A 54,853-nucleotide genomic window follows, 5' to 3' on the forward strand; every position below is an offset into this window, starting at 1 on the left:
GTGCCGAAGTCGTTCGAGGCCCATCGGACAAAGGCGAAGATGCAGCCGGGAGGGAAAGACAGGATGCGCCGGCGGCGATCCAGAAGCTGCTCATGTGCGTGATGGCCGAAGCGAATCCAGTTCTCGATGCGCTTCTCGATATGGGTCAGCTCGACATGGGTCAGGGCATCGGATGGGGGACTGGATGGGGATGCCGTGCTTGCCGCACGGGGCGCAAACGCTTCGCTCATGGCAGATCTCCAGATTGGGGAGGGAATTCGCGCGCGAGGAGGGCGCGCAGCATCTCGGCGACGGTGACGCCGCGCCGGAAGGCGGCGACCTTGATCCGCCCGCGCAGTTCGGGCGTCACATCGATGGTGAGGCGCGCGGTGAACGCGGCGCCGGGGCGGTGCTCTGGCGCGACATCTGCCGCCTTGATCCAGTGCTCGGGATCGGCAGGCCTAGAGGCAAAGTCGCGGCGGATCGGGCGTTCGCTCATGGCGCGCGCCTCCCGAGGTCAAGACCATTGATCTCGGTGCAGAGCGCGGCGATCTCGCGCGTGGCTGGCCCGGCATCGTCTCGCTCGAAGACGAGACGCCCGGACTGCGCCGCCGCCGCAAAGGCGATGCGCTGGCCGATGGTGCTGGTGAGCACCGGCGGATCATGGTCAGCCAGCGTCCGCGCGGTCTCGCGCGCGAGAACCGTGCGCGCGCCGCAGCGGTTGAGGACGAACCGGACCAACAGCGCTGGGCGGTAGATCCGCGCCTCCCGGATCAGCGCCAGCATCTCGGCCGACGCCCAGCCGTCGAATGGCGACGGCTGCACAGGGATCAGCACCAGATCGGCAGCGAGCAGCGCCGATCGCATCAGCCCGGCGACGCGGGGTGGTCCATCGATGACGATGTGATCGGCGTCACGCGCAAGCTCGGGCGCCTCGCGGTGCAGCGTATCGCGGGCAAGCCCGACCACACCGAACAGCCGTGGCAGGCCCTCGTGGCTGCGCTGCTCCGACCAGTCGAGGCTGGAGCCCTGCGGATCGGCATCGATCAGCGTGATCCGCTGTCCCTGCCGGGCCCATTGCCCGGCGAGATGCAGCGCCAGGGTGGTCTTGCCGACCCCGCCCTTCTGGTTGAGGAGCGCGACGATCATGGCGCGCTCCGCACGTTCACCGGGGTCGCGCTCGTCGTAGTAGAATGGCGTAGTTCCGTTAGAAGGATTCCGAAGGAATCCGGGTTAGAGAAGTTACGGACGCCGGAAGCCTCTGATTCAGAAGACTGAATCGTCGATTTTGGTCCCCGATAGCACGAGGATCCGGTCCCTGATGGCACGAGGGTGCTGGTCCCCGATAGCACGAGATGATTCACAGCTTGTCCCCAGATCGGATGGCCGCGAGACGGCGGCGGGTTGGGAGGGCAAGGCGTGCAGCGTCGATCTCGACGAAAGAGAGGATGTCAGCACCGTCCGTCTGGCGGCGCATGCCGAGCCGGTAGCCGGGGAGCGCCTGGCGGCCGACGATCGCGCGCAGGTCATAGGCGAAGTGCTTGAGGGGCGAGAGGCTGCCGGATTTGGCGTGGAGGTGAGCGACGTCGAAGCTCCAGCCGTGGTCCTGGTGCCCGCCATGCTTGCGCACCAGACGGTAGAGCCAGCGCTCAAGTCCGCCCGTCAGCCCGAAATAGGCCCGGTCGATGGTGAGCACGAGCGCATCGTCGAGCACGGCCCTGTAGAACCAGTCCGGCAGGATGAGGTCGACGCCGTCGGGCCGGCCGTTGCGGTCGGTGCGCTCCTGCCATTCATTGATCCAGGAGAAGCGGTGCCGGCGTCCCTCTGCCGGCTGGCGGATGGTGGTCGACACTGTCGTCGACTGGAGACGGTCGAGTGCGGCCTTGAGGCGCTGATAGTCGCGCAGGGAGGTGCCGCGCCCGACAAAGGTGAGGATCTCATAGGGTGTCGCCGCCATCAGGCGCGAGGTGCGCAGCCCCGCGTCGCGGGCTTCAACGATCTGGCTCGCCGCCCAGATGAGAATGTCGGCGTCCCAGATGGTCGCCATGCCGTGGTCGGGCACGGCCTCGACCCGGATGGCGATGCTGCCGGTCCGGAAATCGATCGGCGCGACGCGCGGCGTCTTGGAGAGGGAGAAGAAGGGATAGGCCATGAGATCCTGCGCATCTCGTGGCGCGAAGTCCCCCGGCAGGGCGCGGAACAGATCGAGCTGTCCGCGCTCCGAGAGGCTGTGATGCCGCGCCGCCATGGAAGCGTTCAGCGCGCGGCGCGGCCAGCGAACGAACCTGCGGCAAGCGCGTGGCGCTTGGCCGGCAGGACGGAGCCGCGCGGATCGGAGGTCGAGGTGACCGCGCCGCGCTCAGTCCAGGCCTGGAGGTCGTCGATGGAATAGACGACGCGTCCGCCGAGCTTGCGATAGGCGGGACCGGTGCCATAGGTGCGGTGCTTTTCCAGCGTGCGGGCCGACAGACTGAGAAACTCGGCGGCTTCCTTGGTGCGCAGATAGCGCGGCGGGAGGGTGGCGAGATCGGGTCGCATGGAGCGGGCCTCCGTGGGCGTGGCGGGAGCCGCCGGAGTGCGGCGGCGGACGGTGACCACGGTGGCGGAGGAGGATTGTCGGGAGGGATGGGGAAGATTAGGGGGCTAAAGTCCCCACCCTAGCGGGGCGACGTGTGGCGGCGTCGCCGATGAAGGAGCTTGCGGTAATCGCCCTCGATCATGCGCCGCGCATCCTCCACGAGCGCGATGACGGTGTCGCGCAGGGAGGATGTCTTCCAGGGCGCTGCCGCGACCCGAGCCTTACCGAACAGGCTGGTGGCGATCTCACGATAGGTCGCGCCCGCACGGCGACCGTCCCCCGCTTGAAACATGTGGCGCAAGCGACGGCGCTGCTGGAGTGTGATCCTCCGGTCTGGCGGCACGGCCGCTCTCTGCATATGGGCCCAGAGCCGTACCAGAGCCTCGATACGATCCGGCAGATGCGCGTCCATCCGGACGAGGGCACAGAGGGATGGATCGAGGCGATGGCCTTCTGGCAGCATAACGGTGATCGCGTCGCGGCCCGCGCCGACTATCACACAGCTGGATGCATGCAGGTGATGGTCCGTGTCTTGAGATGTATTACCAGTGGTCAGGCGGCCACAGGCGGTGTCGCGCTGCGCGACAAGCATGATGAGGCCAGGGTCGGTTTCCAGGTCCCAGACGACAGAAACGGTTCGGGCATCACGTGCGGGATCGATCGGGAAATCGTAGACCCCAGCGGGCTTGCATGAGCGCCGCGAGGGTCTCCTTCTCGGGATCGTCGACCACACGGAACCTGGCGTAGTCCCGTCGATACGCCTCGTTGCGCCGAAGCCATTCCCAGGCGAGCTGTGAGGGTGAGAGAGCATCTACGAAGGCGTAGGCCTCTGATGACTGCCAGGCGGTTTCCAGGACCATCGGGATCCCTTTCGAGCGTGCCGCGATACGCCTGACGATCTCGTCTGAAGGGAGCTTCCGGAAGAAACGCCAGAGACATGGTCTGATGCCAGGCCGGCATCACCCGATCACTTGTCGGGTCGACGCAGGAGCTCCTGATATCCTTGCGCCGACATCCAGCGCGCCCGCGCCAGATGGGCTGCGTGGACACGCCTGGCATGTTCCGGCGCGGTGAGCGGGTCCAGGCCGAACAGCAGCGCGACAACTTCCTCCCAGTCGGCGCCCGCCGCTTCGGCATCGAGCAGCCGCAGATAGAGCACGGCATGCCTGCGATCATAGTCGGTGACGGTCGGCGAATCGGGCGGCGTATCGTGGAAGGCTCGGGTCATGGCGAGCGTCGCTCTTCATCGTGATGAGCGAGAGACTAGGCCGAACAAGTGGTGGGACGGCAGGCCGTGGAGCGGCATCATGTGATGAGGCCACGGCATCGCGGGAGCGTGCCCAGATGCGTACGCCCGCACGTGATCGGCGGCCGGTTAGACGGGTAGCACTCTGTTCTACTCTCAGAACAATCGAAGCCGCCGGCATCGAGTTCATTCCCGAGAATGGTGGCGGAGCTGGCGTTCGCTTCAGGACGCCATCGCGCAAAGCAGATTAGTCGTTACATATTATAGTTGATAAACTTGGCATGCTGGAATTGCGATCGGTCTGCGCATGGATATGCGCAAGCTGGTCGGACGAAATTTCGCCCGCCTGCGGCAGGCCAAGGACCTGACGCAGGAACAGGTTGCCGAGCGCTCGGGGCTAAGCCAGCAATATCTTAGTGGTCTCGAACGCGGCCGACGCAATCCAACGATCATCACGCTGTATGAGCTGGCACGTGCTCTCGATGTCAGCCATGTCGAACTCGTTCTTCCGCTAAGTGAGAAGTAGGACCGCCCGTCTGACCCTAGCCGGTGAGGCCGGGGTCAGACGGGCGAGGTCTTAGTCGCTGCGGCGCCCGTTGGGGCGGGACCAGATGAGGGAGAAGTTCTCGCCGTCCTCGTCGTCGAAGAGGTTGGCGTAGATGGCGGCGTTGAAGCTCGGGTCGTCGAGCTTGAGGCCCAGATAGTCGCGGCCCTCGGTGGAGCGCTTGGACCAGGCCGCCCCGATCTCGGCGCGGCCGACCAGGACCCGGTGGCTGGGGGCGTTCTCGCCGGTGGCGCGGGTGTCGGGGATGATGCGCACGCCCCGGGCCTGCACGCCGAGGGTGACGATGTCGCCGGTGAACTCGTTGGTGCCGGTCTTCTTGAAGGTGCCGATGGTGGCCATGTTCCGTCTCCGTCCTGTCTTCCGAGCCCGCACCATTGCGGCCTCGATGGCGATCGACAGGCCGAAGGCGAGCGACGCCACATCGCCTCGGGGTCCCCGTCGCGCTGGCGCGATGGGGTGAGGATTGCGACCGCAGCGCAGCGGAGGACGGCACAGGCGCGACTTTGTTGCTGCGCGAGGAATGACGGCGATCCGGGGCCCCCGCGCAGCGCGCGGGGTGAGCGTCGACAGGGGAAGAAAGTCGGGGCCAGCCGTTGTGGCATAGGCGCTCGAGGCGCAGCCGTCTTCGGCCAGATCAGGCCATTGAAGAGGCCGCATGGAGCGGGCACGGGCGGATGGACGACGGAGAGGTGTGGCCCTCGCGCCGGTTATAGAGACCGGACCGGCCAGCCTCGGCGGATGAGGCCCCGAGCCGGGCCAATCTGCCCATTACCCGTCCCGCCAATGTCGTGCATGCTCTGCCACGGGGGGCCTTTCGACTGCGCCACGGCCGCCGTTCACCGCGCTCGCCAACCCTGCCGTACAGCATGGCGAAACGGACGCTCTAGACTTCCGCTCCCTTCCGGCCCAGCCGGTTGAAGCGGACGCTAAGTCATTCGCCGTCTGGTGCAGCCGAGCGGACGTCGCGGTGTCAGGGAGCAGAGCTGTGCCCGTCAGAAGGGCCGAACGCCTTCCTTTCGGTGATGCGCACGAAGGCAACAATGCCAACGGCGGCGGCTCCGAGGATCGAAAACACCATCTGCCACGTCTGGGAGGGCATGGTGTGCTTCACGATGCCATGGGTGGCGTGGAAGCCTGCCGCCACGGCCGGGACGACGAACACGGAGGCGATGAGCAGACGCGCCCAGATCGGACGGACGGTGGCGAGCAGGAACCGGCCCAGACCGAAGGTCAGGGCTGCGGCAGCAAAGCCGACAAGGATAGCGCCGAGCCATCCGGCACCGGTGCCATAGGCCCAAGTGCCCGCCGTGATGCCCGCAAACAGCGACAACGCAAACACCGCCAGCGTGAAAAGCGGCCAGCAGAGGAATGCAATCGTCGCCATGCCGAGGAGAATGCCGATGAAGATCATGGTGGCGGCTCCATAAGGTCAATGGATGCGCCTCCACCGCCTCAGTCACACCGGCACGATGGGCAGAGTTGGCAGCAGTCTCGGTGTGGAGGCGACCGGCCACCATTCACAGCCGCCTGTTCGGCTGCTCATGATGGGAAGAGGTCGATTTCGCGGACGATGGCGGCTTCGTCGCCGTCATATTCGGCAGCCGGGGCGACGGAGAGCGTGCCGTCGCCGGCGCGGAAGATGACGACGGTGGCCATCAGGGTGGTGGCGAGGCTGAAGTCGAAGGCGTGAGCGATCTGGGCGGACATCGACCTGGCTCCTGCGCGAGCGGAGGTCCATCCCCCGCTGACAGGCGCCCGAAAGGGCCGGCCGTTGGCCGCAATCATCGCGTGAGGCGCAGCCGGAGCGGCGGCACGCGCAGCGTAGTCCGACCCTTCATGGGTTGATGGCGTCAGGCCATCGCTGGACCCAAGGATCAGCGTCGTGAAGCGGGGGTGGTCGTCCGGTCAGGAGACCGTGATGGCGGGTTGCCGCGCTGGTAGGTCGTCAGCGGTACACGTTCCACGGATTGATGACCGCCACACCGGCGGCGTCGAACGCGCTGGTATCGCGCGTGGCCACAGTGAAGCCCCGGGAGGCGGCGATCGCAGCGATATAGCCGTCGGGCGTCGGAAAGCCCTTCCCAGCCGCGCGCGCCTTCACGGCGAGGTCGGCATAGCGTTGCGCGGCAGCGACATCGAAAGGCGAGACGCGGTCGGCGAACAGCTCCATCACCCCGTCCATGGCATCCGTGAGCCGGTCCTTGCGCTTGCCCGCGGGTAGCGCACCGATGCCGAACAACAGCTCGGCGATGGTGACGCTGGAGAGATAGAGCGTCTCGGCCGCCTGTTCGTCGAGCCACGCCCGGACGGTGTCATCGGGCGCGGGCTTCATCGCCTCCGAGATGACATTGGTGTCGAGAAGGATCATTCGAAGCTCATGGGCTCGGCGGGCGTCCGGTCGCGCGCCGGGCTGAGGGCGTCGATGTCCTCATTGGTCAGGCCGAGGCGGCGGCTGCGCTCCGCGAGCGCCGTGCCAAGCCGAAGGCGCGTGTCAGGGCGAACGGCGGTCTCTAGGATGTCGCGCATCTCGGCTTCGGTGCTGCGGCCGTGCTGTGCCGCGCGCACCTTGAGGGCGCGGTGCGTCGCCTCTGAGAGGTTACGGATTGTCACGGCGGGCATGGTGGCGCCTCCAGTAAGGCTGATAGCGTTGATAGCAAAATAGAGGAATTGCCATCGCATTCAAGATGACCGGTTTGGCGGCGCTTATGCGCCACCAGTTCCGAACCGATAGACCGGGATGCCCATCTTGCGGGCCTTGTCGGCCAGATTGTCCTGAATGCCTGTGCCGGGGAAGATCACGACCCCGATCGGCACCACGTTCAGCATCTGGTCGTTGCGCTTGAAGGGAGCGGCCTTGGCGTGCTTCGTCCAGTCGGGTTTGAAGGCCACCTGCGGCACCTTGCGGCTGGCGGCCCAGAGGGACGCGATCTTTTCGGCGCCCTTGGGCGAGCCGCCATGCAGCAGCACCATGTCCGGGTGCTTGGCGTGGATCTGATCGAGCTTGGCCCAGATCTGCCTGTGATCGGCGGTGTCGCCACCCGAGAAGGCGATCTTTGGCCCGGCGGGCACGAGCACCTCGTTATCGGCGCGCCGCCGGGCGGCGAGGAAATCCCGGCTATCGATCAGCGATGCGGTGAGGTGGCGATGGTTGGTCCGTGATCCGGCCCGTGGCGTCCAGGGCGAGCCGGTGGCGATACGGTAGCGGTCGGCGGCGGCCTCGCGGAAGGTTTCCATGCTGTCGCGCCGGCCGACCAGGTTCATGCCGATGTCGGTCAGGCGCTCGAGCTCCAGTGACTTCACTTCCGAGCCGTCCTGTTCGCGCTGAAGCTGCTTCTGGGCCTGCTCATTATCGTCAAGCTTCTGTTCGATCCGGTTCACGCCGCGGTGGAACATGTTGACGGTCGACCAGAGGAGATCGGGGAGGTCGGCATCGAGGCTGGTGTCGGTGACCGTGGCGACGAGGGCGTCGAAGATGTCGGCGATGGCGCCTTCGATGAGGCGGTCTTCCGGTAGCGGGCGCGGATCGCGTTCGTCTTCGGAAGGACGATGGCCGTGGAGCTGCAATGCCTGGATCAGGTGGTCGGTCGGGGATGAGACGTGGTGCGGCTCGTGGTCGTCATGCGCGCTCATGGGATGCTCCATCGGTTTGGACCGCTTGCCGTGGCGGCCTTCATGGCGACGAAGCCGTCGGGCGGGACGGACCTGCACCCGGAGCGCGGGCAGGGTCCCTGAAAGTGGGAACCGGTTTCGGGACAAGACCATGCCGGAAAAGCGCACAGGGCCGAAGCGCAGCGGAGGATGGCGACAAGCCGGCGATTTTGCTTCGCGATGGAAAGCGGCCTGAAGGCCGCGCCGGAAAATCTTCGGCGGCAGCCATTGCCGATCCGGCCCGGCTGACGGCCGATCGCCCTCTCGAAGGCGCAAGGCGCGGTCCTTTCCGTGGGCTGACGCATCCTTGCGGGTATGGCAGCCACGTCTCGCGGTTCAGCCCGTTCCGGCTATCGGGGCAGGCTCATGAAGCGCAAGACGTCTTCCGGGGCGAGTTGCAACCGAACGCACGCCCGGAGCGCATCCATACCCAGCCGCTGGAGATCCTCGTTAAAGTCCCCGAGGGTGGGCGATAGGCAAATAGCCTCGATGCCCTCGGCGTTCGCCCGTTCCATCAGCATGTCCCGCGCGGCGTCACCGGCAGGATCGTTGTCGCGGACGATATAAAGCCGCCTCAAGGCAGGCGGGAACAGGATGGCGGCCAGATGCGCGGCCGAAAGCGCCGGTGCCATCGCCATGTTGGGCAGTACCTGCCGGAGCGACAGCATGGTCTCGATGCCTTCGCCTGCCGCCATCACGCTGTCGGGCACGCCGATGCGGACGGTAGACCCAAGCAGATCACCCATCGCCTTGCGCGGCGCGTCGACCGGAGCCTTGTCGGAACCGTCGGGCGCGAGCCAGGTGCGGTGTATGCCGGTGATCCGGCCGGTGAGATCGGTGACGGCGGCGATCATGGCGGGCCAGGTCTCTGACGGGCCGTCGCCAGGCTTGTAGTAGCAGCGTGGATGAAAACGCAGGTTTCCGGTTCCGTGCAAAAGCGTAATGCCGCGTCGGCGCAAATACGTCTCTGCAAGGGTCCCGGCGAGGGGTTGCGACATGGCGAACAGTCGGCGTGCCGCTTCCACGTGCCCTGCTGGAGCTGGTACGACGCGGCGACGTAGTGTTGAGGGCTCCGGTTCGGGATGCCGCAAGTTGAGAAAGGTCCGCGCTTCATTGGCAACGTCAGCGAAGTCGGTGAGACCGCGCGATCCGCGGATGACGTCGAGAAGATCTCCATGCTCGCCGGTGGCGGCATCGGTCCATTTGCCCGCCGGCCCCTTCGCGGATGCCTGGAGCCGGACAAAGAGCGAGCGGCCGGGCGTGTTCCTGATATCGCCGACGAGCCAGTAGCGGCCCTCCCGGCGCCCATTGGAGAGATAGTGACGGCAAACGGCTTCGGCCCGATCGGCGAGCCGGTGCGACAGATCGTGAGCAATCCCGGACATAGCGAGCTTTCAAAAACAAAGGCCCGCCGACAGAGCCGGCGGGCCGAGGTTCAGGATCGTGTTGAGGGTTACTCCGCCGCCACGGCAGGGGGGATGTCCGTGGTGTCTTCAGTATCCTCAAGACTCTCGTCTTCGCCCATGGCCGTTGTGCCGTCCTGCGCCGCCGTTTCTTCGCCTGCCGCCGGTTCGGCTCCGCGCAGCGGTTCCGGCAGCCAGCCGGTATCAGCCAGCAACGTTTCGGCCTCGCGGGCCATGTCGCCCTTCTTCAGGTGCGCGATGCGCTCTGCCGCACGCGGCCCCTTGGCCTCGCTCACCGCCTGCAGAATGCGGGCCTTGGTCACGCGCCCGAGGAAATTGTCTACGGTCGGCCTCCACCCGACGGCCGCCATGTCGAGTTCGACGGCGCGGGCGAGTTGATCGGCATGGTGGAGTGAGCGGGGGCGCCGGCTCCAGGCCTCATGAACAGCATTCACCGACAGGCTCACCACATGGGCGAATAGGCCAGAGCGGCTGTCGCTGTCCCAGTCGTGCAGAGCCTCCCAGAGATTGGCCGAGTCCTTGGGCAGGACCTTCGCCCAGCCTTCATGCCGGGCGTGGATCGCCGCGGCCGAGGCGCTGTCATTCAGCCCCGGCCCCTGCGCGCTGAAGGCGATGCACTTCAGGTCGAGTTCGAGGCAGCTATCCGAGCCGTAGCGGTAGAAGCTCTTCAGCGTCAGGGCATGCAGGGCCGCGAGGAAGGCGACCTCCGGCCGCTCGCCCAGCGCCTGGCGCAGGCCGAGTGTGCGATGCGAGGTCAGTTCGGTCATGAGCCGGTCCGAGAGCGCCGACAGCCCTTCGTCCTCCTCGGGCTCGGGCGCGTCTGCCATGACGGCCTCGCCGGTACGCATGGCCGCAACCGCGCAAACGTGCGCCCCGGCGTCTTCCGCCGCGGCTTCGGGCTCCACCGGCAGTTCGTCCTCAGGCCGGACATAACCACGTTCAATGCGAGCCACACCATCATGGGCGATGCTGACGAAGGCGCCCGCGCGCGCCACCTCCGCCGGATCGAAGGTGATCGGACGCGCCTCGAAGGCTTCGATCGCCGTCTCGATCTCGCCGAGCCGCGCGTCGACCTCCTCCGGTAGATCATCCGCCTCGGCGTATTCCGCGGACAGGCGATCATATTCCGCCTGCAGGGCGTCGCGGCTGGCTTCCTCCTCGGTGGTGAGCGGGATGGTCTCGCCGCGCAGCTGTCGCAGGCCGTAGGTGTGGCCATAGGCGAAGTCAGGGGCCATTTCGACCCATTTCCAGCCCTCCATGGTGACAGCGTCCGCTTCGGCCTTGAGCTTCTCGGCCACCAGCCGGTCGACCAGCGCGACATCCTGCAGCCAGCCGCCATCATCACCTTGGAAGAGATCCCGCAGGATGATGCCGCCAGCCTCGACATAGGCCTCGAGGCCTATGAACTGGGCCCGCTTGTCGCAGGCGCGGACAGCACCCTCGGTCAGCATGCGACGGATGGCATAGGGCTGCTTGTCATAGGAGGTCTTCAGCCGCTCGAAGACCTGCTCCTGACGCACATGGTCGCCGGAGACGGTGAAGGCCATGAGCTGGTCGAGCGTCATACCGTCCTCGGCATAGACCTCCAGCAGCACCGGCGAGATCGAGGCGAGCTTGAGGCGCTGCTTCACCACGCCGACGGAGACGAAGAAGGCAGCCGCGATCTCTTCTTCCGACTGGCCCTTCTCCCGCAGCGCCAGAAAGGCGCGGAACTGGTCGAGCGGGTGCAGCGGCGCGCGCTGGACATTCTCGGCGAGCGAATCCTCCTCGGCGATGCCGCCCTCCCGGATGACGCAGGGCACCGGCGCGGTCTTGGCAAGGCGCTTCTGCTTCACCAGCAGTTCCAGCGCCCGGTAGCGCCGCCCGCCCGCCGGGATCTCGAACATGCCGGTCTCGATACCGGCGTCGTCGACGACAGGCCGGACGCTGAGGCCCTGCAGCAGGCCACGGCGGGCGATGTCCTCGGCCAGTTCCTCGATCGAGACGCCGGCCTTGATGCGCCGGACGTTCGACTGGCTGAGCAGGAGCTTGTTGAAGGGGATGTCACGCGAGGGGGAGAGCGTGATCTTCTGAACATTGGTCGCCATGGAAGGCACCTCCGCGACGGGCGGCCAAGAGCCTCTCTCTCGGCCTCCAACCCGTCACGCAGCGCTGCGCCGCCCTCTCACTCTGGAGGGCGACGCCGCAGAACCGCAGATCCGCAAAAGCGCAAAGCAGGAAAGCCGGAGACAGGGATGTCCGCGTCTCCGGCTTTCCGGAAATCAGGCGGCCCGATCGAGCAGCTTCTTGGCCCGGCCCTCAAGATCGAGCCGGGCATCCTGGTGAGGTTTGTCGCGTGCGACGGCAGTGATGCCCTGCACGAAGTCGAAGATGCTCTCGGGCTTGCGCCCTTCCTCGGCCAGAACCGTATCGATGATTTTGGCGGTCTCCACCTTGGAGAAGCCCCGGTTGCGCAGGAAGTCGCTGCGGTCCTCGTCGGTGCGCGCGACGATCTTCTCCCGAGCTGCCTTGATGCCGTTGACGAAGGGCCTCGGCGAGGAATTGGCGAAGCGGGTCAGGGCCGGCGCTGCCTCATGGGCGAAGCGCGAGGCCGCGTACTTGGAGTGGCGGATGGTGATTTCCTGGAAATCCTCGACGCCCCAGAGATTGCGGTTCTGGCACACGGCACGCAGATAGAAACTCGCGATGCCGAGCGTCTTCGCACCAACCTCCGAGTTCCAGCAATAGAAGCCCCGGAAATAGAGGTCCGGCGAGCCGTCGGGCAGTCGCCCGGCCTCGATCGGGTTCAGATCGTCGACCAGGAAGAGGAAGACGTCGCGGTCGGAGGCGTAGAGCGTCGTCGTGTCCTTGGTGATGTCGACACGCGGATTATAGACGCCCGTCGACCAGTCGAGCATCCCCGGCACCTTCAAGTGCGTGTCGCCGGTGCCGTTGCCGGCGATGCGCTGCACGGCCTCGACCAGTTCGTGATCGTAGATCCGGCCATAGTCCGGGCCGGTCACGGCGCGCAACTCGACGCGGCCATTGGCGGTCTCATAGGTCTTGATCTGCTCGGCGCGGTGCGCGGTCAGGCCATATTGCAGATTAATGCCGGCCAGCGCGGCGGGAAGCTGGCGCAGATAGGCGGCCGGTGCCCCGACCTGGGTCGCGAGCTGGCCGAAGCACCAATGGTTCGGCTCGACGGGTGCATCCGCCCCGGGCAGCACCAACGCCAGCCGCTCGGCATTGGAGCGGCTCGCCTCCACATGGATGCGGGACGTCTCCACCAGGCGCGACCGGCTGTGATCGGCCCGCCCCCGCACCATCGCGGCCAGTTCGCCGAGCGACAGGAACCGCTCGTCATCCGGCCGGGAGAACCACTCCGACGACACGCGACCGACCCGCTCGCCGCGCGTGGCATCTACCTTGTAGCCGCCGCTGACATCACGACCGGCATCCAGAACCTGCATGTTCATGGGGATCACCTTCATGACGGGCGCCGGAAGCCTCTCTCCCAGCCCTCAACCCGTCACGGGAATCCCATCCGGCCTCTCACTCTCTGCACTGGACAAACCGACTGCCACCCGCCGCCGCGGCGAGAACACGGCCCCGAAGATCGAGCGACAGCGCTTTCACTATGCCTGCCGGCGTCCAACTTCGGCAGAAGGCTTGAATCAGCTCGGCCCCCATTTGAAAAGCCCGCCAGATTCAAGCGATCGGCCAATGCTCTAAACGCTTCGATGAAGGCGTTTTCGGTGGGCTTGCCGGGCCGAGAAAAACCAGCGTCTCTCACGTGGTATAGGCTGATAGATCGAGGTAACGGGAGATGACTCCGGGCTCCAGTTGACCCGGCTCGTTCGTGGATAGCTCACCTTGGCACAGCTCCATTCGCTCAAGCCCTCTGTCAAGGGCTTCCCCAAGATGTTAACTTTTGAGGCCTAGTGATTTTCTGTTCGGACGTGACGCCTATGGCTCGAAGCGATCTCCTTCTGTCGATTGTCCGCGCCGGCGCGACCGGCGATCGAGCCGCTTTGCGTTCTTCCGTAGAGGCTGCCGTTGCGGAAGAACGAAGCAAGAATCACCACACGCTTGCAGATCGCCTTCAGCGTGCATTGAATGCCGTTGCCGTCACGCCGCCGGCCGCTTCGGCTCCAATCGCTCAAGCGGGCAAGGATACGATCCTCGAAACGGAGCCGCGGCAACGGCTGGAAGACCTGATTCTTCCTCTGCCGGTAACCCAGCAGACCAGACAACTGATTGAAGAGCAGCATAGAGCGGACCTGCTCAGAGCCCATGGGATGCAACCCCGTCATCGGATCCTGCTGTCCGGTCCGCCTGGCAACGGCAAAACGTCGGTTGCCGAGGGAATAGCCGAGGCGCTCGCAGTCCAGTTCTTCACCGTCCGCTATGATGCCTTGGTTGGCTCCTTCCTCGGCGAGACCAACACGCGATTGGCGCGTCTCTTCGACTATGCCCGAACCGTGCCATGCGTGCTGTTCTTCGATGAATTCGATTCAATCGGAAAAGAGCGTGGCGACAGCCATGAGACCGGCGAGATCAAGCGCGTCGTCTCGTTCCTCCTGATGCAGATCGATAAACTGCCGAGCTACGTCGTGACCGTCGCTGCGACGAACCATGCCGAGTTGCTCGATCGCGCCGTGTGGCGGCGGTTTCAGCTACGTCTTGGACTGCCGCATCCGACGCGGGAAGCGCTTGCAGCCTTCCTGGATCGTCAGTTCGACACGTGGCCGGAGCCGGCCGGCATCGAGCCGAAAACCTTAGCAGGGAAGCTCGGCAGCATTAGCTTTGCTGAAGCACTCGAATTCTGCCAGACCGTGCGGCGCCAGCATATTCTCTCTCTGGCCAATAGGGCACTGAAAGATATCTTGCGCGAGCAAGTTGAGCTTTGGGCAACGAGAGTCGCGCCAGAAAGTACAGATGCCACACGACCCGGAAAAACCTCTTCTTCGGCTGAACGATCCAAGGGACGTGGCTCGACGAGCGCCGGGCCGCGGCGGGGAACAAGCAAGACGGATTGACCGCAATGCCCAGGTCCAGGCGCATGGCCCGGTTTTTCGCCAGCTCAGCAATGTATTGAATCGGCAGGACGCCGCGCTGCAATTGCGTGCGGATGCCAATTCCCTTGCTCCCGAACGCCTTCTGGTCTTCGAGGTCACCGGCTCGATCCAGAATTTCGCCAATGCCGTGGCGCGGATCGCAGGCCTGGAGTTCGCAGGCGAAGAAGCATTGGAAGCGGACGAGCTGGACAAGAATCCGGAATTCTATCTGCTTGTGCCGCAGCTTGGCGCCCTGCGCGAAATCGTGTCGCTTTGGGAAGGCTGGGGACGGAACGGGACCGTACCCCGCAACTATACGCCTTGGCGCGATCTGTTTCAGCAACTGCGGGCGGTCCGTCCCTGGGGACCTGCTGACCGCGTTTCGCCCCGCAATCGCGACTATTTTCGAGCCATTGTTGATGGCGCCCCCGACAACGAGCTATTCAGGATTGAAATCGAGCTGGTATTTCGGGGCAGCGAGGCGGCATCGCGATCGGCGGAGGAGGAGATCGCTGCCAGGATCGCGGTGACCGGCGGGCAGATCATTCACCGCTCTCGCCGAGCGGAGTTCGCTTACCATGCGATCCTGGCTGAAGTGTCCGCGGCCGAGATCCGCCGAATCGCCGAACTCGACCTGCATTCATTGGCCGGTGCCGATCCAATCGCGTCGATCGTCCCCCAGAGCGTAGGAACGCCGATCGAGGCGGCTGATCGACTCGGCTTGGACGCGGCTCGTCCCTTGCCGACAAATCCCGAGCCGATCGCTGCCGTCTTCGATGCTGTGCCGGTGCAGGCTCACCCATTGCTCCGTGATCGGCTTACGATAGACGATCCCGACGATCTCGAGACTCGAGCGGTGGGAGCTCGCGTTCACGGCACGGCAATGGCCTCGCTTGTGCTGCACGGTGATCTGAACGAACAACCATCACCCGTAAGCCGACGCGTCTACTTCCGACCTGTCATGTATGCGCCGGCATTTGGAGATGAGCTCTTCGACAGCGACAAGCTGGTGATCGACGTTATCGTCGAAGCGGTGATGCGCATGCGTGCCGAGGGTGGCAGCCAAGTGATTGTCGTCAACATCTCGCTGGGCGACAGAACCAAACCCTTTGCAGGAAAGATATCGACCTGGGGCCGCGCGCTGGATTATTTGGCGTTCGCCTATGGCATTCTTTTTCTGGTCAGTGCAGGAAATACTGGAGACGGCGTGACGCTCGCGGATTACGCAGATTCTGCGGCATTCCAAGCGGCGAACCCTGCAGATAAAGCCAGTGCGGTTCTTCGGGGCCTGGGTGCTCTGAAGGCCGATCGTCGCCTCCTTGCTCCTGCCGACAGCGTCAACGCATTGACGATCGGTGCCTGGCATCGCGATGCCGCGCAAGAGGCGTTTCGAGGTGCCTCGCCGTTTCCGCCCTATGCCGACCGAGAGATGCCGAATCTTTCGTCCCGATTGGGCCTCGGATTGCGGCGGAGTACAAAACCGGAAGCGCTGTTCGCCGGCGGCCGCCAACCTGCGCGCCTCGATCCCGTGGCCGCACCGCCCGTGCTGCTCTCGCATCCAAACCCCAGCAGATATTGGGGACTGAAGGTTGCCGCGCCTCCCGAGAACGGCGCGATGGGATTGCACTTCACCATCGGGACCAGCGCAGCGACCGCACTTGCAACACATACTGCCCATCGCATCTTTGACGCGCTTGAGAATGCTTATCCTCAGTTGATTGGGCCGATGTCGCTGGCTCAGCGAGCGGCACTGCTCAAGGCACTCCTCGTCCATTGTGCCTCCTGGCGGGATGCCGAAGCGTTCATCCGACCCACCATCGATCCAGCAGCTACGTTGCACCATGAGCATTGGCGACGAGAGGTTTGCCGTCATCTGGGATACGGCTTTGTCGATCCGGAAGATGCGATTGCTTGTGCTGCGGATCGAGCCACCATGTGGGCGACCGGCACGCTGCCGATAGAAGGATCGCTGGCTTTCGATATTCCGATCCCCCCAGCCCTCGGCGCCAGCGCAAGCATTCGGGAGGTGCGGGCAACGCTAGCATGGTTCACCCCAATCCGGCCTGGGCACCTTGCCTACCGTGCCGTCAAACTGAAGATCGACTCGCTTCAGCCCGACAGTCTGGAGATCGCAGGCGTTGGGACCTCCACGAGCCAACCGTCCAACAGCCAATCTGAGAGCGGAACGATAGTCCATCGTAGATGGCGTGATGCACGCATCGGCGTGATCGCCAATGGCACTTCGATCCCGCTTCAGGTTCAGCGAGAAAAAGATCAAGGAACTCCAATCGACGAGGCGATTCCGTTCGGTCTTGCGGTCACGATCGAAATGCCCGGAGCGGCGCAGATCTACGAGCAGGTTCGTGCGAACATTCAAGTCCAGCCGCGCACTTTCGTGCGGGTGCAGGGCTGAGTCCTCATATTTGCATTGCCTTCCATAATACGGCTGCAGACGATCACTGCAATCTGGACGCGGGGACCCATGAAGATCCCCCTGGGGCCGTATGAACGCTGGTCGCTTGCCTTCGTATCGGAGCAGATCACCTGCAGCCCTACGGCTACACATCGTTACCGTCGTGGAACGCCACACTTGGGCATGCCTCATTCCGATGGCGGAGATATCGCCGCCGGCCGATGCCCCGACCGGGCTTCTCGGACAGCCCGGTCGGGATCATCCAAGATCGCGTCAATCTCGTCGGCAACCCTGTCGGCTGCGAGCCTGAGCGCTTCGTCTATATGGATATAGCGCTGCGTCACGCCCCGAGCTGCATGGCCCAGTAGCGCGGCAATGGTCAGTTCGGAAAAGCCCAGGTCGGCCGCGACGCTGGCAAATGTGTGCCTCAATGTATGCGGGGTTACGTCGTCCAGCTTCGCGCTGGCACACAGCCGATCGAGCACCCGAACGACGCCGATAAAGTGGCCCTCGCCCCAATCCGCCGGGAAGAAGTACGGTGATGCTGTGTTGGGCTGCCCCAATAAAAGGTCCATAGCTGCGCGGCCTATGACCCGTGTCTGGGCTCCGCTTTTGGTATCTGGAAAACGGACCGAGCCTTCATCCGTGTTGAGCCAAAGCCGCTTCACCCCAAGGCCCTCCATTCGCCGAAAACCCGTGAGGAGCAGGAAGCGGATGGCAGCCAGCCCCGTCGGATGCTCTCCAGCCTCTGCAGCGAAACGTATGGCCCTCCCAAGACGAGCGATTTCGCTGCGGCTGAGGCGGCGTTCCCGCGCCTTTCCGGCAAGCCTACGAACGCCACGCGCGGGATTGGCGTCGATCTTTCCAAGGCGGACGGCGTGTTCAAAGATGGCATGCAGCGTCGACATGGTGCGCGCGGCCACCCCTTCCCCGCCGGTGGTCGCTCCGCCTCGACTGCCCGCGCGAGGTTTGGATGTTCTGCCGACGGCAATATCTGCCTGCGCCCCTTCGATATCCCCGAGCTTCAGCGTGGCAATCAGTCGTCGGCCGAGCAATGGCTTGATGTGAACCTCGATCCGGCTCTTATCCATGGCCAGGGTCGATGCCTTGATGGGGCGACGGCTGCGGCCGAGTATGCGGCCGGCCTCGGCCTCGGCCAGATACCAGTCGCATACCTCGGCAACCGTGATGCCCTTCAGCTTGCTGTCCGGGCTATCCAGCGGATCGAGACCCTTGGAGACGGCCACCAGCTTTTCATGGGCGATCCGGCGCGCCTCCTCGACCGTCATCAGCCCGTACCGTCCAATCACGGCGCGACGAGGCCGTCCTTCGGGCGAGCGATACTGGATCACAAAGCTCTTCAGCCCCGAGGGCATGACCTGAACGCCGAAGCCTCGAAGCTCCCGATCCCAGGCAAAACTCTCCCGAACCTTGACCCCAACCTTCGAAGGTTTCGGAACTTCCAGCGCGTCGATAAAACGCTTCGTCAGCTTTTCCATAGTGAGTTCAAAGCCCTATCGAAAATCTGCTTAGATTTTGCGAGGCTAGCCGGATTCTAATCAAATTCCAAGCTCTCAGAAGCGCAAAATAGCGTATGAAGCGTGGCCTTTAGCGCGCACCACTCAAAAAATAATCATTTATTTATAGAAGATTATCGCACTTTAGCAAACTAGGGGATATTGCAGCGAACGGCTCTCGGGCACCTTGCCAAGGTTGGGGTCGTGGGTTCGAATCCCATCGCCCGCTCCAATTTATCCTTTATTAGGCAAGGCCTGATGGCTGTGAATGCCTAGTTTGACGTGGATACATTCACGTCTGATTTTAGCAATATCTCCAGTCTGCAAGCTAGAGGAACCGACTGCTGGGTTCTCGGAGCGACGGAGAGGTATTATTTTCCTATTGTCTCTGCCCCGGCCTTCGCCACGCTTCGATAAAGCCGTCTGCACAGCGAAATCCGCAGAGCATTGGCTGTTAAGGTTCGAAGTGCGGGTTTGAGTTCGATCATCAACGCTCACGAACCTGCCCAGTAAAGGCACGAGCACGCGTAGAACCGGCGCCAGCGGGCGGTTTGATCGGACATCCAATCCGGCATGGCGTCAATCTCGACGACATCAACGCACGCATTCTAAGCGATTGATGCCGCGATCGTTGGGATCCCAGGTTCTGAGTTCGACAGAAGCCTCGACCAACCGGCAGTCGCGTATCTGACAATCACAGAAGCCTCCCCTGCCGCCGATGGCCGGGGATTCAGTCACCATGCTCGGCTTGCCCCGCTGCAGGATGTTCAGGCAGAGAGCGGGCACAGCAGAGCGGTCGTGACCCGCCTCCAAGCGATTGCTGCAATCGCCGCGACGGCTGCGCAAACGGCTTGCGGGCGCGGTGCTGCCCGGCGCCAACGGTCGGTCCTACGGAATGAGGCCCGTTTTACGATAAGCCCGGATTGTTCGATCATAGATGGAGATGTCCTGGCATCCGCGCGCGACCAGCTGAGCTCCCTCTATGGCAGCAAAGATCGCCATAGCCTGGTCTTTTAGGTCCTGCCCGTCCGCGGCGGGCGTTGCCCGCGACAACACTTTCGTGAGCCATCCGACGTTCATCTCGGCGAATTTCTCGACCTCGGTCCTGACCTCATTGGGCAGGTCATCGAGTTCCGCGCTCATGATCCCGCACAGGCACATACGATTGTCGTTGGCCAAGGCCGAGCGGAAGATCTCCGCGTATCTGTCCAGGCACCAGGTCGCGTCGGGGGATGTAGCCAGCAACTCGGTAAGAGTGGCTGATCCTTCGTCTGTGTATCGGCGCGCTAAAGCTGCGCAAAGGTCGCCTTTGGTCGGGAAATGATAGTGCACGCTGGCACTCTTGATCCCGACCTCCTTCGCGAGCTCACGAAAGCTGAGCGCATTATAGCCATGCGCCTGCACCGTCGCTTTTGCGGCGGTCATAACTGCCTCGCGCATATCCGTCTTGGTTTTTGCCATCATCGACCTGCCTATCACTCGATAGATAGCCGTTGACGCCAACAAAGGGAAGGGATAGACAGCACCCGCAGTCTATCTATCGATAGGCAGATGAGGACTCTCATGAAGATCTTCGATCGTCCCGGCTTTCCCAATCCCGCCCGCATCCGCATCGTGCTTGCCGAGAAGGAACTCGAAAAGCAGGTCGAATTCGTCTCCGTCGACCTCATCGCGGCCGAGCACAAGCAACCCGACTTTCTTCAGAAGAACCCCTCGGGCGTGCTGCCGGTTCTTCAGCTCGAGGACGGCACCTACATCAGCGAGGCCACGGCCATCACCGAATATCTGGACAATCTCGACGGTGATCCGCGTCTCACCGGTAAGACGCCGAAGGAAAAAGCCGTCATCCACATGATGCAGAAGCGGGCCGAATCCGAGCTGCTCGATGCGGTCGGCAACTACTTCCATTATGCGACACCTGGCCTCGGTGCTGAGTTGCAGGTGTTCAAGAGCCCGGAGTGGGCTGGTCGTCAGGACTGGGGCAACCGTCAGCGCGACAAGGCGTTAGCAGGCGTGAAATACTTCGACACGGTATTGCGGGACTGTCCGTTTGTCGCCGGCGACGCGTTCTCCATGGCCGACATCACCGTATTTGCCGGACTGATGTTTGCCGATGCTGCCGGCATTGCCATTCCTGAAGACTATTCGGCGCTGAAGGCGTGGCGAGCAAAGGTCTCCGAGCTACCGAGCGTCAAGAACCGCAGCGGCCAGATGTTCGTCGCCGAGGATCTGCATCGCCTCGGCTTCTGATCCGCCGCGACAGCGGTTCGAACGCAGCCGCTCTCACTCCATTCACATGCAGCCCACGCGGCTCATTTCTCGCGGAGTTCCCTCATGTCTACGATCTCAACATCCGACAGCGCTTCCCGGCGCAACCTGCTGAAAGGGGCTGCCATCGCCGGCGTCGGGCTGGCGGCTGCGGCGGCCGGCGCGGGCTCGGTCGATGCAAAGTCAGGCGTGTCGGCCCATGCCGGCAAGATGACCGGCGATCGCCTCGTCACCAAAGATGGCACCAGCCTCTACTTCAAGGACTGGGGCACCGGGCCAGCCGTGGTGTTCAGCCATGGCTATCCGCTCTCGTCCGACGCCTGGGAGGACCAGATGTTCTTCCTGCTGCGAAACGGCTATCGCGTCATCGCCCATGACCGTCGGGGTTTTGGGCGGTCGAGCCAGCCGTCCGGCGGCTACGACTATGACACCTTCGCCGACGACCTGGCGCAATTGGTCGAGGCGCTGGATCTGCGTGAGGCAGCCTTCGTGGGCCATTCGATGGGCGGTGGCGAGGTCGCCCGCTACATCGCGCGCTACGGCCAGGGCCGCGTCTCCAAGGTCGCCTTCGTCTCCTCCGTGACACCCTTCCTGCTCAAGACCGCGACCAACCCGACCGGCGCGCCGAAGGAGCTGTTCGATACCTTCCGCGCCGCCGTGCAAGCCAACCGGTCGCAGTGGAATCTCGACGTCACCATGCCTTATTACAGCTTTAACCGCCCGGGGGCGCAGGTCTCGGAAGGTCTGCGGGAGAGCTACTGGCGGCAGGGGCAGGCAACCGGTCTTCTTGCCGCCTATCATGCACTCGGCGCCTTTTCGGAAACCGATTTCCGCGATGACCTGAAGAAGATCACCGTGCCCGCGCTGGTGGTCCACGGCAGCGACGATCAGATCGTTCCGCTCGAGATCTCCGCGCGATTGACCGCCGGCCTGGTTCCGCATGCCAAGCTCATCGTCTACGATGGCGGCTCCCATGGATTGCTGCACGTCGACAAAGACCGTTTGAATGCCGACCTGCTGGCTTTCCTTCGCGACTGACGTTTGCCTGGCCGGCGCCGTATCGCCAATCACGCGGCGATGCGTATCATCTCGCGGTCGAGCGTGCCGAGCACCTTGCAGCCGGTTTCGGTGACGACGATGGTCTCGCTCACGCCCACTGTGAACCGGCCATAGACGCGCAAGGCCGGCGGCAGATGGAACGCCATGCCGGGCTCCAGCAGCGTCTTCACGCCGGCATTGAGGCTGAGGATGCCGCCTTCGCCCCAATCCGGCGCGAAGGAAATGCCGACGCTGTAGCCGAGCCGCTTGCGGAAATTGTCGGTGTAGCCGGCCGCGTCGATCACCTTCTGGCAGGCGATGTGCGGCACCTCGCACGGCACGCCCGGCCGGATGGCCTCGAGGGAGACGGCGAGCGCCTCCTGGCAGACCTTCGCCATCTCCAGCGCCTCGGCCGGCGGCGTGCCGATCCACGCCGTGCGCATCAGCGCCGCGTGGTAGCGGTCATGGCAGGCGGCCATTTCGAGGAAGGCGGCGTCGCCGTCCTGCAACCGCCGCCGCCGCCACGTGCCGTGCGGCACACCGCTGCGCGGGCCGGAGGAGACCAGCGGCTCCATGCCCATATATTCCGAGCCGGCGGCGATCGCCGCGCCCATCATGGCGGCGACGAGGTCGTTCTCGGTATTGCCGGGCCTCACGGCGGCGAGGCCGGCCTTGATCCCCGCATCGACATAGGCCGCCGAGCGCACCAGCTTCTCGACCTCCAGCGACGACTTCACCATGCGCAGCCTCTCCACCACGCCCGCGGCGTCATGGACGGTGCCGAGTGCGGTGAGCAGCGCCTCGTAGGTGGCGATCGGCAGAAACCAGCCGCGCTTATCGATGGCGACGCGCTTGCCCTTCAGGCCCTTCGTCTCGATGAGCCGGACCAGGAAAGCAACCGGATCGTCGGTGTCCTGGTAGATGGCGGCGTCGGTGATGAAGGTGTTGGCGACGAAGTTGAAATATTCGAGCTGGCGCACCACGAAGACCGGGTCGCCCTCGACCGGCAGCACCAGCGCCTGGAAGGTGTAGTAGCCCGGCGTCTGCTGGCCGGTGAGGTAGAAGATGTTCTCCGGCCCAGTGACGATCATCACATCGATGCCGGCCGACGCCAACCCGGCGCGGGCACGGGCGACGCGCGCGTCATATTCGGCCTTGGGGAAGGCGGATTCCTGTCCCTGCACCACGTTCATCGGAACGGTCATGTCACGAAAACTCCCTGATGAGATGCGCGCGTGACGCATCGAAACGAAGGCCGAGACCCGGCGCGGACGGAGCGGCGACGCGGCCCTCGGCATAGGCGAGCCCGGCGGCCGGATCGTCGACCAGCCCATCGGCGCCATAGAGCTCGGCAAAGCGTGGGCGCGCCGCGACGGTGGCGTGCAGCGCGGCGGCGGTGGCGAGGCCGCCCTCGTTCATCTGGCCGATCATGAACGGCACCTTGGCCGTGTGGAGCCGGCGGGCGGCCGCCAGCGTCGGCGCGATGCCGCCGAGCTTGACCAGCTTGAGATGCGCCATGAGGCCGTTGTTGGCCTGGACGATGCGCTCGACGTCGTCGAGCCCCTTCACGCTCTCGTCGAGCATGATCGGCACCGGCGTCGCGCGGGCGAGGCGGTCGAGCGCCTGCCAGTCGCCTGGCGCCATCGGCTGCTCGACATAGGCGAGGCCGTGGCGTGCGAGTGCCTCCAGATTGGCGAGGGCGGCCGCCTCGCCCCAGGCACCATTGGCATCGGCTGCGAGCTTGACCGTATCGCCGAAACGCGCGCGCAGCCGGCCGATGCGGCGCAGATCGTCGGCGAAGTCGCCAGCGCCGATGCGGACCTTGAGGTCGCGGAACCCGCGCGCGACATAGGCCTCCGCCTGTTCGACGAAGGTGTCGTCGGCGGAGACGAACAGCGTCTGGTTGGTGGCGTGCGCAATCTGCGCCTCCGCCGGTGCGCCGAGGAAGACGGCGAGTGGCAGGTCGACCTGTTTCGCCGCGAGATCGTGCAGCGCGCTGTCGATCAGCGTGCGCACCGGCGCGCTGGCCTGCGCGACGGGTGCGGGCGTCGCCGCGAGCAGGGCCGCCGCGCCGGCGCGGAAGTCGAGGCGACCGACCACCTCGACGGCCTCCGCCAGCACGGTCTCGGCCGGCAGGCCATTGAGATAGGCGATGTTGAGCCGCACCTCGCCGACCGCGACCAATCCGTCCCGCTCCAGTCGCAGATAGAGTGCGTCGAGCCCGGCGACCCGGCCGGACGCCGCCGTGTGCAGCACAAGGCCGCCGCCATAGGTGAGCGTGGCGCGATGAAGCGAGACGCGCATGGTCAGGCCGTCAGCATGGATCTGGCGATGTCGCGATAGATCAGGCTCGCGGTCACGAACTCGTCCACCGGCACGAACTCGTCCGGCTTGTGCGCCATCGACAGCGAGCCAGGCCCAACCACCACGCCCTGCGCTCCGGTGGAGCGGAAATGCACGAGATCACAGGCGCCTTGGAAGCCGAACGGGCCGGGTTTGCCGATGCCATGCGTGCGACAGGCGGCGAGGCTCGCCTGGACGATGGGCTGGTCAGGCGCCGTCTCGGTGGCGCCGCCGGTGGTCGGCTTCCATTCGACGATCTCGGCGCGCAGGCCGAAGCGTTCATGGGCACGCGCGAGCAGCGCGGCGATGTCGGCCTTCACCGCCTCCTCGTCCTCGCCCGGCACCAGCCGCCGGTCCAGCAGCAGCTCGCAGGCGCCGGGCAGCACATTGTCGGCGTGGCCGCCCTGAATGCGGGTGACGGTAAGGCTGGCGCCGCCGACGAGCGCATGCATGCGGTGGCGAACATCGGTCTCGTGGGTCTCGGCGATCAGCGCCAGCAACTCGCCGGCGCGATAGATCGCGTTCTCGCCCAGATGCGGCGAGCCGGAATGGGCGGGCACGCCGAGCACCCGCACCAGCGGGCGCAAGCTGCCCTTATGGGCGGAATAGACCGTGTTGGAGGTCGGCTCGCCGACGACGGCGACATCGATCTTCGGCCTGCGCGAGGCATAGAGCTTCGCCCCCTCGCTGGCGATCTCCTCATCGGCGACGAACACCGCCAGCAGCGTGCCGGACCATGAGCTCCGATCGGCGGCGAGCATGCGGACCGCCTCCAGCATGGCGGCGAGCGGCCCCTTGCAGTCGCAGGCGCCGCGTCCATAGAGTCGACCATCGGCCTCGCGCAGCATGAACGGATCGGAACTCCAGCCGTCGCCGGCCGGCACCACGTCCATATGGGTGTTGAAGGCGAAGACCGGGCCGGGACCGTTGACCAGCTTGGCTTCGACATTGACGCGGCCGGGCTTGTACTCGTCGAGCGCGATCTCGAAGCTGAACGGGGCGAGCCGATCACGAATGTACCAGGCGGCATCGATCTCGCGGCCGGGCGGATTCTCCGTGCGCAGCGCGACCAGTTCGGCGAGCTCGCTCTTCATGCGGGCGATATCCGGCGCGGCGGCAGAAAGGGGCATGGCGTGGCTCATGGGAGTGGCATGGACTGAAGGGAGGGCTCAGGTGGCGGTGGGGTCGAGCGAGATCGGCATGCGGCCGAGCCGCTCGCAGCCATCGGCGGTGACGAGGAAGGTCTCGCCGGGCGCGACGTTGCGCTCGCCCTCGGTAACGACCATGTGCAGGAAGATCACCATGCCCTCCTCGATCACCGCCGGGTTGTCGCGATAGACCATCGGCCAGTCCATCCAGTTCGGCGAGAAGGTGGTGCCGAGGCCGTAGCCGCAGGCATTCAGCCGGTTGGCCATGCCGTCGAAGCCCGCCGATCGCAGCGCGCCGGTATAGGCGGCGAAGATGTCCCCGAAGGTTGCGCCGGGCCGGATCGTCTCCTGGCACGCCTGAAGCGCGGCGAGGCCGATGTCGTGCAACTGCGCGAGGCCGGCGTCGGGCGCGCCTACGCGATAGGTGCGCATCAGCGCCGAATGATAGTGCCGGAACACGCCGGCGAACTCGATGGCGATGGTGTCGTCCGCCTCCAGCCGGCGGCGTCCCGACACATAGCGCCCGAGACCCTGTCCGGGCCCGGAGCCGATGATGAACTCGTTGCCGGAATAGTCGCCGTCGGCGGCGAGGATCGTGCCCTGGAGTGCGGCGAGAATGTCGCCCTCCCAGGCATGTGGCCGGATCAGCGGCACGGCGGCGGCGAGCGCGGTATCGGCGAGCTCTGCCGCCTTGCGCACATAGGCGATCTCGGCCGGACGTTTCGCGGCGCGCTGGCGCGTCACCAGATCGGAGGCGTCGACCAGCTCGCAGAAGCCGTCCATGGCGGCGGACAGCCGATGGCCATTGGCGGCGGTGAGGCCATAGGCGTCCCATTCGACGCCGAACTTCTCGCCGCGCAGGCCGTGCCCGGCGAGGATGTCGCGCAGCTCCTCCGCCGGGCGGGCATGGGGGCCGTCGACCCACATGCGCACGTCCTGAAGCATCGAGGTGTAGGCGGCGGCCCGCACATCGGGCGCGCGGGTGAGCAAAGTGAGTGTGCCGTCCGCGCCGAGATAGAGGCACTGGAAGAACACGTAGCCGAACGTGTCGTAGCCGGTGAGGTAGTACATGCTTTCCTGCCGGAACATCAGCAGCCCGGCGAGGCCGCGTTCCTTCAGGCCCCGGCAGGTGATGGCGCGGCGCTCGGCGAGTTCCTCGGGCGAAAAATGCAGTGGCATGGCGCTCTCCTCAGGCGAACAGCGGTTCGAACGGCAGGCGACTGAGCTGCTCGCAGCCTGTCTCGGTGACGATGACGGTGTGCCCCATGCCGACGGCGCGGCGCGAGTCGACCGCGCCGAGCATGGCGTGCGGGAACAGCACCATGCCGGGCTGCATCACCAGGGGATTGCCGGAATAGATCATCGGCGGCACGTCCATCCAGGTCGGGGCGAAGGTGGCGCCCAGCGAGTAGCCGCAGGCGCCATAGCGGTCGGCGCCGAAGCCGGAGGCGTCGAGCACGCGGCGGTGCTCGGCATCGATGTCGCTCAAGGGCGCACCGGCGCGGATCGCGCCGATCATCGCCTCCATGGTGGCGCGCACCACCTTGAACATGGTGGCGTGCTCCTCGGAGAGGTGGCCGAGGATGACGGTGCGCTCGATGCAGGCCATGTAGCGGCGATGGCTGGCGCCGAATTCGACCAATACTTGGTCGTTCTCTTCCAGTGGATGGGCGCCGAGCACGCCGCGCCCATAGACCGCGCGCGGGCCGCTATTGACGATGGGCTGTTCGCTCGGCAGGTCGCCGCCATGGGCGAGCGTGGTGGCCAGGATGGCGCCGGCCATGTCGCCGGAGAGCTTGCCGGGACGGGCGGCCGCCCGCGCGGCCTCCATGGCGAGATCGGCGAGGCGGCCGGCCTCGCGGACATGCACGAGCTCGGCGGGCGACTTCACCAGGCGCTGGTCGCGCACCAGGTCGGAGGCGTCGACAAGCGTGGCAAAGCCAGTGAACTCGGTCTCCACGGACCGCCAATTGGCGGCGGTGAGCCCATAGGTGGCGAATTCGACGCCGAGACGCGCGCCCGCCAGGCCCTTCTCGGCGGCGATGGCGCGCAGTTCGGCGGCGGGATTGGCGTCCTCGGCATTGTACCAAATCCGCACGTCCTCGATGGTCGAGGTGTCGCGCGCCTGGGCGAGGTCGGGCCGGCGGGTCAGCAGCGTGATCGGCCCGTCGACCGGCAGCACCGCGCACTGGAAGAACACATAGCCCGAGGTGTCGTAGCCGGTGAGGTAGAACAGGCTTTCCTGCGCGAACAGCAGCAGGCCGTCCAGCCCGCGCTCGCGCATCCGAGCGCGGGTGCGCTCAAGGCGGGCCTCATATTCCGCCAGCGGAAAGGTGGCGAGCGGCGGGGCAACGGCAGTGGACATGGCAAGGCACCGTGAACGTCGTGAGGGGAAGTGTCGGGGAGAGTCTTGGCGGGAGGTCTCGGCAACGGCGGGCGTCAGGTCAGCCGGACCGCGCGCAGGAAGGACTGCGTGCGGGCGTGGACGGGGTCGTCGATCACCTGCTCGGGAGGTCCCTGCTCGACGATGGCGCCCTTCTCGAAGAAGCAGACGCGATCCGCGAGCGCGCGGGCCACCCCCATCTGATGGGTGACGATCAGCATGGTGAGGTCGCGCTCCACCGACAAAGCGCGCATCACGTCCAGCACTTCGCCGACGAGCTCGGGATCGAGGGCCGACGTCACTTCGTCGAACAGCATTACCTTGGGCTCCATCGCCATGGCGCGGGCGATGGCGACGCGCTGCTGCTGGCCGCCGGAAAGCCGCGCGGGATAGCTCGACAGCTTGTCGCCGAGCCCGACCTTGCGCAGCAGCATCTCGGCCAGCGCCTCGGCCTCGGCCTTCGGCTTGCCGAGCACATGGCGGGGAGCGTTCGCGACGTTCTGCAACGCCGTCATGTGCGGGAACAGGTTGAAGTGCTGGAACACCATGCCGACCTTGGCCCGCATATGGTGCAGATGCGCCTGTGTGACCGGCTCGACATCGGCGCCGTCGCGCACATACCAGAGCGCCTCGCCGTCGATCATCACCATGCCGGCATCGATGCGCTCCAGCGTCATCAGCATGCGCAGCAGCGTGGACTTGCCCGAACCCGACGGGCCGATCAGCACCACCTTCTCGCCGCGCGCCGCCTCGAAGTCGAACGCGTCGAGCACCACCGTGGCGCCGAAGCGCTTGGTGACGTTCTCGAATCGGACCATGGGCATCATGCGCGCGTCTCCTCCGGCCGCAGCCGCCGGTCGATGAAATTGATGAGCGGCGCGGCGGCCAGGCTCAGGACGAGATAGATCAGCGCCGCCGCCGTCACCGGCTCGGTGTACTGGAAGCGCTCGGAGCCGATCTCGTTGGCGACGAACATCAGCTCGGTCACCGTCACTGCCGCGAGGATCGGGGTGTCCTTCAGCATCGAGATCGCGATGTTGCCGAGCGAGGGCACGATCGGCGGCAGCGCCTGCGGCAGCACGATGTGGCGATAGGCGGCGAGCCGCGAATAGTTCAGGCTCACCGCGGCCTCCCACTGGCCGCGCGGCACCGATTCCAGCCCCGCCCGGTAGGCCTCGGCGGCATAGGCGCCGTAGTGCAGGCCGAGCGCGGTGACGCCGGTCAGGAAGGGCGACAGCGTGATGCCGAAGCCGGGAAGCACGAAGAACAGGAAATAGACCTGCACCAGCAGCGGGGTGGCGCGCAGGAACTCCATGGCGAAGCGCGAGAGGAACCGCAGCCAGCGCTGGCGGGCCCGCATCCCCGACACCATCACCAGCCCGACGATCAGCGAGATGGCGAAGCCGGCGAGCGTCGCCTCAATGGTGACCACGGTCGCCCGCAGCAGCTGGGGCAGGATTTCCCACAGCAGGTCGAAGGAGAACTCCATCGGTTCACCCCGCCGTGTGGTCGACGCCGCGCGACAGCGCGCGCTCGATGCGCTGCGCGCCGCCGCTGATGAACAGGGCGATGACGAAATAGACGACGAGCACCGTGCTCAGCACCGCCGTGGTGTTGAGGTGCACCAGGATGATGTTCTTGGCCTGGAAGGTGAGGTCCGGCAGGGTGATGAGCGACACCAGCGAGGAGGCCTTCAGGATCTCGATGAACAGGCTGCCGAAAAGCGGCGCCATGACGCGCGCCGCCTGCGGCAGCACGATGAGGCGGAAGCTCTGCGCGGGCGAGTAGTTGAGCGCGATGGCGGCCTCGCGCTGGCCGCGCGGCACCGAGCGTAGCGCGCCGCGCACGATTTCCGAGCCATAGGCGCCGTTGCACAGGCCGATGGCGAGCACGCCGCAGGCGAGGGCGGGAAGCTCGATGCCGAAGGAGGGCAGCACGAAGAACAGCCAGAACAGCTGCGCCAGCAGCGAGGTGCCGCGGAACAGCTCGACATAGATGATCGCCGGCACGCGCAGGATCCTGTGGCGCGATTCACGCGCCAGGCCCGACGCGAACGACATCAGCACCGCGACCACCGCCGCGAGGACGGTGACGATCAGCGTGATGCGTACGCCTCCGAGCAGCAGCTGGCGGTATTCCCAAACGATTTGCATGCCTTCTCCAGATCGGAGACGGAGCGGATGCAGGCGGCCCCTGCATCCGCGACCATGGGGTCTCCCGGCGGGGCGAGGCCCGCCGGCAGGCTCGAAGCATCAGCCCTTGCACAGCTCGGCAGTGGTGAGGCCGACCGGGATATCCGCCTTCGAGAAGCCGAAGGGCTCGATCATCTTGAGATATTCCGGCGAGTTGAGGATCGCGAGCATCGTCTCGTTGAACGCCTTCAGGAACTCGGCGTCGTCGGTGCGCACCGCATAGCTGCCCACGCCCAGCGCCGGCTTGCCATTGACGACCGGCTGGGTGAAGGGATCGGCGCGCTCGATCGCCGGGTCGTTGGCGGCCTTGAGCAGTTCCTGCAGCGAGAGCGAGGGATAGAGGAAGGCGTCGATGCGCCCGGCCTTCACCGCGGCAATCAGGGCGGGGCCATCGGGAAGCGCCACCGCCTGCTCCTTCGGCATGCCGGAGGCATAGGCATGCTCGATGAGCGCGCCGGCGCCGGTGGTGTAGCCGAGCTTCAGCGCCGGGTTCTTGGCGAAATCGGCCAGCGAGGACAGCTTCTTCGGGTTGCCTGCGGGCACGGCGATGGCATCGCCCACGGCGAAGATCGGCTCGGCGAAGGCGACTTGCTTGCAGCGATCCGGGCGGATGTAGAGGCCGGCCGCGATGATGTCGAAGCGCTTGGCCTTCAGGCCGGGGATCAGCGAGCCGAACGGGGTCAGCACGCCGTCGAACTCCTTCACGCCCATCTTTTCCAGCGTGGCGCGCAGCAGCACGATATCCGACCCGACCAGCTCGCCATTGGCATTGGCGGAGCTGAAGGGGGCCTCGTTGGCGAAGCCGACGCGGATGATGTCGCCGGACTTGATCTTGTCCATGAGGGACTGTGCCGCGGCAACGCCGGACATCAGGCTGAGTGCGAGGCCGGCGATCGCCGCCTTGCCGAGGAAGCTCTTGAACGTCGTCATTTCGTCTCCGGTTCCACTCTGGTCGCCCCGATGAGGTGCGTTTGTTCTGATGCGATTTCGTTCGCGCCTCGCCGCCTGCGCACGTCGTAGGGGATGACGTTGCGCGAGGGCCGGGCACCCCGTGGACAGTGCAAATGCCAGGCCAATACAATTGGTATACCGATGGAAAGCCAACGGCACGCGAAATGCATGCCGGAAAGCCAGCGCTCCCCGCGCCCACGCGCCGGCCTTGTCGGCCGCGTTGTCACCAGGGTCGTCCGCACGGGTTGCCGCCGTTGCGGGCATGATGATGAACAACTGCGCAGCGCATCTGCGCATGGAGAACAGAATGACGGTCGTCCTCGTGGTTCATGACACGCCGCTGCCCGCGCTCGACGGTATGATCGCCGGCGAGATCGCCGCGGAACGCGGCGCGCGCTTCACCACGCTGGTCACGGGGGGCGCGGGCCATGCCCGTTTCGACTGCCATATCCACGTCCTGGTCCATGGCGAAATGGCCCCCAACGGTGCCCTGTGGGCCGAGCGCGCCAGCGGCCGCACCGTCGCCGCGCCGGTGGATCGCGGGGCGGTGGCGCGACTGACGGACGACTGCGTCGTCGTGCCGATCAACCCCCACCTTCCGGTGCAGGCGGAGGCACGGACGCGTCTTCTCGCCACCGCCGCGCAGGCCGGACGCCCGGTTGAGACCTATCGCGTCACCGAGGCCGACGGGATTCTGGAAGTGCGGGAAGAGGGCAGCGACGTCGTGCTCTCGCTCTGGCGGCGCGATGGCTATGGCCGCCCCTTCCTTGTCGGGACGGAGCCCGCCGAGGCCGCCGGCAAGCCGCTCGACATCGTGTTCGTCGCCGACGAGGCCTGCATGCGCGAGGTCTACCCGGCCAATCTCGCGGCACTGGGCGATGCCGCCGAGGCGCTCGGCCTGCGCCTCGCGGTGCGCTTCGTCGACCCCCGCCAGTTCCCCGAGCCGGCGTGGGAGCGGGAACTGGCGCAGGCCGACGGCCTCGTGCTGCCGGGCGGTTCCGACATGGAGCAGGTGCGCGGCCAGACCGAGGCGGCGCGGGTGGCGATCCGCCGGAACCTGCCGACGCTCGGCCTGTGCCTGGGCATGCAGACCATGGCGACCGCGGTGGCGCAGGAAATCTGCGGCTTCAACGATGCCAATCTCGCCGAGGCCGACCCATCGGCGCAGACCAAGACCTTTGTGCGCCTGCATGACGAGCACGGCCGTCCGCAGCACCGGCTGGGCCTGCTGCCGTGCCGCCTTGTGCCCGGCAGCCAGCTCGCCGGCCTCGCCGGCGGCGCCGCCACCATGGAGGTGCACTACAATCACCGTTTCGTGCTGGAGAGCGAATTGCAGAAGCGGCTTTCCGAATCCGGGCTTACCGTTTCCGGTTGGCAGGACGGGCGGGATCTCGCCGACGCGATCGAGGTGCCGACGCTGCGCTTCTTCATCGGCATGCAGGGACATCCCGAGCTGTCCAGCCGGCGCGGCCGGCCTCATCCACTGTTCGCCGGCTTCCTGTCGGCCGCCGGCGCGTGACGCGGCGCTTCCCCCGATCCTGACCAAGCCTTGCGTTGAAAGCTGGCCTCGCGTTGACAGCTGGCTGTGCGTTGAAAGTTTCCTGCCATGTTTCGTTGCCTGATCGTGCAGCCCATTCATCCCGCCGGCGTCGACCTGCTGGCGGGTGCCGGCATCGAGCCGGTGCACGCGCCCGCCTATGACGCGGCCTCCATCTTTGCGGCCATGCAGGGCATGGATGCGGTGATAACCCGCGATGCCGGCCTTGCCGCGCCGGCGATGTCGGCAGCGCCCCACCTGCGGGTGATCGGCGTGCACGGCATCGGCACCGACCCGGTGGACATCGAGGAGGCGACGCGGCGCGGCGTCTGCGTGGTCAATACGCCGGGCACCAATGTCCGCGCGGTGGCGGAGCAGGCGCTGGCGCTCACGCTCGCGCTGGCCAAATCGGTGCCGGCCGCCGACGCGGCGGCGCGGCGTGGCGATTTCGGCTTCAAATACCGTGCGCCGTTGCGCGAGCTCGCCGGCGCCACCTTCGGCGTGGTGGGCTTCGGCAATATCGGTCGCGCCACCGCCGAACTGGCGGGGGCTTTCGGCATGCGGGTGGTCGGCGTCTCCCGCAGCCAGCCGGACGACGTGTTCGTCACCGCCGGCGTGACCCGTCTCGCCTCGCTCGATGAGTTGCTCGCCGTCAGCGACGTGGTCTCGCTGCACCTGCCGAGCTCGCCGGCGACGCGCGGCGTCATCGGTGCGCGCGAACTGGGCCGGATGAAGCCCGGTGCCTTGCTCATCAATACCTCGCGCGGCGCGCTGATCGACGAGGACGCGCTGGCCGCGGCGCTCGCCGAGCGGCGTATCGGCGGAGCGGGCCTTGACGTGTTCGTCCGCGAGCCGCTGCCAACGGGCTCGCCGCTGGCGGGGCTCGACAATGTCGTGCTCAGCCCGCACATCGCCGGCTCGGCGGTGGAAGCGCTGGAGCGCACCGCCCGGCTCGTGACTCAGCAGGTGATCGACGTGCTGGCCGGCCGCCGGCCACCACATCTCGTCAATCCGCAAAGCTGGCCCAGCCCCACCCAGGCCGGGGAGGTGCGGCTATGACGGACGGCATCGCCATCGACCGCGCCTTCGCCGAGCGGCTGTTCGACGAGCTTGCCGTCCACACCACCGATGCGCCGGGTGTCACCCGCGCCGCTTTCGGCGAGGGCGAGCAGTTCGCCCACGAGGTGATGAAGCGCGAGGCGGCCATGCTGGGCCTTGCCCAGCGCGTCGACCCGGCCGGCAATCTCTACCTCACCTATGAGGGGCGCGATCCCGCACTGCCCGGCTGGGTCGTCGGCTCGCATCTCGATTCCGTACCTCATGGCGGGAACTTCGACGGCGCGGCCGGCGTGATCGCCGGCCTGGCGGCGGTGCGTGCGCTGAGCGAGGCCGGCATCCATCCGCGCCGCTCGATCACGGTGATGGCGATCCGAGCCGAGGAGAGCAACTGGTTCCCGCTGTCCTATCTCGGCAGCCGCGCCGCGCTCGGGTTGCTACCGCAGGAAAGCCTTGCGACGCCGCGCTCCGATACCGGCCTGTCGCTGCGCGAACACATGGCCCGGCTGGGTCTCGATCCCACGCGCGTCGGCTCGGGCCAGGTGCATCTCGATCCGGCTGGCCTCCACGGCTTCATCGAACTGCATATCGAACAGGGACCCGTGCTGGAGGCCGAGCAGGTGCCGATTGGCCTCGTCACCGGCATTTCCGGCAGCTTCCGCTACCGCAAGGCCAGGGTTCTTGGGGAATGGGGCCATTCCGGCGCGGTGCCGCGCGCGCACCGGCGCGACGCGGTCTTCGCGCTCGCCCGGCTGATCACCGCGCTCGATGCCTGCTGGGCGGCGCTGCTGGCGGAGGGCGAGACCGCGACGATCACCGTCGGCGAGATCGGCACCGATCCCGCCCTGCACGGCTTCAGCAAGGTGCCCGGCGAAGTGGCGTTCTGCCTCGATGTGCGCAGCCTCTCGCCCGCCTGCCTCGCGCGCATCCATGACGAACTCATGCGCCTCGTCGCGCGGATCGAGGCGGAGACCGGCGTGCGCTTCGCGCTGGGCGAGCGCACCGGCTCGACGCCGGCCCGGCTCGACGCCGCGTTGCGGGCGCAGCTCGCCGGCGTGGCGAAGGCGCGGGAGGCCGGTTTCGTCGAGATGGCGAGCGGGGCGGGGCACGACACGGCGGTGTTCGCCAATGCCGGCGTGCGCTCGGCACTGGTGTTCGTGCGCAACCAGAACGGCAGCCACAATCCAGATGAGGCGATGCGCCTGGAGGATTTCGTCGCCGCCACCGACGTCATCGCGCATCTGCTGGCGCGCGACGACAACGAATGAGTGGCGTCAGCCGAGCCATTCGCCGAGCGGGCGGATGGCGATGTCCGCTGCGCTCAGCCGGCCCCTGATCCGGCGCGCCATTTCCACCGCGCCATGCGTGTCGCCATGCACGCACACGGTATCGGCGCGCACCTTCAGCCGGCCGCCGCTGGCGGTGACGATCTCGCCATCCTCCACCATGCGCAGCACGCGCTCGGCGGCCTCGTCGGCGTCGTGGATCACCGCGCCGGGCAGCTTGCGCGAGACGAGGTTGCCATTGTCGGCATAGGCGCGGTCGGCATAGATCTCGCGGGCGATCCGCAGGCCGGCGGCCTCGCCCGCGCGCTCTGTCTCCAGACCCGGCATGACGATGAAGATGAGGTCGCGGTCGACCGCGCGAATGGCGCGCGCGACAGCGTCGGCGAGGGCGGCATCCTCATTGGCGAGATTGCCGAGCGAGCCGTGGGTCTTCACGTGCTGGAGCTTCTGTCCGGCGGCGTGCGCCAGCGCCTGCAACGCACCGATCTGGTAGATGAGATGCTTCTCCATGTCCTGCGGCCGCTCGCCCATGATCGGCCGGCGGCCGAAGCCCCACAGGTCGAGGAAGCTCGGATGCGCGCCGACGCCGACATCATTGGCTTTCGCCGCCTCTAGCGTCTTCGCCATGACCAGCGGGTCGCCGGCATGGAAGCCGCAGGCGATGTTGGCGGAGGTGACGATTTCCAGCATCGCGTCGTCGTCGCCCAGCGTATAGACGCCGAAGCCCTCGCCCATGTCGCTGTTGAGGTCGATGGTGGTCATGCCGTCACCGTTTCGCTGAAGGGATCTTGCGTGGCGCAGGCCACGCCGCTGATGAGGTTGAGGCCGAGCAGGCGCTCGCTGGACAGCGCAGCCGCCCCGAACACGACGGGTTCCAGTGCATCGATCAACCCCTTGAGGTTGGCCGCCGCGGCGCGGGCGGCCTCGGCGGCCTCGGCGGCGCTCACCCGTTCGAAGGTGATCTGATCGCCGGGCCGGAGCTGTGCCAGATGGGCGAGATCGGGGCCGATCACGGTCGCGATCTTGGGATAGCCGCCGGTGGTTTGCCGGTCGGCGAGTAGGATGATCGGCCGGCCATGGCCGGGGACCTGGATGCTGCCATTCGCGATGCCATCCGAGACGATGTTGAAGCCGGCGGCGTGCTCGACCTCCGCGCCGTCGAGCTGGCAGCCCATGCGGTCGGTGCGGCTGGAGAGCCGGTAGGTCGACGACAGGAAGGTGTCGATGCCGGCCGCCGTGAAGGCGTCGTCCTGCGGCCCCAGCACGACGCGCAGCCGGTGCTCGATGCCCGGGAGCCGGCGGCGGTCGAGCCGTAGCAGCGGGCCTTTGGCCGCGCCCTTCAACGGCAGCACGGCGCCGGCCGGCAAGGGGCCGCCGTCCAGCCCTCCAATGCGCGAGCGGGTATGGGTCGAGAGGCTGCCGAGCACCGGGGCGATGTCGAACCCGCCGGCCACGGCAAGATAGCCGCGCATGCCCCTGGCCGCTCGCCCGACCGCGACCTTGTCGCCCCGCGTCAGATCATGGGCCTGAAACGGCTCGGCCGGCCGGCCATTGATGGTGAGCGCCATCTCCGCCCCGGCGAGGGCGACACGGCAGTGCTCGGCGGCAACGGTGAACCCGATGCCGGCCATGGTCATCTCGATCACCCCGATGTCTGGAGGGTTGCCGGTAATCGCATTGGCAAGCCGCATGGCGGGAATGTCCATCGCGCCGGAATTCGAGATGCCGAACCGCTGATATCCGAAGCGGCCGGCATCCTGGAGCGTGGAGAACAGGCCGCCTTCTGTGATGGCGAGATGATCGCCGCTCATGCCGATGCTCCCTGCGCGGCGACGGCCTCGGCAACCAGCGCGCCCGCCTCGGCTGCCGCCAGCATGTCGCGATAGTCGTCCCCGGCGACGGGATAGAAGCGCAACGTGTCGCCCGGCGCGAACAGGAACGGCTTTTCGCGGCCGGGATCATAGGAGCGGACCGGTGTCTGGCCCAGGAGATGCCAGCCGCTCGGCACCTCGATCGGCGGCGAGACCGCGGCCTGGCGACCACCGATGGACACGCTGCGCGGCGGCGTCTTCGGGCGCGGATCGGTGCGGCGGCTGGTATGGATGCGCTCCGGAAGGCCCCCGAGATAGGCGAAGCCCGGTGCGAAGCCGATCATGTAGACGCGGTACAGCGCGCCGCTGTGCAGCGCGATCAGTTCCTCGGTCGCCAGCCCGTGCAGCCTCGCCACCGCGTCGAGGTCGACGCCATGTTCGCCGCCATAGAGCACGGGGATGCGCCACAGCGTGCCGCCTTCCGTTTCCGGCGCGCCACGAGTCTGGAGCGCCAGCAACTGCGAGGCGAGGGCGTCGCGCGCGATCCGCAACGGATCGAACAGCACCAGCAGCGAGCGATAGGTCGGGACGGTTTCGCGCACGCCGTCGATGGGGTGCACGCCGAGGGCGCGGTCGAGGGCGATCACCTGCCGATTCACGGCCTCGTCGACGTCGCTGCCGAATTCGACGACGAGGCCGCCTTCGCCGGCGTCGAGCACACGTGGGGGGATTGCGGACGTTTGATTCATGGCATGCGGCCGATCAGGGTAGACGGAGGATATCAGAAATATCTTTTATTATCAGATATTTATCTGATCTTCTCTTTTCAGGTTGCGGGCATGATCGGCCAGGAGCGTCGATCCTCAAAGACCAAATCGCAGGCATGTCATGCTCAAAAAATCCACTTGAATTCCGTCGGTATACCAAAGAAGTTCCAAGTGTGAACCTTTTCGTGACGCTACGGGACAACCGCCTGCCGCGGTTGCAACGTGTCCCCACAGGCGAGTGCCATGACCTTCGACAAAGCCGGCCGCATGGTTCTTCCCGCCGCCCATGGCAAGGCGGTCCGCCTGAAGGCCGGCTGGAGCGTGCGGGTGACCAACCCCTACGGGACGCAGGCGCTGGACTTCTGGGCATTCAACGCCACCGACCACGCCGAATTCCTGTCGATGGACAATGTGCGGTCGTTCAACAGCGTGGCCTATGTGAACAAGGGCACCGCGCTGGTCACGACGGAGCGGCGGCCGATCGTCTGCATCACCGAGGATTCCTCGGCCGGCAATCACGACACTCTGCTGTGCGCCTGCAATCCCGCGATCTACCGTGAGCTGGGCGTGAAGGGCTATCACCGCTCTTGCTCGGACAACATGCACGAGGCGCTGGGCGAGATCGGTGTCGCCTTCCCCGTCACCCCCGCCCCGCTGAACCTGTTCATGAGCGTGCATGTGCGCCCGGACGGATCACTGGAGCGCCTGCTGCCGCGCTCCGCACCCGGCGCGTCGATCACGCTGCGGGCGGAACTCGACGCGGTGCTGGCCTTCTCGAACTGTCCGCAGGACGTGACGACCATCAATGGTCCCGACCGCACGCCGAGGGATTGCCTGCTCGACATCCTTCCGCCGGAAGGCGCGGCCTGATGGCGGCCATCGCCGATAACGCGGCCGCGCCGCTCCTGCGCATCCGCGACCTGCGCAAGAGCTTCGGCAGCCACGAGGTGCTGAAGGGGATCTCGCTCGAGGTCCGCGCCGGCGAGGTGGTGTCGATCATCGGCGCCAGCGGCTCGGGAAAGAGCACCTTCCTGCGCTGCATCAATGTGATGGAGATGCCGAACGAGGGCTTCTTCGACTTCGAGGATTTCGCCTTCGACTTCCGCGCGGGCGCCCGCAACCAGCCGACCCCTGCGCAGCTCCGCGCGCTCCGGGCCCGCATCGGCATGGTGTTCCAGAGCTATAATCTGTGGCCGCACATGACGGTGCTCGAGAACGTCATCGAGGCGCCGATGCGGGTGAAGCGGCTTGCCCGCGCCGAGGCGGTGGCTATCGCCGAATCCCTGCTGGAGCGCATCGGCCTCGCCGACAAGCGCGGCGCCTACCCCAGCCGGCTATCCGGCGGCCAGCAGCAGCGGGTAGCCATCGCCCGCGCGCTCGCCATGAAGCCGCGCCTGATGCTGTTCGACGAAGTCACCTCGGCGCTCGACCCGGAACTGGTCGGCGAGGTGCTGGCCCTCATGGCCTCGCTGGCGCAGGAGGGCATGACCATGCTGCTCGTCACCCACGAAATCGGCTTCGCCCGCGAGGTGTCGACCCGCACCGTGTTCTTCGACCAGGGCCGCATCGCCGAGGACGGCTTGCCGCGCGACGTGCTGTATCGGCCGCAGAGCGAACGGCTGCAGCAATTCCTCCGGCGCGTGCTGCACGAGCATGTTGCGACCAGTGCCGCGAGGGAGGCGCATCCATGACCTTCAGCGAATGGCTCGACTTCTTCCTGCCCTACGTGCCGGGCTTCCTGCACGCCTCCTGGCTGGTGCTGGTGATCACCCTCCTGGTGATCGTCGTAAGCTGGGTGGCCGGGCTCGTCGTGGCGCTGGGCAAGGCCTCGCAGATCGGCGTCATCCGGCAGGCCAGCGCCTTCTACATCTGGTTCGTGCGTGGGACGCCGGCGCTCATCCAGATCTTCATCGTCTATTTCGGCCTGCCGCAGCTCGGGCTTGGGCTGTCGCCCTTCGTCGCCGGCGTGCTGGCGCTCGGCATCAATGGCGGGGCCTATGTGGCGGAGATCATCCGCTCGGGGCTGTCCGCGATCCCCAGGGGACAGGTGGAGTCCTCGCTGGCGCTCGGCATGAGCCGCTCGGAGACGCTGCGCCGCATCGTGCTGCCGCAGGTGGTGCGCATCATCCTGCCGGCGATCACCAATGAGGCGATCTCGACGCTGAAGAACACGTCGCTGCTCTCCACCATCACCGTGGTCGAGCTGACGCTCTACGCGCAGACCATCATCGCCACCACCTTCCGCCCCTTCGAGTTCTATGCCGCCACGGCGGTCCTCTACCTGATCATGACCACGCTGCTCTCGCAGATCGCGGCCATGCTGGAGCGTCACAATGCCCGTTACCTCTGACATCGCCGCGAAGGGGGCGCGCATCCGATGAGCGTGCTGCCGATCGACTCGCTGGAGACGCCGCGCTTCTGCGGCGTGCCCACCTTCATGCGCCTGCCGCAGGCGACGACGCTCGACGGGCTCGACGCCGCCATCATCGGCATCCCCTCGGATTCCGGCGCGCCGTTCCGTACCGGCGCGCGCTTCGCGCCGAACGCGGTGCGGGCGATCTCGATCATGCTGCGGCCGATCAATCCCTATCGCGGCGGCATCAACGTGTTCGAGCGGCTGCGGGTCGCCGATGTCGGCGACGCCGCCGTGGTGCCCGGCTATCTGGAAGAGACGCTTGCCCGCATCGAAGCGTCGGTGGCGACGCTGGTGAAGGCGGGCGTCACCCCGTTCGGCATCGGCGGAGACCATTCCGTGACGCTGGCGGAGCTGCGCGCGGTCGCGGCGACCCACGGCCCGGTCGCACTGATCCAGTTCGATTCCCACTCCGACACCTGGGACAAGTACTTCGCCGGGAAACGATACAGCGCCGGCACGCCGTTCCGCCGCGGCGTCGAGGAGAACATCATCGATCCCGCGCACTCGATCCAGGTCGGCCTGCGCGGATCGCTCTTCTCGCCGACCGATGTCAGCCAGTCGGTCGAGCTCGGCTATGAGGTGGTGACCACCGACGAGATGTTCGCCATGGGCATGCCGGCGCTGGCCGAGCGCATCGCGGCCCGCGCCGCCGGCCGCCCGGCCTTCCTGACCTTCGATCTCGACTTCGTCGATCCCGCCGCGGCGCCGGGAGTGGAGACGCCGGAGGCGGGCGGGCCGAATGCGCGCGAGACGCTGGACCTCCTGCGCCGGCTCAAGGGCATCAACCTGGTGGGGGCCGACGTGGTGGAGCTCAGCCCGAACTATGACGGGCCGGGCCAGATCTCCGCCCTGCTCGCTGCAACCGTCATGGCCGAGCTGCTGGCGCTCCATGCCGAGAGCCGGCCGGCGTCCTAGGAAAACAAGCAGTGCCGTCGCCTTCCGACAACGATCAAGGCAACCCACAGGGGACCACGATGCGCTTCTCTCTGCTTTCCTTGCTTGCCGCCGCCGCGCTCGGCGCGCTGGTGACGCACCCCGCCAGCGCCCAGCAGCTGGAGTTGATCCAGCCCGGCAAGATCCTCATCGCCACCGAAGGCACCTATCCGCCCTTCAGCATGCGTGCCCCGGACGGCACGCTCGACGGGCTGGAAATCCGCGTCGGCAAGGAGATCGCCAAGCGGCTGAACCTCGAATACACGCCGGTGATCATCAAGTGGGAATCGCTGCTGGTCGGCCTTGAGGCCGGGCAGTATGACTTCGCCTCCGACGCCATGGACATCACTGCCGAGCGGCAGAAGCAGGTGACCTTCGCCGATGGCTGGCTGGAGTCCGGCGGCCGTGTGGTCGTCAAAAAGGGCTCGGACATCAAGAAGTCCGCCGAGATCAAGGGGCGTACCGTGGGCGTGCTGGTCGCCTCGACCTGGCAGAAGCTGGCCGAGGAGCGCGGTGCCACGGTGAAGACCTACAAGGCCGAATCCGACGCGCTGCAGGACCTCGTGAATGGCAATATCGACGGCGTCATCACCGACTCCATCGCCGCCGCCTACGCTATCCAGGCCTCCAAGCTGCCGTTGGAGATGACCGAGGACTATGTCAGCCATGTCCAGAAGGGCTTCCCGTTCAAGAAGGGCAAGCCCAACCTCGTCAAGGCGGTGAACAAGGCGCTGGCGGACATGATCGCCGACGGCACCTATGCCAAGCTGACCACGCCCATCGTCGGCTATTCGCCGGCGCCGAAGGACCCGATCCGTACGCAGTTCTGACCGGGCCGGATCCACGTCCCTCCGGACACGCCGGCGGACCGCCGGCGTGTCCTCGCGCTTCGCATGCCCCGCCGGCGCGCCCGCCACGACGACGAGAGTAGATATGAAGGACACGGAAGAGCCCGCGATCGACATTCTCGATCCCGCGCCCAAGGCGCTGAGCCAGATGGCCTATGACCGGCTGCTCGACCAGCTCATCAAGCGCGAGATCCCGGTCGGTTCCGTGTTGCAGGAGCGCCGGCTGGCGGAATCGCTCGATATCTCGCGCACGCCGGTACGCGAGGCGCTGAACCGGCTGGAGAGCGAGGGCTTCGTGACCCGCAAGCCCGGCCGCGTGCTGGTGGTCAAGGAATTCTCGACCCGCGAGCTGATCGAGACGCTGCATGTGCGCCAGATCATGGAGAGCGAGGCGATCTCGCTCGCCACGCCGCGCATCCCCGAGGAGGAGCTCGGCGCGGTGGAAGCGGAAATCCGCGTGCTTCTCGCGACCCCCAGCCCCAGCGCGGAGGCCGACTGGCAGGTCGACAGCCGCCTGCACCGGATGATCGCGGCCCATAGCGGCAACGCCGTGCTCGCCGGGATGATCGAAAGCCTGCGGGTGAAGACCTACACGTTCAATCTCGACCGGGTGCCCGAGCGTTTCGAGATCGGCCACCAGGAACATCTTGCCATGATCGATGCCGTGCGCCGGCGCGACCGCGAGGCCGCGCGCGAGGCGATTCAGCAGCACATCGAGAATGTGAAGAAAAGCATCATCCTGAAACTCAGCAGTATTTGAGGACGCAAATGTCAGCTCAGAAAATCAGCGAGACGACGCGCGGTGTCTACATCATCTCGCCGACCCCCTTCACCGAGGACGGCAAGCTCGATCTCGCCAGCACCGACACCCTGCTCGACTTCTACGACCAGAAGCGGGTGACCGGCATCACCATCCTCGGCGTGCTCGGCGAGGCGGGAAAACTGACGCCGGAGGAATCCGCCCAGTTCCTCGACCATGTGATGAAGCGCGTCGACGGCACCAAGCCGATCGTGGTGGGCGCGACCAATCCCGGCACCGATAATCTGGTGCGCTTCGCCAACCGTGCGATGGAGAAGGGCGCCGCCGGCCTGATGATCGCCCCGCTGTCGGGGTTGAAGACCGACGACCAGATCTATGCCTATTGGGAGAGCGTGCTCACCCGTCTCGGGCCGGACATCCCGGTCTGCTACCAGGATTATCCGCAGACCACGCAGGTCGTGACCTCGGTGGCCGTGCTCAACCGCCTGATCGACGACTTCCCGAACTTCGTCATGCTCAAGCACGAGGAGGGCTCGGGCCTGTCCAAGATCACCAAGCTGCGCGAGCGCTCGGACGCCGGCAAGGGCCGGCGCGTCAGCATCCTCGTCGGCAATGGGGGGCTCTATCTGCCGCAGGAGCTGCGTCGCGGTGTCGACGGCGCCATGACGGGCTTCGCCTATCCCGAAATGCTGGTCGAGGTGTGCGAGAAATTCGCCGCCGGCGATGCCGAAGGCGCGGAGGACGTGTTCGACATCTACCTGCCGATCCTGCGCCACGAGCAGCAGCTCGGCTTCGGGCTGGCGGTGCGCAAGGAGATCCTGCGCCGGCGCGGAGCCATCGCCTGTGCCGCCACCCGCCATCCCGGCCCGAAGATGACGGCGCGCGACTATCAGGAACTCGACGAGCTGATGGCCCGTCTCGACCGCAAGCTGGGTCGCTGAACCATGGATCTGGGACTGAGGGGCCGCACCGCACTGGTGCTGGGCTCCAGCCGGGGACTGGGCGAGGCCATCGCCCGGACGCTGGCGGCGGAGGGTGCGCGCGTCATCGTCTGCGGGCGTGACGCGGGGCGCGTCGCCGGCGTGGCGGGCGACATTCGCGCGGCCGGAGGCGACGCCGGCGAACTGGTGCTGGACCTCGCCGACGGGGCGGGTCTGGCCGCCGCACTCGATACGCTGACCGTGCCGGTCGACATCCTCGTCAACAATAGCGGCGGCCCGCCGCCCGGCCCGGTCGCGCAGGCGAGCGCCGAGCAGTGGAGTCGCAGCTTCGAGGCCATGGTCGGCTCGCTCGTCGCCGTCACCACGCGGCTGCTGCCCGGCATGCGCGAGCGGGGTTTCGGGCGGGTGATCAACCTCGTCTCGTCCGGCGTCGCACAGCCGATCCCCAATCTCGGCCTGTCGAACGCGTTGCGCGCCTCGATCGTCGGCTGGGCGAAGACGCTGGCGACGGAAGTCGCCAGGGACGGCGTCACGGTGAACTGCGTGCTGCCCGGCCGCATCCACACCACGCGGGTCGACGAACTCGACGCCGCAGCGGCAAAGCGCTCCGGCTCGACGCCGGCGGCGATCGCCGAAGCGTCCCGCGCGACCATCCCGATGGGCCGCTATGGCGACCCGCAGGAGTTCGCCGACATGGTGGCGTTCCTGGCGAGCGCGCGGGCGAGCTATGTGACCGGCGCGCAGATCCGGGTCGATGGCGGTCTGATCAGGGGCGTGTGACGCCCAGTGGACGGCGCGCCGCGTGCGCGCCGTCAGATCGTCGACAGATGCCGGATGATCGAGGCCTTCACATTGTCGATGTGACGGGTCATCGCCGCCGCCGCGCCATTGCCGTCGCCCGCCTCGATGGCGCGGATGATGTCGATATGCTCGTGATAGACCGCTGCCGCGCGGTCCGGCATCCGGCCCAGATCGAAGATGCGGGTGCGCCGGCGCAGGTCGCGGATCATGCTCGCCATCAGCGGATTGCCGGAGGCGCCGGCGATCTCGTCATGCATCGCGGCGTCGAGCGCCGCGCTGCCGTCCGGGTCGGCGGCCTTGCGCCCGCTGGCGGTGGCCTCCTCCAGTTCTTCCAGTCGCTCGCGCAATCCGGCCAGCCGGGAAAGCTCGATCCGCCCCACGCAGAGCCTCGCCGCCTCGGGTTCCAGCAGGCGGCGAATATTGAGGATCTGCATGTATTCCGGCACGGTCATCTGCCGGACTTCGAGATAGCGCGCGCCGCGCCGCTTCAGGAGACCTTCGCTCTCCAGCATCAGCAATGCGTCGCGCAGCGGCGTACGCGAGACGTCCAGCGCATCGGCGAGGCGGCGCTCGGTCAGCACTTCGCCGCCGCGTAGCCGACCCGAGAAGATCATGTCCTCCAGGCGCCTGTGAACCTCGTGAGCGAGACGCCGAGGCGCGGCTTCTTCCAGGACCGGCTTATCCATTCCACCTGCTCGGGAGCGTCGAAAGGCTCAGAGGCCTGATCGCACTTTGCGTTGAGATGCCAAACCTGTCTATCGGCCAAGCCGTGTCGAGGCAATGCGCGCATGAATGCCACTCGGCTCCGAACGGGCCTCAAACGCACCTTGCCGGAATGAACTATGGACCTGACCGTTAGGTGATCGACGCGCCTCTTCGAAAGTGCGCGGCGCGTGCATTATCCTTGCCGCGGAGATCGTCAGGACCGGATTATGAGCACGAAACGGCGTACAGATTATGCGACCTATACCGCCCCGCACCACGGAGAGTGAGGCCTTTTCGGATTAGCGCGGCGGACATGCTTCGAAGGGCGTCAGCGGATTAGTTTCGAAGCTGTATTCAGAGAAGCCGCTCCAGGACGGATCCACATTCGGCGCAGCCAAAGCATGATGGCAGTGAGGTGCATGAAGGCCATGTCGTGGATGGCTCGACGGTCGTAGCGCGTGGCGAGGCGGCGGAAGTGAACCGCCCCGAGGTCGTCGGAGGCCAATTGGTTTTGGTCAAGCTGCCATGGTGGGCTCATCCCGCATGGCACAGTAACGCTCCTCAGCCTCGGCCGGCGGGATGTTTCCGATCGGCTCCAGCAGCCGGCGATTATTGAACCAGTTGACCCAGGTCAGCGTCCCGGCCTCCACGGCCTCAAAGGATCACCACGGCCCGCGCCGATGGATGAGTTCTGTAGAGGCCGTTAATCGTCTCGGCGAGAGCGTCGTCATAAGAGCCGCCGACGCTACCGATCGAGGGCGCGATGCCGGCCTCGGGAGGCGCTCGGTGCCTCGAATGCTGACGTATTGAGAACCCCTGTCGGAATGATGCACGAGGCCGCTACGGTGGGCGGGCCGTCGCTCATGCAGCGCCGGCTCCAGCGCGTCGAGCACGAAGCCGGCATGTGCGGTCCGCGAGACGGGCCAGCCGACGATCTGCCGAGCATAGACCGCTAAAGCCAGTGGCCTTTTGCCTTTGTGGCATTCGCCGACGCGGGGACATAACGGCCTGCGCACGGGCCGTCGCAGCGGGCATCGGAGTCGTCTTCGGCCCGGACGTCTTGCCGAGGGCATCGTGCCGCGCGCCGGCACCCGGAAATCGGGCTCGCAGCGGGCACCACGACCTATCCTTGCTGTCGCGGGCGATCCAAGCCTCCCTCTTTTCAGCGGCGTCCGCAGGCCTCACTGTGAACTCGGAAGAATTCGGCAGGCTTGCGCGGCGATAGCGTTAGATGAGGACCCATCCGGGAAGGAATGTTCATGGCCCTCGCCATCGCCCTTGCGGAGCGCAGTATCGTTCTCTTCGGCTTGCTGCTGTTTCTCGTGCAACTGGCCAGCTACGAGATCGGCTACCGCGTCGGCCGTCATCATCGGCCGGGCGCGGTCGCTGCCCAGCCGGAGGGCGTGGGGGTAGTGGTTGGCGGGATGCTCGGCTTGCTGGCCTTCGTGTTGGCGCTGACCTTGTCCTTCGCCAATGCACGGTACACCGAGCGGCAGGCGGGAGGGCTCGCCGAAGCCAACGCCATCGGCACCGCGTGGCTGAGAGCGAAGGCGATCGGCGATTCCCGAGCGGAGACGATCGCGCGCCTGCTTGAAGACTATACGCAAGTGCGGGCGGATTTCGTTCGTGTCCGGCGGGATGATCCGGCGCTGGATCGTCTCAATCAGCGGACCAATGCCCTCCAGTCTGAGATCTGGGGGCATGTGGCGGCGATGGTGCGCGAGCGGCCGGATCCGGTGGCCGCGGCCTTGATGACCTCGCTCAACGAGATGTTCGACGCCGGCGCCGCCGAGCGCTTCGCCTTCTATCTGCGGCTGCCGCTGCAGATCTTCTGGCTGCTCATCGTGCTGACGTTGGTGAGCATGGGGTGCCTCGGCTATCAGTTCGGCTTGCGAGGAAGGCCGCTGCGCATCCTGGTCGCGCTGCTGACGCTTATGTGGACGGCGGTCATCGTCATCATTCTCGACCTCGCCTCCGCTCGCCTCGGCTATTTGCGTACCGGCACCGCCGCTTATGAATGGACATTGCAGGGTTTCGCCGGCTCGGCGCCGCCGGCACTGCCGCCCGATGTGCCGCCGAAGCCGTAAGGGCGTCGAAGCGGCCGCGGAACGGTGCCGACGCTTCGCACGCTTCTGCGGTTCCGGTCGTCGTCGGCGTCGCCCTGCGTCGCAATCTGGTAATCGAGTTGTGGTGTTCGCTCGTTAAAAGACAAATCCCTGCCGATCCTTAAGGGATCGACAGGAGGTTTTCGGCTCGAATGGGCGAGCGAAGACGTTCAATCGACATGGGACCAGGGAGAGCAGCATGCAGCTCGGTGTCGTCGGCCTCGGCCGGATGGGAGGCAATATCGCGCGGCGCCTCGCCCGCGCTGGCCATTCCTGCGTGCTGTGGGACCGCAATCTCGCGGCGGTCGGCCAACTGGCCGACGAGGGCATGACGGCTGCCGCCGATCTCGCCGACCTGATCGCCAAGCTCGACGCGCCGCGCGCGGTGTGGGTGATGCTGCCGGCCGGCGCGCCGACAGAGGACACAGTGAGCGCGCTCGCCGCGCTGATGTCGCCCGGCGACATCGTCATCGACGGTGGCAACACCTTCTACAAGGACGACATCTGTCGCGCCGAGACGCTGGAGCCGAAGGGCATCCATTATGTCGACGTCGGCACGTCGGGCGGCGTCTGGGGCCTCGAGCGCGGCTATTGCATGATGGTCGGCGGCGCCAAGGCGGCGGTGGACCATATCGACCCGATCCTCGCCGCCCTCGCCCCCGGCAAGGGCAGCATCCCGGAGACGCCCGGCCGCGAGGGCCGCGATCCGCGCGCCGAGCAGGGCTACATCCATGCCGGGCCGGCCGGCTCGGGCCACTTCGTCAAAATGATCCATAACGGCATCGAATACGGCCTGATGCAGGCCTATGCCGAGGGCTTCGAGATCCTGAAGAACAAGAGCTCGGCCGCGCTGCCGGAGAACGAGCGCTACACGCTCGACCTGCCCGACATCGCCGAGGTGTGGCGGCGCGGCAGCGTGGTGTCCTCCTGGCTGCTCGACCTCACCGCGATCTCGCTCGCCCAGGACGAGCACCTCGCCGAATTCCCCGGCGAGGTGGCCGATTCCGGCGAGGGGCGCTGGACCGTGATGGCGGCGGTGGAGGAGGCGGTGTCGGCCGAGGTACTGACCGCTGCGCTCTATACCCGCTTCCGCTCGCGCCAGGACCACACCTTCGGCGAGAAGATGCTATCGGCGATGCGCTTCCAGTTCGGCGGCCACACCGAATTCAAGGCGAAGTAACGTTTCAGGACAGGTAATCGATCATGGCCGGCGAGACCGTCGTTCTCGGGCAGAAGGTGCTGGCGCCGGATACGGCACCCGCGCCAGCCTCCACCTTCTTCATCTTCGGCGCCTCCGGCGACCTTACCAAGCGGCTGCTGCTGCCCTCGCTGTACAACCTCGCCAATGAAGGGGTGCTGCCGGAGGATTTCGCCATCATCGGCGTCGACCACATCGAGCAAAGTGAGGAGGACTATCGCGCCTACCTCACCGAGGCGACCAAGGGGCTGCCTGGCTCCTGCGATGTCGGTGGCAATACCTGGAACTGGCTGATCAGCCGCATCGGCTACATCGCCGGCGACTTCGAGGACCCCGCCACCTATGGCCGCATCCGCGAGCGGCTCGACGGGCGGGCCGGGCAGACCGGCAATGCGGTGTTCTACCTTGCGGTAGCCCCGCGCTTCTTCGCCGCCATCTCCGAACAGCTCGGCGGCGCCGGGCTGCTCAAGGAGGAGGACGGAGCCTTCCGCCACATCGTGGTGGAGAAGCCCTTCGGCTCCGACCAGCCCTCGGCGCGCGCACTCAACAAGCGCCTGCTGGCGGTAGCCGACGAGCGGCAGATTTACCGGATCGACCATTTCCTCGGCAAGGAAACCGTGCAGAACATGATGGCGCTGCGCTTCGGCAACGGCATCTTCGAGCCGATCTGGAGCAAGGAATATATCGACCACGTGCAGATCACCGCCGCCGAGACGGTGACGGTGGAACAGCGCGGGCGCTTCTACGACGCCACCGGTGCGCTGCGCGACATGGTGCCGAACCACATGTTCCAGCTGCTCGCCATGACGGCGATGGAGCCGCCGAACTCCTTCGACGCCGATGCGGTGCGCACCGAGAAGACCAAGGTGATCGAGGCGATCCGCCACATGAAGCCAAGCGACGCCATCGGCGCGGCGGTGCGCGGGCAGTACCGCGCCGGCATCATCAACGGCCAGCCGGTGAAGGATTATCGCGCCGAGCACGACGTCGCGCCCGACAGCCGCACCGAGACCTATGTGGCGCTGAAATGCTTCGTCGATTCCTGGCGCTGGAACGGGGTGCCCTTCTATGTGCGCACCGGCAAGGCGCTCTCCGTGCGGCGCACCGAGATCGCCATCCAGTTCAAGCGTGCGCCCGGCGTGCTGTTCCGCCACCTGCCCACGGCGCTGAAGCCGAACCTTATGGTGATCCATGTGCAGCCGGACGAAGGCGTCTCGCTGCGCTTCGCCGCCAAGGTGCCCGGCCGCAAGGTGAAGCTGTCGGAAGTCGAGATGGACTTCAAATATGCCGACTACTTCAAGGCGGCGCCGTCCACCGGCTACGAGACGCTGATCTATGACTGCCTGTGCGGCGACCCGACGCTGTTCCAGCGCGCCGACACCATCGAGGCGGGCTGGGAGGCGGTGGAGCCGATCATCGACGCCGTCGCCGGCGGCGACGACGACGTGCAATTCTATTCTGCCGGCTCCAGCGGCCCGGCCATGGCCGATGTCATGCTGGCGCAGGACGGTTTCCAGTGGCTCTCTCTCGATCAGATGCGGACGCGATGAACAGTTCCCCTACCCCCTCCGGCCGCATCTCGCTGATGGTGTCCGACGTCGACGGCACGCTGGTCGACAAGCAAAAGGCGGTGACGCCCCGCACCGCCGCCGCGGTGCGGCGGCTGCGCGAGGCCGGCGTGCATTTCTGCGCCGTCTCGGCGAGGCCGCCGCGCGGCATGAAGATCCTGGTCGAGGCGCTCGGCCTCGACCTGTTCGGCGGCTTCAATGGCGGCGAGATCCTGCGCGGCGACTTCTCGGTGGTCGAGCAGCATTTCATTGCCCGCGAGGCGGCGCAGACCGGCATCGAGGTGATGCGTCAGCGCGGCGCCGGCATCTGGGTGTTTGCCGACAATGAGTGGTTCCTCACCGATCCCGACAACCAGTATGTCGCCGGCGAGATCCGCACGGTGGCCTTCCAGCCGACGGTGGTGAGCGCCTTCGGCGACCATGTCGCGCGGGCCGGCAAGATCGTCGGCGCCTCCAGCGACTTCGCCATGCTGGAGGCCTGCGAGGCCGAGCTCCAGCCCTTGCTGGGCAGCGGCGCGACGGTGAAGCGCTCGCAGCCGAAATATCTCGACCTCACCCCGCCCGGCACCGACAAGGGCCATGCCGTGCGCGCCTTCGCGGCGCATTACGGGGTGCCGCTCGACGAGGTGGCTGTCATCGGCGACATGCACAACGACCTGCCGATGTTCGCTAATGCCGGCCTGCGCTTTGCCATGGGCAACGCCGCCGACGAGGTGAAGGCGCAGGCGGATGTCGTCACCACCGCCAATGACGCGGACGGCGTGGCCCACGCCATCGAGCATTTCGTGCTGCCGCGCGCGGGACGCTGAAGAGCGCGGTTGACCGCGGGTCGTGTGGCGGGGAAATGGGGATCGGTTTGTTTTTGCCCGGCGCTGCCGGGTGCAAGGAGTGGAGTGGAATATGATCGTCGAAGTGGCCGAGCTCACCATCAAGCCGGGCGATGAGGCAGCCTTCGAGGCCGGCGTGGCGGAGGCAGCGCCGCTGTTCCTCCGCTCCAAGGGCTGTCACGGCCTGACGCTGCAAAAGGTGGTGGAGACCCCCAACGTCTACCGGCTGCGGGTCAATTGGGAGACGCTGGAGAACCACATGGTGGATTTCCGCGGCTCGGAGGAATTCCAGACGTGGCGCAAGATCGTCGGCGGCTTCTTCGCCGCGCCGCCGGCGGTGACGCATGAGGCCGAGGCCGCGCGCTACGGTGTCTGACGTCGTTGCGCCCGGTCGCCTCGCGGCGGCCGGGCGTTTTGCCGCCTACCAGTGATAGGCCAGCGTTGCCAGCACGCTGCGGCCGGCGCCGACGAAGCACTGATAGGCCGAGGCGCAGGCCGACACGTAATATTTGTCGGCAAGGTTCTGCGCGGTGAGCGAGAAGCGCCAGCCGTCGCCGGCGCCCGGCGTGCCGCCGAAATCGTAATGCAGCGCGGCGTCGAACAGCACCCGGTCCGGCACCACCATAGCGGCGGTGTTGGTCTGGTCGCCATAGGTCTCGCCGATATAGCGCGCACCGCCGCCGAGCGTCAGGCCGGCCAGTTTCCCGGTGCTCCAGGTGTAGTCGACCCAGGCCGAGGCGGCATTGCGCGGCACGCCCACCGGCGTCTTGCCCTGCACGCCGGCGACGTTGCTCTGCGTCACCTCGGCGTCGGTATAGGCATAGGCCAGCGTCAGGTTGACGCCGGGCAGCACCTCCGCCTTGCCGGAGAACTCGAAGCCGCGCGATTCCACCTCGCCGGTCTGGGTCTGGCAGGTGGCGCTGCTGCACAGGGTGAGCGCGGTGTTGGTGCTGGTGTGCTGGGTGTCGGTGGTCAGCACATTCTGCTGGGTGAGTTCGTAATAGGAGGCGGTGAACAGCCCGTTGAAGGTGGTGGGCTGGTACTTCACGCCGGCCTCGAACTGCCGCGCCGTGGTCGGCTCGAACGGCACGCCGCCATATCCCGTGCCCATCACCGGGTCGAAGGAGGTGGCGTAGCTGACATAGGGCGCGATGCCGTTGTCGAACTGGTAGAGCAGGCCGCCGCGATAGGTGAAGGCGGTGTCGTCGCTGGAATAGCTGACCTTGCTGCCGCTCGACAGCGTCGTGGTCGTGGTGTCGCCGGTCAGGTAGTCCTCGCGGATGCCGAGCAGCGCGTGCCAGTTGCCATAGCTGATCTGGTCCTGCGCATAGCCGCCAAGCTGGGTGCGGTCGGCCGACTGGTTGGTGGTCAGCTTGGGCGAGGCGATGTTGCTCCACACCGGCGACAGGTAGTTCACATAGACCGTGCTGCCGGTGCCGTAGGTGGCATCGGCGTCGTAGCGCTGCAGGTCGACGCCGAACAGCATCGTGTGGTCCAGCGGGCCGGTGGCGAATGTCGCCTGCGCCTGGTTGTCGAGGGTCAGGCCCTCCAGCGATTCGATGTAGCGCGACGGCGAGAGGCCCATGCACAGATAGGCCTGCCCCCCGCAATTGGCCGCCGATGCCCAGACGCTTGACGTCGCCACTGCGGAGAGCGCCTTGAAGTCGGTGTCGAGCCACATGTAGCGGAAGTTCTGCCGCAGGGTCCACACGGTGTCGACATCGTGCTCGATGCGGTAGCCGAGGCTGGTCTGGGTGCGGTCGAAGCCGGAATAGGGGCTCTCATTGGGCGAGAAATTGCGCGGGATCTGCCCGTTCGGGTTGGTCTGCAGGGTGCCGAGTGCCGGTAGCCAGGTGGAGTAGTAGCTCTCCGGGTCGCGCTCATAGGTTGCCTGCAGCTCGACGCGGGTGTTCTCCGTCGGCTTGAACGACACCATAGGCGCCACCAGGATGCGCTCGCCTTCCGAGCCGTCGACCTCGCTGTCGGTGAGCCGCCCGAGCGCGATGAGGCGGTAGAGCGCCGAGCCGTCCGGCAGCAGCTTGCCGTTCAGGTCGACGCCGAGCTCGGACTCGCCATAGCTGCCGATGCCGGCGATGATCTCGTTCCTCGCATTCGCATCCGGCCATTTGCTGACGAGGTCGATGCTGCCGCCCGGATTGGTCTGGCCATAGACCGTCGACATCGGCCCGCGCACGATGTCGATGCTCTGCAGCAGGTAGGGATCGATGCTCGGAACGGCGTAGTTGAGCCCCTTGAACAGCCGCAGGCCGTCCCAGAACTGCACGTAGTTGGCATTGCCGCCGAAGCCGCCGAAGCCGCGCATGATGATGCTGTCATAGCGATTGCCGGGGCGGGCGTCGGAGATCACCCCGGCCTCGTAGCGCAGCGCTTCCTGCACGGTCTGCGAGCCTTGCACTTCGATCTGCTTGTCGGTGACGACGGAGATGGAGATCGGCGTCGTCTCGATCGGGGCATCGGTCTTGGTGGCGGCAGTGGTGCGGCGCGCCACATAGCCTTCCGTCTTCTGCTGGTCGCCGGTGACCTCGATGGTGTCCAGCGTCACCGACGTTTCGCCGCTCGATTGAGCGAGAATCGGCGAGGCCAGCGGCAGCAGGGTCAGCGTCAGGGCAAGCCCCGACGCCCGACGCAGGAGACGTGCTCGCATTCGTAGATGTCCTTTAATTTACGTAACGTAAGATTAGACTTGCGTAGAATAAGATTTGAAATCGCGATTGATCATGATTTCGTGAGATGACGAATAATATTCGATCTTCAGATCTGTCAATGAAGGTTGAGTATATTGGAATTTTTACAATTTCATGCTCTTGAAAATGGAAACGCCCGCCATATGGCGGGCGGCTCTGTTTTTTTCTAGGCTATGAAATATTTTGGATGGTCGAGGTGACGAGCGGTCCGCGGCCAGCCGGCGGCTCCGGCTATCGCCGGTATCGGCGGTGATGCCGCTTACCCGGGTAATGCGGAGGATGGAGTGCCTCGCTGGAATCACCCGGCGTCGACGAGGGCGCTCGCCGCCTGTCGGTCGCGCTGCCGCGCGTGAAAATCGTCGCGGCGACCTTAGCGGCGCTGTCCGGTCCGGTGGCCGGTGAAGCCGATCAGCACTCCACGACGTTGACGGCGAGGCCGCCCAGGCTGGTTTCCTTGTATTTCTCGTTCATGTCGAGGCCGGTCTGCCGCATGGTGGCGATGGCGGCGTCGAGCGGCACGAAATGCGAGCCGTCGCCCTTCAGCGCCAGCGAGGCGGCGGTGACCGCCTTCACCGCGCCGAGCGCGTTGCGCTCGATGCAGGGGATCTGTACCAGCCCGCCAATGGGGTCGCAGGTCATGCCGAGATGGTGCTCGAGGGCGATTTCGGCGGCGTTCTCCACCTGCTCGGGCGTGCCGCCCATCACCGCGCACAGCCCGGCGGCGGCCATGGCGGCGGCGGAGCCGACCTCGCCCTGGCAGCCGACCTCGGCGCCGGAGATCGAGGCATTGGTCTTGATGATCGAGCCGATGGCGGCGGCGGTGAGCAGGAAGTCGCGGACATGTCCGCGCGTGCTCTCGACATGGAAATGCAGCCAGTAGCGCAGCACGGCGGGGATCACCCCGGCGGCGCCGTTGGTCGGCGCGGTGACGACGCGCCCGCCGCCGGCATTCTCCTCGTTGACCGCCATGGCGTAGACCGAGAGCCAGTCATTGGCCATCAGCGGATTGGCGTGGTTGCGCCGCGCCTCCTCCTCCATCCGCTCGCGCAATCCGGCGGCGCGGCGGCGGACCTTGAGGCCGCCGGGCATGATGCCGCCCTGCGACAATCCGCGGTCGATGCAGTTGCTCATCGCCGACCAGATGCCGTCGAGCCGCTCGTCGAGCGTGTGGCGGGCGAGCGTGACTTCCTCGTTGCGGCGCTGCATCGCCGCGATCGACAGTCCATCCGCCTTGGCCATGGCGAGCAGCTGCGCGGCGCTGCGGAACGGGTAGGGCAGGGCCGGGCCGTCGGAGGCGGGCGCGCCGGCCTTGGTCTCGGCGAGCTCCGAATCGGACAGCACGAAGCCGCCGCCGATGGAGTAATAGGTGCGGGTCAGCAGCCTGCGCCCATCCTCGGCAAAGCCGTGGAAGCGCATACCGTTGGCGTGGCCGGGCAGCGGCGTCTTCTTGTCGAGCACCAGGTCGGTGGCGGGATCGAAGCGATAGGCACGCCCGGCCGGCACGACGTGCTTGCTCTGCGCCACCCGCGCGACGATGGCACCGATGTCGTCCGGGGCGACGGAGGCCGGCGCATGGCCGTCGAGGCCGAGGATGATGGCGCGGTCCGAGCCGTGGCCGATGCCGGTATGGGCGAGCGAGCCATGCAGGCTCGCCGCGAGGGCGGTCACCCGTCCGCCGGGCGCTGAGAGCTCGCGCGCGGCGATGTCGTCGAGGAAGCGGGCAGCGGCCACCATCGGCCCGACCGTGTGCGAGCTCGACGGGCCGATACCGATCTTGAAGATGTCGCAGACCGAGATCACCACCGACGCTCCTGATTGCGCACTCCGGGACGAAGGGATTCGCCACCGTCCCGCTGCCAG

Annotated in this window: 54 protein-coding genes and 2 pseudogenes; 21 read left to right on the forward strand and 35 right to left on the reverse strand. The window is 66.3% G+C overall.

Annotation, left to right across the window (positions count from 1 at the left end):
- The 8 genes from KHC28_RS10665 to KHC28_RS10695 all read right to left on the reverse strand — a co-directional run.
- Window positions 1-230 (reverse strand): DUF2840 domain-containing protein (locus tag KHC28_RS10665; protein ID WP_214008344.1); only part of this gene is annotated, 230 nt, incomplete at its 3' end.
- Window positions 227-478 carry a ribbon-helix-helix protein gene (locus tag KHC28_RS10670; protein WP_214008345.1) on the reverse strand — a complete coding sequence of 84 codons (252 nt, stop codon included), beginning with the start codon at window positions 476-478 and terminating at the stop codon, window positions 227-229. The genes KHC28_RS10665 and KHC28_RS10670, both read right to left, overlap by 4 nt.
- Window positions 475-1,128 carry a ParA family partition ATPase gene (parA, locus tag KHC28_RS10675; protein ID WP_214008346.1) on the reverse strand — a complete coding sequence of 218 codons (654 nt, stop codon included), beginning with the start codon at window positions 1,126-1,128 and terminating at the stop codon, window positions 475-477. The genes KHC28_RS10670 and parA overlap by 4 nt, the downstream gene beginning before the upstream one ends.
- A gap of 211 nt (window positions 1,129-1,339) precedes the next feature.
- Complete coding sequence (locus tag KHC28_RS10680; protein WP_214008347.1) at window positions 1,340-2,227, reverse strand: replication initiator protein A; 888 nt, start codon at window positions 2,225-2,227, stop codon at window positions 1,340-1,342.
- Window positions 2,228-2,235: 8 nt separating this feature from the next.
- Window positions 2,236-2,517: a helix-turn-helix transcriptional regulator gene (locus KHC28_RS10685; protein ID WP_214008348.1), complete on the reverse strand. Its 282-nt coding sequence runs from the start codon at window positions 2,515-2,517 to the stop codon at window positions 2,236-2,238.
- 119 nt (window positions 2,518-2,636) lie between these two features.
- Window positions 2,637-3,149: a DUF2285 domain-containing protein gene (locus KHC28_RS27975; protein WP_376772667.1), complete on the reverse strand. Its 513-nt coding sequence runs from the start codon at window positions 3,147-3,149 to the stop codon at window positions 2,637-2,639.
- Window positions 3,150-3,201: 52 nt separating this feature from the next.
- Entirely contained in the window at window positions 3,202-3,417 is a 216-nt protein-coding gene (locus KHC28_RS27355; RefSeq protein WP_230360584.1) for a transcriptional regulator domain-containing protein, read from the reverse strand.
- 107 nt (window positions 3,418-3,524) lie between these two features.
- On the reverse strand, window positions 3,525-3,785 hold the full coding sequence (locus KHC28_RS10695) for a DNA -binding domain-containing protein (protein ID WP_214008350.1): 261 nt from the start codon (window positions 3,783-3,785) through the stop codon (window positions 3,525-3,527).
- A gap of 325 nt (window positions 3,786-4,110) precedes the next feature.
- On the opposite strand from KHC28_RS10695, the gene KHC28_RS10700 reads away from it, so the two are divergent.
- Window positions 4,111-4,329, forward strand: coding sequence for a helix-turn-helix domain-containing protein (locus KHC28_RS10700; protein WP_214008351.1), 219 nt, complete (start codon window positions 4,111-4,113; stop codon window positions 4,327-4,329).
- A gap of 51 nt (window positions 4,330-4,380) precedes the next feature.
- On the opposite strand, the gene KHC28_RS10705 is transcribed toward KHC28_RS10700, so the two are convergent.
- The 9 genes from KHC28_RS10705 to KHC28_RS10745 form a co-directional block, all read right to left on the reverse strand.
- Window positions 4,381-4,707 carry a DUF736 domain-containing protein gene (locus KHC28_RS10705; protein WP_214008352.1) on the reverse strand — a complete coding sequence of 109 codons (327 nt, stop codon included), beginning with the start codon at window positions 4,705-4,707 and terminating at the stop codon, window positions 4,381-4,383.
- Between the two features lie 631 nt (window positions 4,708-5,338).
- Window positions 5,339-5,779: a hypothetical protein gene (locus KHC28_RS10710; RefSeq protein ID WP_214008353.1), complete on the reverse strand. Its 441-nt coding sequence runs from the start codon at window positions 5,777-5,779 to the stop codon at window positions 5,339-5,341.
- 128 nt (window positions 5,780-5,907) lie between these two features.
- A complete protein-coding gene (locus KHC28_RS10715) occupies window positions 5,908-6,075 on the reverse strand; it encodes a hypothetical protein (RefSeq protein ID WP_214008354.1) in 168 nt (55 codons plus the stop codon).
- A 238-nt stretch (window positions 6,076-6,313) separates the two neighbouring features.
- Window positions 6,314-6,736 (reverse strand): type II toxin-antitoxin system VapC family toxin, encoded by a 423-nt coding sequence (locus tag KHC28_RS10720; protein ID WP_214008355.1) that lies wholly within the window; start codon window positions 6,734-6,736, stop codon window positions 6,314-6,316.
- The gene (locus tag KHC28_RS10725) at window positions 6,733-6,987 is read right to left on the reverse strand and encodes a FitA-like ribbon-helix-helix domain-containing protein (protein ID WP_132036189.1); all 255 of its coding nucleotides are present in this window, start codon (window positions 6,985-6,987) and stop codon (window positions 6,733-6,735) included. The genes KHC28_RS10720 and KHC28_RS10725 overlap by 4 nt, the downstream gene beginning before the upstream one ends.
- Window positions 6,988-7,071: 84 nt before the next feature.
- Window positions 7,072-7,998 (reverse strand): DUF2493 domain-containing protein, encoded by a 927-nt coding sequence (locus KHC28_RS10730; RefSeq protein ID WP_214008356.1) that lies wholly within the window; start codon window positions 7,996-7,998, stop codon window positions 7,072-7,074.
- 368 nt (window positions 7,999-8,366) lie between these two features.
- Window positions 8,367-9,401: a DUF7146 domain-containing protein gene (locus KHC28_RS10735; protein WP_214008357.1), complete on the reverse strand. Its 1,035-nt coding sequence runs from the start codon at window positions 9,399-9,401 to the stop codon at window positions 8,367-8,369.
- A 68-nt stretch (window positions 9,402-9,469) separates the two neighbouring features.
- Window positions 9,470-11,527, reverse strand: a complete 2,058-nt coding sequence (locus tag KHC28_RS10740; protein WP_214008358.1) for a ParB/RepB/Spo0J family partition protein — start codon at window positions 11,525-11,527, stop codon at window positions 9,470-9,472.
- Between the two features lie 174 nt (window positions 11,528-11,701).
- Window positions 11,702-12,895 carry a DUF932 domain-containing protein gene (locus tag KHC28_RS10745; RefSeq protein WP_214008359.1) on the reverse strand — a complete coding sequence of 398 codons (1,194 nt, stop codon included), beginning with the start codon at window positions 12,893-12,895 and terminating at the stop codon, window positions 11,702-11,704.
- Between the two features lie 492 nt (window positions 12,896-13,387).
- Between KHC28_RS10745 and KHC28_RS10750 the strand changes: the two genes are divergently transcribed.
- Together KHC28_RS10750 and KHC28_RS10755 are read left to right on the forward strand one after the other, a co-directional pair.
- The gene (locus KHC28_RS10750) at window positions 13,388-14,458 is read left to right on the forward strand and encodes an AAA family ATPase (RefSeq protein ID WP_214008360.1); all 1,071 of its coding nucleotides are present in this window, start codon (window positions 13,388-13,390) and stop codon (window positions 14,456-14,458) included.
- Complete coding sequence (locus KHC28_RS10755; RefSeq protein ID WP_214008361.1) at window positions 14,358-16,889, forward strand: S8 family peptidase; 2,532 nt, start codon at window positions 14,358-14,360, stop codon at window positions 16,887-16,889. Before KHC28_RS10750 ends, KHC28_RS10755 begins: the two co-directional genes overlap by 101 nt.
- Before the next feature lie 188 nt (window positions 16,890-17,077).
- Here the strand turns inward: KHC28_RS10755 and KHC28_RS10760 are convergent, their stop codons facing one another.
- A complete protein-coding gene (locus KHC28_RS10760; RefSeq protein WP_214008362.1) occupies window positions 17,078-18,388 on the reverse strand; it encodes a tyrosine-type recombinase/integrase in 1,311 nt (436 codons plus the stop codon).
- A gap of 906 nt (window positions 18,389-19,294) precedes the next feature.
- Window positions 19,295-19,870, reverse strand: coding sequence for a TetR/AcrR family transcriptional regulator (locus tag KHC28_RS10765; protein ID WP_214008363.1), 576 nt, complete (start codon window positions 19,868-19,870; stop codon window positions 19,295-19,297).
- 99 nt (window positions 19,871-19,969) lie between these two features.
- On the opposite strand from KHC28_RS10765, the gene KHC28_RS10770 reads away from it, so the two are divergent.
- Both KHC28_RS10770 and KHC28_RS10775 read left to right on the forward strand, forming a co-directional pair.
- Window positions 19,970-20,656: a glutathione S-transferase family protein gene (locus KHC28_RS10770; RefSeq protein WP_214008364.1), complete on the forward strand. Its 687-nt coding sequence runs from the start codon at window positions 19,970-19,972 to the stop codon at window positions 20,654-20,656.
- Between the two features lie 84 nt (window positions 20,657-20,740).
- Window positions 20,741-21,712, forward strand: coding sequence for an alpha/beta fold hydrolase (locus KHC28_RS10775; RefSeq protein WP_214008365.1), 972 nt, complete (start codon window positions 20,741-20,743; stop codon window positions 21,710-21,712).
- 29 nt (window positions 21,713-21,741) lie between these two features.
- Here the strand turns inward: KHC28_RS10775 and KHC28_RS10780 are convergent, their stop codons facing one another.
- From KHC28_RS10780 to ehuB, 9 genes are all read right to left on the reverse strand, one after another.
- A complete protein-coding gene (locus KHC28_RS10780) occupies window positions 21,742-22,917 on the reverse strand; it encodes a M24 family metallopeptidase (protein WP_214008366.1) in 1,176 nt (391 codons plus the stop codon).
- Window position 22,918: 1 nt separating this feature from the next.
- On the reverse strand, window positions 22,919-24,016 hold the full coding sequence (locus tag KHC28_RS10785) for a mandelate racemase/muconate lactonizing enzyme family protein (RefSeq protein ID WP_214008367.1): 1,098 nt from the start codon (window positions 24,014-24,016) through the stop codon (window positions 22,919-22,921).
- Window positions 24,017-24,018: 2 nt separating this feature from the next.
- Window positions 24,019-25,185 (reverse strand): M20 family metallopeptidase, encoded by a 1,167-nt coding sequence (locus KHC28_RS10790; RefSeq protein ID WP_214008368.1) that lies wholly within the window; start codon window positions 25,183-25,185, stop codon window positions 24,019-24,021.
- Window positions 25,186-25,224: 39 nt separating this feature from the next.
- Window positions 25,225-26,382: a M24 family metallopeptidase gene (locus tag KHC28_RS10795; protein WP_214008369.1), complete on the reverse strand. Its 1,158-nt coding sequence runs from the start codon at window positions 26,380-26,382 to the stop codon at window positions 25,225-25,227.
- 10 nt (window positions 26,383-26,392) lie between these two features.
- Window positions 26,393-27,568: a M24 family metallopeptidase gene (locus KHC28_RS10800; RefSeq protein ID WP_214008370.1), complete on the reverse strand. Its 1,176-nt coding sequence runs from the start codon at window positions 27,566-27,568 to the stop codon at window positions 26,393-26,395.
- Window positions 27,569-27,642: 74 nt separating this feature from the next.
- A complete protein-coding gene (ehuA, locus tag KHC28_RS10805) occupies window positions 27,643-28,413 on the reverse strand; it encodes an ectoine/hydroxyectoine ABC transporter ATP-binding protein EhuA (RefSeq protein WP_281419097.1) in 771 nt (256 codons plus the stop codon).
- Window positions 28,410-29,075, reverse strand: coding sequence for an ectoine/hydroxyectoine ABC transporter permease subunit EhuD (gene ehuD / locus KHC28_RS10810; RefSeq protein ID WP_214008371.1), 666 nt, complete (start codon window positions 29,073-29,075; stop codon window positions 28,410-28,412). The genes ehuA and ehuD overlap by 4 nt, the downstream gene beginning before the upstream one ends.
- A gap of 4 nt (window positions 29,076-29,079) precedes the next feature.
- On the reverse strand, window positions 29,080-29,739 hold the full coding sequence (gene ehuC / locus KHC28_RS10815; protein WP_214008372.1) for an ectoine/hydroxyectoine ABC transporter permease subunit EhuC: 660 nt from the start codon (window positions 29,737-29,739) through the stop codon (window positions 29,080-29,082).
- Between the two features lie 99 nt (window positions 29,740-29,838).
- Window positions 29,839-30,708, reverse strand: a complete 870-nt coding sequence (ehuB, locus tag KHC28_RS10820) for an ectoine/hydroxyectoine ABC transporter substrate-binding protein EhuB (RefSeq protein ID WP_214008373.1) — start codon at window positions 30,706-30,708, stop codon at window positions 29,839-29,841.
- Window positions 30,709-31,036: 328 nt separating this feature from the next.
- On the opposite strand from ehuB, the gene KHC28_RS10825 reads away from it, so the two are divergent.
- The 3 genes from KHC28_RS10825 (at window position 31,037) to KHC28_RS10835 (ending at window position 34,590) form a co-directional block, all read left to right on the forward strand.
- Window positions 31,037-32,248 carry a glutamine amidotransferase-related protein gene (locus tag KHC28_RS10825; RefSeq protein WP_214008374.1) on the forward strand — a complete coding sequence of 404 codons (1,212 nt, stop codon included), beginning with the start codon at window positions 31,037-31,039 and terminating at the stop codon, window positions 32,246-32,248.
- An 87-nt stretch (window positions 32,249-32,335) separates the two neighbouring features.
- Window positions 32,336-33,325 carry an NAD(P)-dependent oxidoreductase gene (locus KHC28_RS10830; RefSeq protein WP_214008375.1) on the forward strand — a complete coding sequence of 330 codons (990 nt, stop codon included), beginning with the start codon at window positions 32,336-32,338 and terminating at the stop codon, window positions 33,323-33,325.
- A complete protein-coding gene (locus KHC28_RS10835; protein WP_214008376.1) occupies window positions 33,322-34,590 on the forward strand; it encodes a Zn-dependent hydrolase in 1,269 nt (422 codons plus the stop codon). Before KHC28_RS10830 ends, KHC28_RS10835 begins: the two co-directional genes overlap by 4 nt.
- 6 nt (window positions 34,591-34,596) lie before the next feature.
- Here KHC28_RS10835 and KHC28_RS10840 read toward each other — a convergent pair whose 3' ends face one another.
- The 3 genes from KHC28_RS10840 to pxpB are packed head-to-tail and all read right to left on the reverse strand — an operon-like array spanning window position 34,597 to window position 37,168.
- Window positions 34,597-35,370, reverse strand: coding sequence for a LamB/YcsF family protein (locus KHC28_RS10840; RefSeq protein ID WP_214008377.1), 774 nt, complete (start codon window positions 35,368-35,370; stop codon window positions 34,597-34,599).
- Window positions 35,367-36,419, reverse strand: coding sequence for a 5-oxoprolinase subunit C family protein (locus KHC28_RS10845; RefSeq protein ID WP_214008378.1), 1,053 nt, complete (start codon window positions 36,417-36,419; stop codon window positions 35,367-35,369). The genes KHC28_RS10840 and KHC28_RS10845 overlap by 4 nt, the downstream gene beginning before the upstream one ends.
- Window positions 36,416-37,168, reverse strand: coding sequence for a 5-oxoprolinase subunit PxpB (gene pxpB, locus KHC28_RS10850; protein ID WP_214008379.1), 753 nt, complete (start codon window positions 37,166-37,168; stop codon window positions 36,416-36,418). Before pxpB ends, KHC28_RS10845 begins: the two co-directional genes overlap by 4 nt.
- A gap of 261 nt (window positions 37,169-37,429) precedes the next feature.
- Here pxpB and KHC28_RS10855 point away from each other — a divergent pair, with 261 nt between their 5' ends.
- From KHC28_RS10855 to KHC28_RS10890, 8 genes are all read left to right on the forward strand, one after another.
- Complete coding sequence (locus KHC28_RS10855; RefSeq protein WP_214008380.1) at window positions 37,430-38,056, forward strand: DUF1989 domain-containing protein; 627 nt, start codon at window positions 37,430-37,432, stop codon at window positions 38,054-38,056.
- Complete coding sequence (locus KHC28_RS10860; protein WP_214008381.1) at window positions 38,056-38,877, forward strand: amino acid ABC transporter ATP-binding protein; 822 nt, start codon at window positions 38,056-38,058, stop codon at window positions 38,875-38,877. The genes KHC28_RS10855 and KHC28_RS10860 overlap by 1 nt, the downstream gene beginning before the upstream one ends.
- Window positions 38,874-39,536 carry an amino acid ABC transporter permease gene (locus KHC28_RS10865; protein ID WP_214008382.1) on the forward strand — a complete coding sequence of 221 codons (663 nt, stop codon included), beginning with the start codon at window positions 38,874-38,876 and terminating at the stop codon, window positions 39,534-39,536. The genes KHC28_RS10860 and KHC28_RS10865 overlap by 4 nt, the downstream gene beginning before the upstream one ends.
- A 27-nt stretch (window positions 39,537-39,563) precedes the next feature.
- Complete coding sequence (locus tag KHC28_RS10870) at window positions 39,564-40,517, forward strand: agmatinase (protein WP_214008383.1); 954 nt, start codon at window positions 39,564-39,566, stop codon at window positions 40,515-40,517.
- 59 nt (window positions 40,518-40,576) lie between these two features.
- Window positions 40,577-41,365, forward strand: coding sequence for a transporter substrate-binding domain-containing protein (locus KHC28_RS10875; protein WP_214008384.1), 789 nt, complete (start codon window positions 40,577-40,579; stop codon window positions 41,363-41,365).
- A gap of 103 nt (window positions 41,366-41,468) precedes the next feature.
- A complete protein-coding gene (locus KHC28_RS10880) occupies window positions 41,469-42,143 on the forward strand; it encodes a GntR family transcriptional regulator (RefSeq protein WP_214008385.1) in 675 nt (224 codons plus the stop codon).
- A gap of 8 nt (window positions 42,144-42,151) precedes the next feature.
- On the forward strand, window positions 42,152-43,084 hold the full coding sequence (locus tag KHC28_RS10885; protein WP_214008386.1) for a dihydrodipicolinate synthase family protein: 933 nt from the start codon (window positions 42,152-42,154) through the stop codon (window positions 43,082-43,084).
- A 3-nt stretch (window positions 43,085-43,087) separates the two neighbouring features.
- On the forward strand, window positions 43,088-43,864 hold the full coding sequence (locus KHC28_RS10890; RefSeq protein WP_214008387.1) for an SDR family oxidoreductase: 777 nt from the start codon (window positions 43,088-43,090) through the stop codon (window positions 43,862-43,864).
- A 32-nt stretch (window positions 43,865-43,896) separates the two neighbouring features.
- Here the strand turns inward: KHC28_RS10890 and KHC28_RS10895 are convergent, their stop codons facing one another.
- Window positions 43,897-44,571, reverse strand: coding sequence for a GntR family transcriptional regulator (locus KHC28_RS10895; RefSeq protein ID WP_281419098.1), 675 nt, complete (start codon window positions 44,569-44,571; stop codon window positions 43,897-43,899).
- A 534-nt stretch (window positions 44,572-45,105) separates the two neighbouring features.
- A pseudogene (locus KHC28_RS10900) lies at window positions 45,106-45,540 on the reverse strand (DDE-type integrase/transposase/recombinase); the annotation flags it as partial.
- 309 nt (window positions 45,541-45,849) lie between these two features.
- Between KHC28_RS10900 and KHC28_RS10905 the strand changes: the two are divergent.
- The 5 genes and pseudogenes from KHC28_RS10905 (at window position 45,850) to KHC28_RS10925 (ending at window position 50,664) form a co-directional block, all read left to right on the forward strand.
- A complete protein-coding gene (locus KHC28_RS10905; RefSeq protein ID WP_214008389.1) occupies window positions 45,850-46,677 on the forward strand; it encodes a bestrophin-like domain in 828 nt (275 codons plus the stop codon).
- A 193-nt stretch (window positions 46,678-46,870) separates the two neighbouring features.
- Window positions 46,871-47,875: pseudogene (gene gnd, locus KHC28_RS10910) on the forward strand (phosphogluconate dehydrogenase (NAD(+)-dependent, decarboxylating)); the annotation flags it as partial.
- Between the two features lie 23 nt (window positions 47,876-47,898).
- Window positions 47,899-49,443, forward strand: a complete 1,545-nt coding sequence (gene zwf / locus KHC28_RS10915; RefSeq protein WP_214008391.1) for a glucose-6-phosphate dehydrogenase — start codon at window positions 47,899-47,901, stop codon at window positions 49,441-49,443.
- Window positions 49,440-50,270, forward strand: coding sequence for a Cof-type HAD-IIB family hydrolase (locus tag KHC28_RS10920; protein WP_214008392.1), 831 nt, complete (start codon window positions 49,440-49,442; stop codon window positions 50,268-50,270). The genes zwf and KHC28_RS10920 overlap by 4 nt, the downstream gene beginning before the upstream one ends.
- Window positions 50,271-50,361: 91 nt before the next feature.
- Window positions 50,362-50,664: an antibiotic biosynthesis monooxygenase family protein gene (locus KHC28_RS10925; RefSeq protein WP_214008393.1), complete on the forward strand. Its 303-nt coding sequence runs from the start codon at window positions 50,362-50,364 to the stop codon at window positions 50,662-50,664.
- A gap of 45 nt (window positions 50,665-50,709) precedes the next feature.
- Here KHC28_RS10925 and KHC28_RS10930 read toward each other — a convergent pair whose 3' ends face one another.
- On the reverse strand, window positions 50,710-52,953 hold the full coding sequence (locus KHC28_RS10930; RefSeq protein WP_214008394.1) for a TonB-dependent siderophore receptor: 2,244 nt from the start codon (window positions 52,951-52,953) through the stop codon (window positions 50,710-50,712).
- Between the two features lie 448 nt (window positions 52,954-53,401).
- The gene (locus KHC28_RS10935) at window positions 53,402-54,796 is read right to left on the reverse strand and encodes an L-serine ammonia-lyase (RefSeq protein ID WP_214008395.1); all 1,395 of its coding nucleotides are present in this window, start codon (window positions 54,794-54,796) and stop codon (window positions 53,402-53,404) included.
- Between the last annotated feature and the right edge of the window lie 57 nt (window positions 54,797-54,853).

The organism is Ancylobacter sonchi (assembly GCF_018390695.1).
Lineage (GTDB): Bacteria > Pseudomonadota > Alphaproteobacteria > Rhizobiales > Xanthobacteraceae > Ancylobacter > Ancylobacter sonchi.

What these genes read in the sequence shown, in the direction of transcription:
- KHC28_RS10670 (WP_214008345.1), bottom strand. Translation starts at nt 478, where the DNA reads ATGAGCGAACGCCCGATCCGCCGCGACTTTGCCTCTAGGCCTGCCGAT.
- parA (WP_214008346.1), bottom strand. Translation starts at nt 1,128, where the DNA reads ATGATCGTCGCGCTCCTCAACCAGAAGGGCGGGGTCGGCAAGACCACC.
- KHC28_RS10680 (WP_214008347.1), bottom strand. Translation starts at nt 2,227, where the DNA reads ATGGCGGCGCGGCATCACAGCCTCTCGGAGCGCGGACAGCTCGATCTG.
- KHC28_RS10685 (WP_214008348.1), bottom strand. Translation starts at nt 2,517, where the DNA reads ATGCGACCCGATCTCGCCACCCTCCCGCCGCGCTATCTGCGCACCAAG.
- KHC28_RS27975 (WP_376772667.1), bottom strand. Translation starts at nt 3,149, where the DNA reads ATGCTTGTCGCGCAGCGCGACACCGCCTGTGGCCGCCTGACCACTGGT.
- KHC28_RS27355 (WP_230360584.1), bottom strand. Translation starts at nt 3,417, where the DNA reads ATGGTCCTGGAAACCGCCTGGCAGTCATCAGAGGCCTACGCCTTCGTA.
- KHC28_RS10695 (WP_214008350.1), bottom strand. Translation starts at nt 3,785, where the DNA reads ATGACCCGAGCCTTCCACGATACGCCGCCCGATTCGCCGACCGTCACC.
- KHC28_RS10700 (WP_214008351.1), top strand. Translation starts at nt 4,111, where the DNA reads ATGGATATGCGCAAGCTGGTCGGACGAAATTTCGCCCGCCTGCGGCAG.
- KHC28_RS10705 (WP_214008352.1), bottom strand. Translation starts at nt 4,707, where the DNA reads ATGGCCACCATCGGCACCTTCAAGAAGACCGGCACCAACGAGTTCACC.
- KHC28_RS10710 (WP_214008353.1), bottom strand. Translation starts at nt 5,779, where the DNA reads ATGATCTTCATCGGCATTCTCCTCGGCATGGCGACGATTGCATTCCTC.
- KHC28_RS10715 (WP_214008354.1), bottom strand. Translation starts at nt 6,075, where the DNA reads ATGTCCGCCCAGATCGCTCACGCCTTCGACTTCAGCCTCGCCACCACC.
- KHC28_RS10720 (WP_214008355.1), bottom strand. Translation starts at nt 6,736, where the DNA reads ATGATCCTTCTCGACACCAATGTCATCTCGGAGGCGATGAAGCCCGCG.
- KHC28_RS10725 (WP_132036189.1), bottom strand. Translation starts at nt 6,987, where the DNA reads ATGCCCGCCGTGACAATCCGTAACCTCTCAGAGGCGACGCACCGCGCC.
- KHC28_RS10730 (WP_214008356.1), bottom strand. Translation starts at nt 7,998, where the DNA reads ATGAGCGCGCATGACGACCACGAGCCGCACCACGTCTCATCCCCGACC.
- KHC28_RS10735 (WP_214008357.1), bottom strand. Translation starts at nt 9,401, where the DNA reads ATGTCCGGGATTGCTCACGATCTGTCGCACCGGCTCGCCGATCGGGCC.
- KHC28_RS10740 (WP_214008358.1), bottom strand. Translation starts at nt 11,527, where the DNA reads ATGGCGACCAATGTTCAGAAGATCACGCTCTCCCCCTCGCGTGACATC.
- KHC28_RS10745 (WP_214008359.1), bottom strand. Translation starts at nt 12,895, where the DNA reads ATGAACATGCAGGTTCTGGATGCCGGTCGTGATGTCAGCGGCGGCTAC.
- KHC28_RS10750 (WP_214008360.1), top strand. Translation starts at nt 13,388, where the DNA reads ATGGCTCGAAGCGATCTCCTTCTGTCGATTGTCCGCGCCGGCGCGACC.
- KHC28_RS10755 (WP_214008361.1), top strand. Translation starts at nt 14,358, where the DNA reads ATGCCACACGACCCGGAAAAACCTCTTCTTCGGCTGAACGATCCAAGG.
- KHC28_RS10760 (WP_214008362.1), bottom strand. Translation starts at nt 18,388, where the DNA reads ATGGAAAAGCTGACGAAGCGTTTTATCGACGCGCTGGAAGTTCCGAAA.
- KHC28_RS10765 (WP_214008363.1), bottom strand. Translation starts at nt 19,870, where the DNA reads ATGATGGCAAAAACCAAGACGGATATGCGCGAGGCAGTTATGACCGCC.
- KHC28_RS10770 (WP_214008364.1), top strand. Translation starts at nt 19,970, where the DNA reads ATGAAGATCTTCGATCGTCCCGGCTTTCCCAATCCCGCCCGCATCCGC.
- KHC28_RS10775 (WP_214008365.1), top strand. Translation starts at nt 20,741, where the DNA reads ATGTCTACGATCTCAACATCCGACAGCGCTTCCCGGCGCAACCTGCTG.
- KHC28_RS10780 (WP_214008366.1), bottom strand. Translation starts at nt 22,917, where the DNA reads ATGACCGTTCCGATGAACGTGGTGCAGGGACAGGAATCCGCCTTCCCC.
- KHC28_RS10785 (WP_214008367.1), bottom strand. Translation starts at nt 24,016, where the DNA reads ATGCGCGTCTCGCTTCATCGCGCCACGCTCACCTATGGCGGCGGCCTT.
- KHC28_RS10790 (WP_214008368.1), bottom strand. Translation starts at nt 25,185, where the DNA reads ATGCCCCTTTCTGCCGCCGCGCCGGATATCGCCCGCATGAAGAGCGAG.
- KHC28_RS10795 (WP_214008369.1), bottom strand. Translation starts at nt 26,382, where the DNA reads ATGCCACTGCATTTTTCGCCCGAGGAACTCGCCGAGCGCCGCGCCATC.
- KHC28_RS10800 (WP_214008370.1), bottom strand. Translation starts at nt 27,568, where the DNA reads ATGTCCACTGCCGTTGCCCCGCCGCTCGCCACCTTTCCGCTGGCGGAA.
- ehuA (WP_281419097.1), bottom strand. Translation starts at nt 28,413, where the DNA reads ATGATGCCCATGGTCCGATTCGAGAACGTCACCAAGCGCTTCGGCGCC.
- ehuD (WP_214008371.1), bottom strand. Translation starts at nt 29,075, where the DNA reads ATGGAGTTCTCCTTCGACCTGCTGTGGGAAATCCTGCCCCAGCTGCTG.
- ehuC (WP_214008372.1), bottom strand. Translation starts at nt 29,739, where the DNA reads ATGCAAATCGTTTGGGAATACCGCCAGCTGCTGCTCGGAGGCGTACGC.
- ehuB (WP_214008373.1), bottom strand. Translation starts at nt 30,708, where the DNA reads ATGACGACGTTCAAGAGCTTCCTCGGCAAGGCGGCGATCGCCGGCCTC.
- KHC28_RS10825 (WP_214008374.1), top strand. Translation starts at nt 31,037, where the DNA reads ATGACGGTCGTCCTCGTGGTTCATGACACGCCGCTGCCCGCGCTCGAC.
- KHC28_RS10830 (WP_214008375.1), top strand. Translation starts at nt 32,336, where the DNA reads ATGTTTCGTTGCCTGATCGTGCAGCCCATTCATCCCGCCGGCGTCGAC.
- KHC28_RS10835 (WP_214008376.1), top strand. Translation starts at nt 33,322, where the DNA reads ATGACGGACGGCATCGCCATCGACCGCGCCTTCGCCGAGCGGCTGTTC.
- KHC28_RS10840 (WP_214008377.1), bottom strand. Translation starts at nt 35,370, where the DNA reads ATGACCACCATCGACCTCAACAGCGACATGGGCGAGGGCTTCGGCGTC.
- KHC28_RS10845 (WP_214008378.1), bottom strand. Translation starts at nt 36,419, where the DNA reads ATGAGCGGCGATCATCTCGCCATCACAGAAGGCGGCCTGTTCTCCACG.
- pxpB (WP_214008379.1), bottom strand. Translation starts at nt 37,168, where the DNA reads ATGAATCAAACGTCCGCAATCCCCCCACGTGTGCTCGACGCCGGCGAA.
- KHC28_RS10855 (WP_214008380.1), top strand. Translation starts at nt 37,430, where the DNA reads ATGACCTTCGACAAAGCCGGCCGCATGGTTCTTCCCGCCGCCCATGGC.
- KHC28_RS10860 (WP_214008381.1), top strand. Translation starts at nt 38,056, where the DNA reads ATGGCGGCCATCGCCGATAACGCGGCCGCGCCGCTCCTGCGCATCCGC.
- KHC28_RS10865 (WP_214008382.1), top strand. Translation starts at nt 38,874, where the DNA reads ATGACCTTCAGCGAATGGCTCGACTTCTTCCTGCCCTACGTGCCGGGC.
- KHC28_RS10870 (WP_214008383.1), top strand. Translation starts at nt 39,564, where the DNA reads ATGAGCGTGCTGCCGATCGACTCGCTGGAGACGCCGCGCTTCTGCGGC.
- KHC28_RS10875 (WP_214008384.1), top strand. Translation starts at nt 40,577, where the DNA reads ATGCGCTTCTCTCTGCTTTCCTTGCTTGCCGCCGCCGCGCTCGGCGCG.
- KHC28_RS10880 (WP_214008385.1), top strand. Translation starts at nt 41,469, where the DNA reads ATGAAGGACACGGAAGAGCCCGCGATCGACATTCTCGATCCCGCGCCC.
- KHC28_RS10885 (WP_214008386.1), top strand. Translation starts at nt 42,152, where the DNA reads ATGTCAGCTCAGAAAATCAGCGAGACGACGCGCGGTGTCTACATCATC.
- KHC28_RS10890 (WP_214008387.1), top strand. Translation starts at nt 43,088, where the DNA reads ATGGATCTGGGACTGAGGGGCCGCACCGCACTGGTGCTGGGCTCCAGC.
- KHC28_RS10895 (WP_281419098.1), bottom strand. Translation starts at nt 44,571, where the DNA reads ATGGATAAGCCGGTCCTGGAAGAAGCCGCGCCTCGGCGTCTCGCTCAC.
- KHC28_RS10905 (WP_214008389.1), top strand. Translation starts at nt 45,850, where the DNA reads ATGGCCCTCGCCATCGCCCTTGCGGAGCGCAGTATCGTTCTCTTCGGC.
- zwf (WP_214008391.1), top strand. Translation starts at nt 47,899, where the DNA reads ATGGCCGGCGAGACCGTCGTTCTCGGGCAGAAGGTGCTGGCGCCGGAT.
- KHC28_RS10920 (WP_214008392.1), top strand. Translation starts at nt 49,440, where the DNA reads ATGAACAGTTCCCCTACCCCCTCCGGCCGCATCTCGCTGATGGTGTCC.
- KHC28_RS10925 (WP_214008393.1), top strand. Translation starts at nt 50,362, where the DNA reads ATGATCGTCGAAGTGGCCGAGCTCACCATCAAGCCGGGCGATGAGGCA.
- KHC28_RS10930 (WP_214008394.1), bottom strand. Translation starts at nt 52,953, where the DNA reads ATGCGAGCACGTCTCCTGCGTCGGGCGTCGGGGCTTGCCCTGACGCTG.